Annotated in this window: 45 protein-coding genes and 2 pseudogenes; 24 read left to right on the top strand and 23 right to left on the bottom strand. The window is 65.2% G+C overall.

All coding sequences use genetic code 11. The features are described 5' to 3' along the window. The 4 genes and pseudogenes from BLR03_RS25000 to BLR03_RS20780 all read left to right on the top strand — a co-directional run. Positions 1 to 87 (top strand): annotated as a pseudogene (locus BLR03_RS25000) (twin-arginine translocase subunit TatC); the annotation flags it as partial. Positions 88 to 111: 24 nt separating this feature from the next. Then, on the top strand, positions 112 to 3,021 hold the full coding sequence (locus BLR03_RS20790; RefSeq protein WP_091256200.1) for a DEAD/DEAH box helicase: 2,910 nt from the start codon (positions 112 to 114) through the stop codon (positions 3,019 to 3,021). A gap of 106 nt (positions 3,022 to 3,127) precedes the next feature. Beyond that, positions 3,128 to 4,801: an amidohydrolase gene (locus BLR03_RS20785; RefSeq protein WP_091256198.1), complete on the top strand. Its 1,674-nt coding sequence runs from the start codon at positions 3,128 to 3,130 to the stop codon at positions 4,799 to 4,801. 443 nt (positions 4,802 to 5,244) lie between these two features. Beyond that, a complete protein-coding gene (locus BLR03_RS20780) occupies positions 5,245 to 5,979 on the top strand; it encodes a polyprenol monophosphomannose synthase (RefSeq protein ID WP_091256196.1) in 735 nt (244 codons plus the stop codon). Positions 5,980 to 6,090: 111 nt separating this feature from the next. On the opposite strand, the gene BLR03_RS20775 is transcribed toward BLR03_RS20780, so the two are convergent. The 5 genes from BLR03_RS20775 to BLR03_RS20755 all read right to left on the bottom strand — a co-directional run bounded on the left by BLR03_RS20775 (position 6,091) and on the right by BLR03_RS20755 (position 10,120). Continuing rightward, complete coding sequence (locus tag BLR03_RS20775) at positions 6,091 to 6,438, bottom strand: RNA polymerase-binding protein RbpA (protein ID WP_026266329.1); 348 nt, start codon at positions 6,436 to 6,438, stop codon at positions 6,091 to 6,093. Positions 6,439 to 6,850: 412 nt separating this feature from the next. Next, the gene (locus BLR03_RS20770) at positions 6,851 to 7,822 is read right to left on the bottom strand and encodes an SPFH domain-containing protein (RefSeq protein WP_091256194.1); all 972 of its coding nucleotides are present in this window, start codon (positions 7,820 to 7,822) and stop codon (positions 6,851 to 6,853) included. Between the two features lie 99 nt (positions 7,823 to 7,921). Further along, positions 7,922 to 8,383, bottom strand: a complete 462-nt coding sequence (locus tag BLR03_RS20765) for an NfeD family protein (protein WP_091256193.1) — start codon at positions 8,381 to 8,383, stop codon at positions 7,922 to 7,924. Between the two features lie 205 nt (positions 8,384 to 8,588). After that, positions 8,589 to 9,542, bottom strand: a complete 954-nt coding sequence (locus BLR03_RS20760) for a putative RNA methyltransferase (protein ID WP_091256191.1) — start codon at positions 9,540 to 9,542, stop codon at positions 8,589 to 8,591. A gap of 137 nt (positions 9,543 to 9,679) precedes the next feature. Continuing rightward, positions 9,680 to 10,120 carry a VOC family protein gene (locus BLR03_RS20755; RefSeq protein ID WP_091256207.1) on the bottom strand — a complete coding sequence of 147 codons (441 nt, stop codon included), beginning with the start codon at positions 10,118 to 10,120 and terminating at the stop codon, positions 9,680 to 9,682. Between the two features lie 212 nt (positions 10,121 to 10,332). Between BLR03_RS20755 and BLR03_RS20750 the strand changes: the two genes are divergently transcribed. Next, positions 10,333 to 12,402: a S9 family peptidase gene (locus tag BLR03_RS20750; RefSeq protein ID WP_091256189.1), complete on the top strand. Its 2,070-nt coding sequence runs from the start codon at positions 10,333 to 10,335 to the stop codon at positions 12,400 to 12,402. Here BLR03_RS20750 and BLR03_RS20745 read toward each other — a convergent pair. The 5 genes from BLR03_RS20745 to BLR03_RS20725 all read right to left on the bottom strand — a co-directional run bounded on the left by BLR03_RS20745 (position 12,399) and on the right by BLR03_RS20725 (position 17,361). Beyond that, positions 12,399 to 13,070 carry a peptide deformylase gene (locus tag BLR03_RS20745; protein WP_091256187.1) on the bottom strand — a complete coding sequence of 224 codons (672 nt, stop codon included), beginning with the start codon at positions 13,068 to 13,070 and terminating at the stop codon, positions 12,399 to 12,401. The genes BLR03_RS20750 and BLR03_RS20745 overlap by 4 nt on opposite strands. A gap of 9 nt (positions 13,071 to 13,079) precedes the next feature. Continuing rightward, the gene (locus tag BLR03_RS20740) at positions 13,080 to 14,108 is read right to left on the bottom strand and encodes a hypothetical protein (protein WP_254788623.1); all 1,029 of its coding nucleotides are present in this window, start codon (positions 14,106 to 14,108) and stop codon (positions 13,080 to 13,082) included. A 55-nt stretch (positions 14,109 to 14,163) separates the two neighbouring features. Beyond that, positions 14,164 to 15,342 (bottom strand): FAD-dependent oxidoreductase, encoded by a 1,179-nt coding sequence (locus BLR03_RS20735; RefSeq protein WP_091256184.1) that lies wholly within the window; start codon positions 15,340 to 15,342, stop codon positions 14,164 to 14,166. Continuing rightward, positions 15,335 to 16,045, bottom strand: coding sequence for a class I SAM-dependent methyltransferase (locus BLR03_RS20730; RefSeq protein ID WP_091256182.1), 711 nt, complete (start codon positions 16,043 to 16,045; stop codon positions 15,335 to 15,337). Before BLR03_RS20730 ends, BLR03_RS20735 begins: the two co-directional genes overlap by 8 nt. A 65-nt stretch (positions 16,046 to 16,110) precedes the next feature. Continuing rightward, positions 16,111 to 17,361 (bottom strand): type III polyketide synthase, encoded by a 1,251-nt coding sequence (locus BLR03_RS20725; protein ID WP_091256180.1) that lies wholly within the window; start codon positions 17,359 to 17,361, stop codon positions 16,111 to 16,113. Positions 17,362 to 17,598: 237 nt separating this feature from the next. Between BLR03_RS20725 and BLR03_RS20720 the strand changes: the two genes are divergently transcribed. The 3 genes from BLR03_RS20720 to BLR03_RS20710 all read left to right on the top strand — a co-directional run bounded on the left by BLR03_RS20720 (position 17,599) and on the right by BLR03_RS20710 (position 20,907). Further along, positions 17,599 to 17,973 carry a helix-turn-helix transcriptional regulator gene (locus BLR03_RS20720; protein ID WP_091256203.1) on the top strand — a complete coding sequence of 125 codons (375 nt, stop codon included), beginning with the start codon at positions 17,599 to 17,601 and terminating at the stop codon, positions 17,971 to 17,973. A 1-nt stretch (position 17,974) separates the two neighbouring features. Next, complete coding sequence (locus tag BLR03_RS20715; protein ID WP_091256178.1) at positions 17,975 to 18,394, top strand: VOC family protein; 420 nt, start codon at positions 17,975 to 17,977, stop codon at positions 18,392 to 18,394. Between the two features lie 119 nt (positions 18,395 to 18,513). Beyond that, a complete protein-coding gene (locus BLR03_RS20710) occupies positions 18,514 to 20,907 on the top strand; it encodes an ATP-binding cassette domain-containing protein (protein WP_091256175.1) in 2,394 nt (797 codons plus the stop codon). A gap of 57 nt (positions 20,908 to 20,964) precedes the next feature. On the opposite strand, the gene BLR03_RS20705 is transcribed toward BLR03_RS20710, so the two are convergent. Next, positions 20,965 to 22,062 carry an ATP-binding protein gene (locus BLR03_RS20705; protein WP_091256173.1) on the bottom strand — a complete coding sequence of 366 codons (1,098 nt, stop codon included), beginning with the start codon at positions 22,060 to 22,062 and terminating at the stop codon, positions 20,965 to 20,967. A gap of 487 nt (positions 22,063 to 22,549) precedes the next feature. Between BLR03_RS20705 and BLR03_RS20700 the strand changes: the two genes are divergently transcribed. The 3 genes from BLR03_RS20700 to BLR03_RS20690 all read left to right on the top strand — a co-directional run bounded on the left by BLR03_RS20700 (position 22,550) and on the right by BLR03_RS20690 (position 25,495). Further along, complete coding sequence (locus tag BLR03_RS20700) at positions 22,550 to 23,647, top strand: tyrosine-type recombinase/integrase (protein ID WP_091256171.1); 1,098 nt, start codon at positions 22,550 to 22,552, stop codon at positions 23,645 to 23,647. 5 nt (positions 23,648 to 23,652) lie between these two features. Next, a complete protein-coding gene (locus tag BLR03_RS20695) occupies positions 23,653 to 23,985 on the top strand; it encodes a helix-turn-helix domain-containing protein (RefSeq protein WP_091256169.1) in 333 nt (110 codons plus the stop codon). A 181-nt stretch (positions 23,986 to 24,166) separates the two neighbouring features. Then, positions 24,167 to 25,495 carry a hypothetical protein gene (locus BLR03_RS20690; RefSeq protein ID WP_175460644.1) on the top strand — a complete coding sequence of 443 codons (1,329 nt, stop codon included), beginning with the start codon at positions 24,167 to 24,169 and terminating at the stop codon, positions 25,493 to 25,495. A gap of 320 nt (positions 25,496 to 25,815) precedes the next feature. Here BLR03_RS20690 and BLR03_RS20685 read toward each other — a convergent pair whose 3' ends face one another. The 5 genes from BLR03_RS20685 to BLR03_RS20665 all read right to left on the bottom strand — a co-directional run bounded on the left by BLR03_RS20685 (position 25,816) and on the right by BLR03_RS20665 (position 28,320). Then, positions 25,816 to 26,118, bottom strand: a complete 303-nt coding sequence (locus BLR03_RS20685; protein ID WP_139184622.1) for a hypothetical protein — start codon at positions 26,116 to 26,118, stop codon at positions 25,816 to 25,818. Further along, positions 26,100 to 26,333 (bottom strand): HNH endonuclease, encoded by a 234-nt coding sequence (locus tag BLR03_RS25375; protein ID WP_368086990.1) that lies wholly within the window; start codon positions 26,331 to 26,333, stop codon positions 26,100 to 26,102. Before BLR03_RS25375 ends, BLR03_RS20685 begins: the two co-directional genes overlap by 19 nt. 42 nt (positions 26,334 to 26,375) lie before the next feature. Continuing rightward, positions 26,376 to 26,633 (bottom strand): hypothetical protein, encoded by a 258-nt coding sequence (locus tag BLR03_RS24150; RefSeq protein ID WP_139184621.1) that lies wholly within the window; start codon positions 26,631 to 26,633, stop codon positions 26,376 to 26,378. A 576-nt stretch (positions 26,634 to 27,209) separates the two neighbouring features. Then, positions 27,210 to 27,563 carry a hypothetical protein gene (locus BLR03_RS24570; RefSeq protein ID WP_175460643.1) on the bottom strand — a complete coding sequence of 118 codons (354 nt, stop codon included), beginning with the start codon at positions 27,561 to 27,563 and terminating at the stop codon, positions 27,210 to 27,212. A 268-nt stretch (positions 27,564 to 27,831) separates the two neighbouring features. After that, positions 27,832 to 28,320 (bottom strand): IS1096 element passenger TnpR family protein, encoded by a 489-nt coding sequence (locus BLR03_RS20665; RefSeq protein WP_254788621.1) that lies wholly within the window; start codon positions 28,318 to 28,320, stop codon positions 27,832 to 27,834. A 1,243-nt stretch (positions 28,321 to 29,563) separates the two neighbouring features. On the opposite strand from BLR03_RS20665, the gene BLR03_RS24145 reads away from it, so the two are divergent. Both BLR03_RS24145 and BLR03_RS20650 read left to right on the top strand, forming a co-directional pair. Beyond that, positions 29,564 to 29,878 (top strand): hypothetical protein, encoded by a 315-nt coding sequence (locus BLR03_RS24145; RefSeq protein WP_139184620.1) that lies wholly within the window; start codon positions 29,564 to 29,566, stop codon positions 29,876 to 29,878. A 318-nt stretch (positions 29,879 to 30,196) separates the two neighbouring features. Then, complete coding sequence (locus tag BLR03_RS20650; protein ID WP_091256156.1) at positions 30,197 to 30,523, top strand: hypothetical protein; 327 nt, start codon at positions 30,197 to 30,199, stop codon at positions 30,521 to 30,523. 501 nt (positions 30,524 to 31,024) lie between these two features. Here BLR03_RS20650 and BLR03_RS24565 read toward each other — a convergent pair. After that, positions 31,025 to 31,192 (bottom strand): hypothetical protein, encoded by a 168-nt coding sequence (locus BLR03_RS24565; RefSeq protein ID WP_175460642.1) that lies wholly within the window; start codon positions 31,190 to 31,192, stop codon positions 31,025 to 31,027. A 33-nt stretch (positions 31,193 to 31,225) separates the two neighbouring features. Further along, positions 31,226 to 31,618, bottom strand: a complete 393-nt coding sequence (locus BLR03_RS24140) for a hypothetical protein (protein ID WP_139184619.1) — start codon at positions 31,616 to 31,618, stop codon at positions 31,226 to 31,228. Between the two features lie 204 nt (positions 31,619 to 31,822). Between BLR03_RS24140 and BLR03_RS20635 the strand changes: the two genes are divergently transcribed. The 4 genes from BLR03_RS20635 to BLR03_RS20620 all read left to right on the top strand — a co-directional run bounded on the left by BLR03_RS20635 (position 31,823) and on the right by BLR03_RS20620 (position 36,371). Further along, positions 31,823 to 32,083 (top strand): hypothetical protein, encoded by a 261-nt coding sequence (locus BLR03_RS20635; RefSeq protein WP_091256149.1) that lies wholly within the window; start codon positions 31,823 to 31,825, stop codon positions 32,081 to 32,083. Between the two features lie 542 nt (positions 32,084 to 32,625). Continuing rightward, on the top strand, positions 32,626 to 33,270 hold the full coding sequence (locus tag BLR03_RS20630; RefSeq protein ID WP_091256148.1) for a GntR family transcriptional regulator: 645 nt from the start codon (positions 32,626 to 32,628) through the stop codon (positions 33,268 to 33,270). Positions 33,271 to 33,386: 116 nt separating this feature from the next. Continuing rightward, positions 33,387 to 34,817: an amidohydrolase family protein gene (locus BLR03_RS20625; RefSeq protein WP_091256146.1), complete on the top strand. Its 1,431-nt coding sequence runs from the start codon at positions 33,387 to 33,389 to the stop codon at positions 34,815 to 34,817. Between the two features lie 78 nt (positions 34,818 to 34,895). Further along, positions 34,896 to 36,371, top strand: coding sequence for an NCS1 family nucleobase:cation symporter-1 (locus tag BLR03_RS20620; protein WP_091256144.1), 1,476 nt, complete (start codon positions 34,896 to 34,898; stop codon positions 36,369 to 36,371). A 254-nt stretch (positions 36,372 to 36,625) separates the two neighbouring features. Here BLR03_RS20620 and BLR03_RS20615 read toward each other — a convergent pair whose 3' ends face one another. The 3 genes from BLR03_RS20615 to BLR03_RS20605 all read right to left on the bottom strand — a co-directional run bounded on the left by BLR03_RS20615 (position 36,626) and on the right by BLR03_RS20605 (position 40,543). Then, positions 36,626 to 36,928, bottom strand: coding sequence for a DUF4193 domain-containing protein (locus BLR03_RS20615; protein ID WP_091256143.1), 303 nt, complete (start codon positions 36,926 to 36,928; stop codon positions 36,626 to 36,628). A 239-nt stretch (positions 36,929 to 37,167) separates the two neighbouring features. Then, positions 37,168 to 39,573 (bottom strand): phosphoenolpyruvate synthase, encoded by a 2,406-nt coding sequence (ppsA, locus tag BLR03_RS20610; protein ID WP_091256141.1) that lies wholly within the window; start codon positions 39,571 to 39,573, stop codon positions 37,168 to 37,170. A gap of 151 nt (positions 39,574 to 39,724) precedes the next feature. Continuing rightward, positions 39,725 to 40,543, bottom strand: coding sequence for a pyruvate, water dikinase regulatory protein (locus BLR03_RS20605; protein WP_091256139.1), 819 nt, complete (start codon positions 40,541 to 40,543; stop codon positions 39,725 to 39,727). Between the two features lie 131 nt (positions 40,544 to 40,674). Here BLR03_RS20605 and BLR03_RS20600 point away from each other — a divergent pair, with 131 nt between their 5' ends. The 3 genes from BLR03_RS20600 to BLR03_RS20590 all read left to right on the top strand — a co-directional run bounded on the left by BLR03_RS20600 (position 40,675) and on the right by BLR03_RS20590 (position 42,240). Continuing rightward, complete coding sequence (locus tag BLR03_RS20600; RefSeq protein ID WP_091256138.1) at positions 40,675 to 41,013, top strand: hypothetical protein; 339 nt, start codon at positions 40,675 to 40,677, stop codon at positions 41,011 to 41,013. A 341-nt stretch (positions 41,014 to 41,354) separates the two neighbouring features. Then, the gene (locus BLR03_RS20595) at positions 41,355 to 41,747 is read left to right on the top strand and encodes a hypothetical protein (protein WP_091256136.1); all 393 of its coding nucleotides are present in this window, start codon (positions 41,355 to 41,357) and stop codon (positions 41,745 to 41,747) included. A gap of 145 nt (positions 41,748 to 41,892) precedes the next feature. Beyond that, complete coding sequence (locus BLR03_RS20590) at positions 41,893 to 42,240, top strand: hypothetical protein (protein WP_091256135.1); 348 nt, start codon at positions 41,893 to 41,895, stop codon at positions 42,238 to 42,240. 109 nt (positions 42,241 to 42,349) lie between these two features. On the opposite strand, the gene mctP is transcribed toward BLR03_RS20590, so the two are convergent. Together mctP and BLR03_RS20580 are read right to left on the bottom strand one after the other, a co-directional pair. After that, the gene (gene mctP / locus BLR03_RS20585) at positions 42,350 to 44,041 is read right to left on the bottom strand and encodes a monocarboxylate uptake permease MctP (protein WP_091256133.1); all 1,692 of its coding nucleotides are present in this window, start codon (positions 44,039 to 44,041) and stop codon (positions 42,350 to 42,352) included. Continuing rightward, on the bottom strand, positions 44,041 to 44,319 hold the full coding sequence (locus tag BLR03_RS20580) for a DUF3311 domain-containing protein (RefSeq protein ID WP_091256131.1): 279 nt from the start codon (positions 44,317 to 44,319) through the stop codon (positions 44,041 to 44,043). Before BLR03_RS20580 ends, mctP begins: the two co-directional genes overlap by 1 nt. 439 nt (positions 44,320 to 44,758) lie before the next feature. On the opposite strand from BLR03_RS20580, the gene BLR03_RS20575 reads away from it, so the two are divergent. From BLR03_RS20575 to BLR03_RS20560, 4 genes and pseudogenes are all read left to right on the top strand, one after another. After that, entirely contained in the window at positions 44,759 to 45,025 is a 267-nt protein-coding gene (locus BLR03_RS20575; protein WP_091256129.1) for a GlsB/YeaQ/YmgE family stress response membrane protein, read from the top strand. 243 nt (positions 45,026 to 45,268) lie between these two features. Next, entirely contained in the window at positions 45,269 to 45,607 is a 339-nt protein-coding gene (locus tag BLR03_RS20570; RefSeq protein ID WP_091256128.1) for an ArsR/SmtB family transcription factor, read from the top strand. Continuing rightward, entirely contained in the window at positions 45,607 to 46,053 is a 447-nt protein-coding gene (locus BLR03_RS20565) for an SRPBCC family protein (protein WP_091256126.1), read from the top strand. The genes BLR03_RS20570 and BLR03_RS20565 overlap by 1 nt, the downstream gene beginning before the upstream one ends. A gap of 253 nt (positions 46,054 to 46,306) precedes the next feature. Further along, a pseudogene (locus BLR03_RS20560) lies at positions 46,307 to 46,829 on the top strand (hypothetical protein); the annotation flags it as partial.

The raw sequence follows: 46,829 nt of genomic DNA, 5'->3' as shown, positions 1-46,829 counted from the left end.
CGCGAACGACGCGCCGTCAAACGCGCCGCCGAGACCGAAGCCACCGCGGACCAGGCCACACCAAGCTCCGAGCTGGAGAATCTCTAAGCCTTCGCGCATTAGGCTGGAAGCATGTCGTCACACCCCGGGCCGGAGTCGCCGTCCGAACGTTACCGCGCCAGCGTCGAGCGGGCTGCCGAAGCCAAGACCTACCTGGGCGGTTTCATCCGCTCCCTGGAATTCGAACTCGATGAGTTCCAGCGCGAGGCATGTCTGTCCCTGCAGGCCGGCCGCGGCGTGCTGGTGGCCGCCCCCACCGGGGCCGGGAAGACCATCGTGGGCGAGTTCGCCATCTACCTGGCCCTCCAGCGCGGGCTCAAGGCTTTCTACACCACGCCCATCAAAGCCCTGAGCAACCAGAAGTACTCCGAACTGGCCGCCAAGTACGGTGCCGCCCAGGTGGGCCTCCTCACCGGCGATACGAGCATCAACGGCGACGCACCCGTGGTGGTCATGACCACCGAAGTGCTCCGCAACATGCTCTACGCGGATTCGGACACGTTGGATGACCTTGGTTTCGTAGTCATGGACGAGGTCCACTACCTGGCCGACCGCTTCCGCGGCGCCGTGTGGGAGGAAGTCATCATCCACCTGCCCAGCGAGGTCCAGGTGGCCTCCCTGAGTGCCACGGTCTCCAACGCCGAGGAGTTCGGCGCGTGGCTAGATACCGTGCGCGGACAGACCGACGTGATCGTCTCCGAGCACCGCCCGGTGCCCTTGTGGCAGCACGTCATGGTGGGCCGGAAGATCGTGGACCTGTTTGCCGGCGATACCAGCTTCGACGAGATCGCACCGGCCGGTGAGAGCGCTGGCAGTGAGGCGGCTGCCACTGCTGTGACAGCCACCGCGGTCACAGCAGAGGTGCGGGCCCGGGCCGGTTTCGAGGTCAACCCGGAACTGCTCTCCATGGCACGGGCAGAGAGCCAGATGAATTTCCGCGGCCGCTTCGGCCACGGCGGCAGGAACCAGCGCCGCCAGCAACGCGGCCAGCGGGACGAACCCCAGGGCGGCCAGCGGAGCCCGGTGCGGAAGGCCAGCCGGCCCCAGGTCATCGCCAGCCTGGACCGGCAGGACCTCCTGCCGGCCATCACGTTCATCTTCTCTCGCGCCGGCTGCGACGCGGCCGTGGCGCAGTGCGTCTCCGCCGGGCTCTGGCTGACCAATGAGCGCGAGCAGCAGATCATCGCCCAGCGTGTTGACGAAGCCGCCCAGGACATCCCCTCGGATGATCTCGATGTGCTCGGCTTCTGGAGCTGGCGGGACGGCCTGCTCCGCGGACTCGCCGCGCACCATGCCGGCATGCTGCCGACGTTCAAGGAGGTCGTGGAGAAGCTGTTCGTCGACGGCCTGGTCAAGGCCGTCTTCGCCACCGAAACGCTCGCGCTGGGCGTCAACATGCCGGCCCGCTGCGTCGTGCTGGAGAAGCTGGACAAGTTCAACGGCGAGGCGCACGTCAACATCACGGCGGGGGAGTACACCCAGCTGACGGGCCGTGCCGGCCGCCGGGGCATCGACGTCGAGGGCCACGCCGTGGTGCTGTGGCAGCCCGGCACCGATCCGGCCGCCGTCGCCGGTCTCGCCTCACGCCGGACGTACCCGCTCAACTCAAGCTTCCGGCCCACCTACAACATGTCCATCAACCTCCTGGCGCAGTTTGGCCGGCCCCGCGCCCGGGAAATCCTCGAATCGTCCTTTGCGCAGTTCCAGGCGGACCGGTCGGTGGTGGGACTGGCCCGGCAGGTCCGGAGCCGGGAGGAGTCCCTCGCGGGGTTCAGCAAGTCCATGACCTGCCACCTGGGCGACTTCACCGAGTACGCCCGGTTACGGCGCGCGCTGGCCGATGCCGAGAAGATGGCGTCCAGGAGCAGCTCCCGGGCGGTGAAGTCACTCACGGAGGACTCCCTGAGCCGCTTGCTTCCGGGCGACGTGGTGGATGTTCCCTCCGGAAAGTCGCCGGGTCTCGCGGTGGTGCTCAGCTCCGACCACGAATCCAGGGAGCCCCGCCCCGCCGTCATGACGCTGGACAACCAGCTCCGCCGGATCGGCCTGCAGGACGTCGAGGGTCCGTTGTCGCCCATCACGCGGATCAGAATTCCCAAGTCCTTCAACGCCAAGGTCCCCAAGTCGCGCCGCGACCTGGCGTCCTCGGTGCGCAACGCCATCCGCGAGCACCGTCCGCCGGCGCCCCCGCGCCGCGACGAGGACTTCGGCCGGTCTGCGGCCGCGCCCAACCAGGAGAAACGGATCGCCGAGTTGCGCAGGGAGCTCCGCGCCCACCCGTGCCACGGCTGCAGCGAACGCGAGGATCATGCACGCTGGTCCGAGCGCTGGTGGAAGCTCCGCCAGGAGACGGACGGGCTGATTCGTCAGATCCAGGGCCGGACCAACACCATCGCCAAGACATTCGACCGCGTGTGCGGCGTCCTGACGAGCTACGGCTACCTGGAAACCTCCGACACCGGCGTGCTGTCGATCAGCCCGGACGGTCAGCGGCTGCGGCGGATCTACGGCGAAAAGGACCTGCTGATCTCGCAATCGCTGCGGATGGGTGCGTTCAACGACCTCGACGCCGCCGAAATCGCCGCCCTGGCCAGTGTGCTCGTCTACCAGGCCAAACGCGAGGACCGCGGCCTGCGGCCCAAGATGCCGAGCATCTCGTTGGAATCCGCCGTCGATACCGTGGTGCGCGAGTGGTCCGCCCTCGAGGACGTGGAGGAAGCCAACAAGCTGCCGCTCACCGGGGAGCCCGAACTCGGGCTCGTCTGGCCGATCTTCAAATGGGCCAAGGGCCGCCACCTCCAGGACGTGCTCAGCGGCACCGACCTGGCCGCAGGCGACTTTGTCCGCTGGGTCAAACAGGTCATTGACCTTTTGGACCAGCTCGCCGACATCCCGACCCTCGACCCCCGGATTGCGCGGCTCTGCGCGGAGGCGATCAAGCTCATCAAACGCGGCGTCGTCGCCTATTCCTCAGTGGCCTAGGCTGCTAGGCAGTACCGGCCCGCTCGCTGGCCCGCTACCGCGGCCTGCCAAGACTTTTAAACCCGCCGGCGCCACGCCGGCCACCGTTACAAGGAGTTACCGACCCATGACCGATTCGCCGGCTGCCGCAGCCCGCAAAGTCACGCTGTACCGCAACGGCTCCGTCTACACGGCGGCCGACCCTTTCGCGACCGCGATGCTGGTCGACGGCGATACCGTCGCTTGGGTCGGTTCCGAACAGGCTGCCACCTCCATTGCGGACTCTTCGATGGAGGTGATCGATCTGCAGGGCGCGCTGCTGGCCCCCGGATTCGTCGACTCCCACGTCCACCTGACGGAAACCGGTATCGCGCTCGATTCGCTGCAGCTGGCGGGCGTGCGCTCCGCCGCTGAACTGCTCGACGCCGTCTCCGCCTCCAGCGCCTCCGCTTCCAGCGCGGGCGGTACCGTGCTGGGCCACGGGTGGGACGAGACCACTTGGACCAACCCCGCGCTGCCCAGCCGGGAGGAAATCGAACGCGCCGCCGGCGGCCGCAAGGCCTACCTTGCCCGTGTGGATGCCCACTCGGCCCTGGTGTCCAGCTCCATGGCGGCGTCGGCGGGGCTGGAAGGGCTCGACGGCTTCGCCGCCGACAGCCAGGTCAAGCGCGACGCCCACACCGCGGCCCGCCGGGTGGCCCGCCAGCTGCCGGCGGATACCCTGCGCGGCTATCAGCGGCGCGCCCTTGCCGAGGCGGCCGCGAACGGATACGTGGCCCTCGCGGAGATGGCCGCTCCCCACATCGGGACGGTTGAGGACCTGCGGGTAGCCGCGGGCTGGAACAGCGCCTCCGGCGCAGTGGACAATGCCACTCATCCGGTGCCGGAAATCCTGCCTTATTGGGGCGAGCTGGCGGCCTCCGAGAATCATGCCCGGTCCATCCTGGACGGGCTGGGCGTCCCGGTTCTCGGCCTTGCCGGCGACCTCAACATCGACGGCTCAATCGGCTCACGGACCGCGTCCCTGCGTGCCGACTACGCCGATGCGCCGGGGCGCGGCAACCAGTACCTCTCCGTGGCCGAGGCGGCCGCCCACCTTGCGGCGTGCTCGCTCCTGGGCGTTCAGGCAGGCTTCCACGTGATCGGTGACGCCGGCCTGGACGCAGCCCTGGATGCCCTGGACCTGGCCGCTGCCGAGGTGGGCGAACAGCGCGTCCGCGCCGCGGGACACCGATTCGAGCACGTCGAGCTCGCGGATCCCGCGGCAATCATCCGGCTGGCCGGCTACTCCGTCACCGTCAGCGCCCAGCCGGTCTTCGACGCGCTGTGGGGCGGCGGGAACAGCCTGTACCAGCAGCGCCTCGGCGACCGCCGGCTGGGCATGAACGCTTTTGCCAGCCTCTACGCGGCCGGCGTGCCGATCTGCTTCGGCAGCGACACCCCCGTCACGCCGCTACGGCCGTGGTCCAGCGTGCGGGCGTGCCTGGAGCACACCAACCCGGCAGAGCGGATCTCGGCCCGCGCCGCGTTCCTCGGCCACACCCGGGCTGGATGGCGGGCAGCCCGCTACCGCAACCCCATGGCCGGGCAGCTGGTGCCCGGAGCTCCGGCCAGCTTCGCTGTCTGGGAGGTCGAGGAACTCATGGTCCAGGTTGCCGACGGCCGGGTGCAGTCCTGGAGCACCGACCCGCGGGCCCGTACGCCACTCCTGCCGGCACTGGACACCGGCACGGACCCCGTCTGCCTCCAGACGGTGCGCGACGGCCAGGAACTCTACGCCAGCGGAGCACTCGGCGCCTGACCGTACGGGCGACGCAAACAGCCGGCGGCCCAGAAACATTGACCCGCGGACCCGTGCCCTGAACTGGGACGATGGACAAAACGGCAGGTCACGGCTCGGTTGACAGATCGGGGTGCCGCCGTAGCATTGAGGGTCAACGGAGGGTTGCGTACGGCGCAGGCTCCGGTAGTCCCCGGTCCATTCCAGGTTGCCGCACCCGCGGGAGCTTTACTGGTCATGACCACGGGCACCCCGAGGGGGCGGGTCTACTTCGCAGCAGAAAACGGTTCCGGCGCCGAAATTTTCAGGCCCGCCGGTACTGGCCCGAAGCGGGTGGACCTGCCCGGGGCCGCCATGCGGCCCGTCACGTGCGTGCGACTCCCTATAATGGGAAGTTGCGCCTGGAAGTCTTCGACGATTCTCTGCCGGCGCACCGACCGCTCCCTTCAAGGAAAGGCCTCGCTGTGCGTGTCCTCACCATCATCCCCACCTATAACGAGCTGGAATCGTTGCCCAAGACCCTCGGTCGCCTGCGCACAGCCGTGCCCGCCTCCGATGTGCTGGTTGTCGACGACAACAGCCCGGACGGCACAGGACAGCTGGCGGACCGCATGGCCGCCGACGACAGCCAGATCCACGTCCTGCACCGGGCCGGCAAGGCCGGGCTCGGCGCCGCGTACATCGCAGGCTTCAAGTGGGGCCTGGACGCCGGCTACGACATCCTCGTGGAGATGGACGCCGACGGCTCGCACCAGCCCGAGCAGCTGCCGCAGCTGATCGAGGCCGTGGAGCAGGGCGCGGACCTCGCCATGGGCTCACGCTGGGTTCCCGGCGGCAGCGTCGTCAACTGGCCGCTCTACCGGCAGGCCATCAGCCGGGTCGGCAGCACGTACGCCCGGATCATGCTGGGCGTCAAGATCAAGGACGTCACCGGCGGCTTCCGTGCCTTCCGCCGGACGACGCTCGAGAAGCTGAACCTGGATGCGGTGGACTCGGTCGGCTACGGCTTCCAGGTGGACCTGGCCTGGCGCGTGGCCAAGCTCGGCCTGACGATCGTGGAACGCCCCATCACCTTTGTTGAGCGTGAACTCGGTGCATCGAAGATGAGCGGCAACATCGTCATCGAAGCCATGATCAACGTCACGAAGTGGGGCCTGACGGCCCGCTGGAACAAGCTCAGGGGCAAGAAGGACGCCTAGCGGCCGGGAGACGGCGCCGTCCCGGAAGCAGACCGCCCACGAAAAGGACCGGGCCCGCATCACTAGTGATGCGAGCCCGGTCCTTTTTAGCCGGTGGTATCAGCTGGCCGTCTAGGCGGACCGGCGTTCGCCGCGGCGTTCGCGCAGGATCGTGAGACGGTCTTCGAGGATCTGCTCAAGCTCGGGGAGGCTACGGCGTTCCAGCAGCATGTCCCAGTGCGTGCGCACTGCCTTTTCGTTGCTGTTGACGGGGCGTTCGCCGTCCACCAGCAAGGCCTCCTTGCCCGTCTTCGAAACCCAAACCGGGGGGATTTCGGCTTCCGAGGAGAACGTCACAAACACCTGCTCGCCGTCCTCGCAACGGTATTCAACCCGCTGGCGCGGAGCCGGTTCGACGCCGGATTCGGTCTCCATGCTCTGTGCGCCAAGGCGCATACCCCGCAGGCTGCGATCGCTCATCTTTTCTCCCTCTATTCGGTTCGCAGGGTCCAGCCCTGCGTTATCCGGGGACCGTCAGGCGCCGGACTTCTGGTTGCACTGTGCTGTACCGCGAGTGACCCGCTGACCGGGCCGGATGACAGTCACCAGTGACAAAAACTGTTTGGCACGTCATTGGAATCAACGCTGTACGAAGCGTTTTTGTTCCGGACGGCTGAACCGGCCGGACAAATACTCAAGTATACGGCAGTGGGGCACACGAGGTAAAGCGAGTAGCCGGGCGGCGCGGACCGCGTAAGGAGTACCCGCCTGGTCCTGCCTTAATCGGCGGGCCCCCACGGCCGGGCCTGAACGACCGGGCCATGGGGGCCTGCGGGGACTGCCTGGAACCGTGATGCGGGCGGTGCCCGAGGATCCGGAAGGTGCCGGGCGCCTAGGCCCGGCTTCCCGGGGTGTCGACTCCGCCGGGCGCGGCCAGCGGATCGGGATCCGTCGCCGTCGCCGTCGCCGTCGCGGGAGCCGGGACCGGTGCCGGGCCGGTACCCAGGACGCTCCCGATCCCCTTGAGTGCGTCGCCGACCTCGCTGGGAATGATCCACAGCTTGTTCGACGAGCCCTCGGCGATCTTCGGGAGGGTCTGGAGGTACTGGTAGGCCAGCAGCTTCGGGTCCGGGTTGCCCTTATGGATGGCGTCGAAGACCTTCTGGATGGCCTGCGCCTCGCCATCGGCCCGCAGGATCGCCGCCTTGGCGTCGCCTTCGGCCTTCAGGATGGAGGACTGGCGCTGACCTTCGGCGGTGAGGATGGCCGATTGTTTAGTTCCTTCCGCGGTCAGGATGGCGGCGCGGCGGTCGCGTTCGGCCCGCATCTGCTTCTCCATCGAGTCCTGGATCGAGTGGGGCGGATCGATGGCTTTGAGCTCCACCCGGGAGACGCGGATGCCCCATCGTCCCGTCGCCTCGTCGAGCACTCCGCGGAGCTGGCCGTTGATCTGGTCGCGCGACGTCAGCGCTTCCTCCAGGTTGAGCCCGCCGACCACGTTGCGCAGTGTTGTGGTGGTGAGCTGTTCCACGGCCTGGATGTAGTTGGCGATCTCATAGGTGGCGGCCCGGGCATCGGTGACCTGGAAGTACACCACGGTGTCGATCGAAACCACCAGGTTGTCCTCGGTAATGACGGGCTGCGGCGGGAAGGAAACCACCTGCTCGCGGAGGTCCAACAGCGGCAGCAGGCGGTCCACGAACGGAATGAGCAGGGTGAGGCCGGGATTCAAGGTGCGTTGGTATTTGCCCAGGCGTTCAACGACGCCGGCCCGGGCTTGCGGAATGATCCGGACCGACCGGACCAGCACAATAATTACGAACGCAATCAGTACCAGCAGCACAATTGCGATTGCGATATCCATACATCACCTATTCCCCAGTTGTTTGATTTTGGTGTCGCTGTGGCAGATCCGCGGCGGTGCGGCCCGCTGCCGGTGCCGGCAGGATGTCCTGCCGACGCTTTATTGGATGGCAGATTCCGGCTGGGGGGCCACGATCGCCGTGGCACCGTCGATGGCGCTGACCACGGCCTGCTGGCCGGGGGAGAGCACCCCGGATTCGGACCGGGCGCTCCAGACATCCCCGCCAATCTTGACGAGGCCGCCGGTCTCGCTCACTGCCTCCATGACGAGGGCGGATTCGCCGATAAGTCTTTCGATGTTGCTGCGCTGGTCCGCCGGGCCCTTGTGGAGATGCTTGAGGGCCACCGGCCGGACAAAGCCGATCATCAGCAGGGACACAACGCAGAAGACGATGATCTGCAGCCACAGATCGGCGCCGGCGAAGTCCGCCACCAGTCCGGCGAGGGCACCTCCGCCGAGCATGATGAAGAACAGGTCCAGGGTGAGCATCTCGACCACGGCAAACAGGAGGAACAGCGTGAGCCACAGCGCCCACCAGTTCTCGACCAGCCATACAGACATCAATTCCCCCTTGAGTTCCGGGAGCTGAAGGCACAGCTCCTCAGTAACTGTCTTTCCATCCTAAACTGAAGGGCAACGGCTGAACCCGGGCGCCGAAAATTGATGGACAACGTGGCCAAGTCGTTACGTGCCGGGCTGATTCGCCGCGTCGGGGAAGGTTAAGCGGAGCGGACGAGGCGCGGGCGTACCGCGGCGTCACGCCGGGTCAGCTCCCGGGAACCGGTTCGAAGACGCTGATCCGGAATCGGGCCGAGACGGCGGTGCGCGGCGGAAGTCGGGCCTCAAGCGCCGCGAGGGCGGCCCGGTCCAGATGGTGTCCGGCCGGACCCATCAGGGCAAGGTTGGTGACGTCGCGCGGGCTCAGGGACAGCGCCAGGTCCAGATCCCGGGCCCCGACGGGAGCGAAGTGCGTGCCCAGGGATGCCGCGAGCCGCTCGTCCTTGGCCGGTTCGATCCCCAGCATCCCGGTCTGTCCGGCGATCTCGGCCAGGTGGCCGGGCCGGGGCGTGACCACCACGAGGCGGCCGCCGGGCCGGAGCACCCGGGCGAACTCCGGCGCGTTGCGCGGCGCAAAGACCACCGTAACGACGTCGACGGCGTTGTCCACAACCGGAAGCGGCTGCCAGACATCCCCGGCCACGTTGAGGGCTTCCGGGTTCATCCTGGCGGCGCGGCGCAGCGCGAACTTGGAAATGTCCAGGCCGATGGCCGCGGCCGAAACACTACCCGCCGGAGGGCGCTCGGCGTCCGCCCCCTCAGATTCGGCCCTGTCCGGCTCAAACCTGCCCGGTTCAAACCTGCCCGGTTCAAACCTGTCCAGTAGTGTCCTGAGGTAGTGGCCTGTGCCCGTTCCGGCATCCAGCACCGTGGGCCGCCCGCCCGGTGAAGCTGCGAGCGCCGGCAAGGCCACCTCGGCAAGGGCATCGGCCAGCGGCTGATAGTGCCCTGCGGAGAGGAAGTCGAAGCGGGCCGCGACCATGTCTGCGCTGTCCGCCTCAAATACCGTCCCCTTGCCGACCAGAAAGTTGAAGTACCCCTGCTTGGCGGCATCGAAGCTGTGGCCGGCGCCGCACTGCAGGGTCGTGGCGCCGGCGTCGCTGGGCCGGAGGCTGGTCCTGCACACCGGACACAGCAGGGGGAAGTCGGGGGCGGGAGGCATACCTTCATCCTAAGCGCGGATTCCGGGGGCGCTGCGCGGAATCAGCCCTGCGGAATCAGCCCTGCGGAATCAGCCCTGCGGAATCAGCGTTGGGGGATCGGGGGTAGACCGGAGGCAGCGCCGCTGGGATCGCCGCGTCAGCTGATCCGCTCAGCCAAGGCCACGACAATTCCCTCCGGACCCCGCACGTAGGCCATGCGCCAGACGTCCTCATACTGGCCGATGCCACCGACCAGCCCGTACCCCTCCCCGGCCAGCCGATCGACGTGCCCCTGAAGATCATCGACCTCGAACGCAACACTGCGCAGCCCGAGTTCGTTGGCCATGGCGGCGGGCGATCCCGGCTCGGAGTCGGGCCGGACGAAGCTGGAAAGCTCCACCCCTGTACCTCCGTCAGGCGTTCGCAACATCACGATCTCTGTACGGGAATCAGGGATCGCTATGACCGTGTCGATGAACTCGCCCTCCACGAACGTCCGGCCCTCAATCTCGAGACCAAGTCCAACGAAGAACGCTGTCACCTTGTCGAGGTCCTGGACCGTGACGCCGACGTGGTCGAACCGCATGATGCGCGACATGAGCAAAGCCTCCAAGTGTTCGTTCCAAACCGCCCAAGACCGAGCCTACGGTGGAATCACGACGCGAGAAACACTCTCGAAATGGGAGCCGATCGAAGGGATAAGACGTGCCGGCGGTATGGGCGGGACAAGCGACATGTTCCCAGGCCGCGCCGCACCGGACCGGCGTGAGGTATTTCACAGCCTGCGCGCCTGGGGTTAGGCTCGCAAGCGTGAAATCTGAACATCTACTGCTGCTCAATTCCGTTTCCGCCCCTGCCGTGCATCCGGACGGCTCACGTGCCGTGGTGTCCGTGATCCGCCCGGACTTCGATGCCGACACTTACGTGGGCCAGTTGTGGACGGTCCCGCTTGGCTCGGACCTTCCGGGGGAGGACCCCCTCGATCCGGACCGGCGGCCCCGACGCCTGACCCGCGGTTTCCGTGACACGGCGCCGGATTTTTCCCCGGACGGCCTGGCCCTTGCGTTCCTGCGGGCGGCCGCGGGCGGGAAGCCGCAGCTCCATGTCGTGGAAGCGGCCGGCGGCGAACCCCTGCAACTCACGGCCGCACCGCTGGGTGTCAGCTCGTTTGTTTGGTCACCCGATTCCGGGAGCATCGTCTTCAGTGCCAGGACCCCTGAGGAGGGCCGGTACGGCAGCGTCGACGGCGTCGGTGCAGGCAGCGAGGACGCCCGGCTCATCACCGACTTCAAGTACCGGATGAACGGCCTTGGCTACACCGCCGACAAGCCCCTGCAGCTGTTCCTCGTGGACGTGCCGCCGCTTGACGCTGAACCGAAGGTCGCCCCGGCCGGACGCGCGTTGAAGGCCCTCGGCGCCGCGGCCGGTCCGCATGAGCCCGCCGCCAGCCTGCTGCCGGCCGCCCGACAACTCACCAGCGGGGCCGCCGATCACGACGGCGCAACCTTCAGCGCCGACGGCGGCACGATCTTCTTCACTGCGGCCCTCCACGAAGGGCGCGACACCGACCTCGTCAGCGGCATTTACTCGATCCCCGCCGCCGGAGGGGAGCCGGAGGCCATCAGGCCGGCCGGGGCCGGGCGGCAGAGCGTCAGTGCCGTCCGCCAGTCAGCAGATGGGCAGTGGCTCTTCTTCCTGGCCCAGGATCTGGGACGCTCAGGACACGACTTTGTCGCCAGGAACACCGCCTTGTTTGCCATGCCGGCCACAGGCGGCCATGCCACTGCGCTCAGCGATGTGGAGACCCTGGACCTGTCCGGCGGCAGCCGGATCGAACTGCGCGGCGCCGCGGGCGCCTTGGTGCTGAACAACGCGCGGGGAACCGTGGAACTGCACGAGTTCCTCGCCACTGGCGGCCATACCGTGCGCCTGGACGGCAACCGGGTAGTCACCGGCGCCGTCGACGGCGGAGGCTCCCTCGTGGTGAGCTTCAGCGACTCCACCACGGCCGGCGACGTTGCCGTGCTCGACGGCGGGCAGCTGCGGCGGCTGACGGATTTCTCCGCGCCGCTGCGGAGCGTTGCGGACATCAGCGAGCCGCAGGAACTCACGATGCCCTCGGCCGACGGCTACCCGGTCCATGGCTGGCTCGTGAAACCTGCGGGCCGCGGTCCGCACCCGGTGCTGCTGAACATTCATGGCGGCCCGTTTGCCCAGTTCAGCGTGGCCTTGTTCGACGAAGCGCAGGTCTATGCCGGGGCCGGCTACGCCGTGCTCATGTGCAACCCGCGGGGCTCGGCCGGCTACGGGCAGGCCCACGGACGGTCCATCAAGGAGAGGATGGGCACCGAGGACATGCAGGACGTTCTGGCCTTCCTGGACGGGGCCGTGGAGAAGTTCGACGAACTGGACGCTGCCAATGTGGGCATCATGGGCGGATCCTATGGCGGCTACCTGACGGCCTGGACCATCAGCCACGACCACCGCTTCCGGGCAGCCATCGTGGAACGCGGCTTCCTGGATCCGGTGAGCTTCACCGGGTCCTCGGACATCGGCTGGTTCTTCGGCGGCGAATACGCGGGCCGTACGGCGGAGCAGATGGCCGCCCAGAGTCCCATGGCGCGAGTGGACAACGTGCGGACGCCGACGCTGGTGATCCACAGCGAGGACGACCTCCGCTGCCCCGTGGAGCAGGGCCAGCGTTACTTCACGGCCCTCAAGCAGCAGGGGGTTGAGACCGGATTCCTGGTCTTCCCGGGCGAGAACCACGAGCTATCGCGCTCCGGCACCCCGCACCACCGCAAGCAGCGCTTCGACGAAATCCTCAAGTGGTGGGCCCGCTACCTGCCGTCCGGGAAGAATCCGGCACCGCAGCCCTAGTCCTCAGCCGGGCCCGGCAGGAAACCGAGTTCCTGCCGGGCCCGGCTGATGTCCGGCTGGGCCCAGCGGGCGGAGTATTCCGCATTGTTGCTGATGGAGCGCAGCTCGGCCCTGTCGAGGTACAGGATGCCGTGCAGGTGGTCGGTTTCGTGCTGGACAATCCGGGCCTGCCAGCCAGTGAAAGTGCGCTGCAGCTGTGTGCCGTCCGGCCCTGTGAAGTCGAGCTGGACGGACTCCGGCCGCAGCACGGCAGCCTGCAGGCCGCCGACGGAGAGGCACCCCTCGTAGAACGCCACGGTCGTCCTGCCAAGTGACTGATAGCGCGGGTTCAGCATGGCAAAGAACGGCAGCGGTTCCCGCCCGCGGACGGCAGCCACCTCGGGATCGACGGCAAACTGGTCCTCCAGGACGGCGATCTGCAGGGGGATCCCGAGTTGGGGTGCTGCCAGGCCAACGCCCGGTGCCTTATGCATCACGCTGCGCATGAGGTCGATGAGGTGACCGAGTTCGGCGTCGGTCACCTGGCCTTCGAACGGCGCGGCCACGTGCCGGAGGACCGGATGCCCGGCCTGGACGATCGGCGGCAGGATGCCCGCGGTCAAGATCTCCTGGATGGTCTCCTGGATCCGGGCGGCGCTGTAGTCGGTGGGCCTGGCATCAATGGACATGCCCTCAGACTACTGGCGGCCGCAAGCAGTTGTAACAAATTCGTAGATCTGTCCCCGAAGTTTGTCGCCGGCAGCGATCTTTAGGACGCCCTCCCGGCCCGCCACCGTGATGCGCAGCGGCAGGAGTGTGCCCACTTTGTCTTCGGCCACGGCATGGGGATCGCAGCGGGCGGGCCGGATTCCAAGCCGCAGTTCCGTCGCCGCCCCGCCGACGCGAACTGTCACCGCCCGCGGCCACGGAGCAACCGGCGACTCCGCCAGCAGGGTGGTTTCCTCAATCCGTTCTATCGCCAGCTCACCCGCGTCAGCACTGCCGGTGCCCCCTGCCGTGGCGGCAGCGGCCGGTGTAACGAGCAGACGCACGACGGCGGTCCGCCCGTCCGCGGCGACCTCAAGGTCCGGAGCCAGTGCGAAAGCCGCCACCGCTGCAGCTTCGCGGGTCAGGCACATCTCAGCGTTGTTACGCGCCAGGACCCCGAACGGATCCTCGGCCGTGGTTGGGCCGGTGACCGGGTCTGTTGCAGCGCCTGCTGGCGGCGCCAGCCGGAGGGACACCTGCGCTGATCCTGTGGTTCGGGTCGTCCCGCTGGTTTCGTCCCCGGGCACCCCGTGGGATGCGCCGGTGCTGTTACATTCCGGCGCGGATAACGGTGCCGGCAGGCTCTTCGTCTGGCCGGGCGGCAGCACGATACCGCCGGCGGTCGCCGGCCAGGCGATCGGGGCCGCGAAGAGCGGCGTGCTCAGTTCAGCACCGAGGACCGTCCGAGGAGCGGCGGTGGTGTTCGTGAGTTGGATTTCGATGATCTGTTTGCTGTAGTTGTCGCGAAACTGGTTGATTTCAACGGTCACCGGCCCGGCGGCGGTGGCTGTCGCTGCGGCTGTTGGAGCGGAGGGCGTGCCGACGGACCGGGCCCCGGTGCCCGTGCTACAGGACGCTGCGGCACTCAGCACGGCCACGGCGGACGCCGCGCTGCACAGTGCGCTGCACAGTGTGCGGAACACTGTGCGGCGCCGCCGCGGCACGGAGAGGCCGTCCATATGCACAGTCTATTCCGCGACACTGAAACCCATGGGCCGGTCAGCCACGGGAGCTTCAATGCATGGTGAACCGGCGGGCGATCAACGAATTCACCGCCGGGACTGCGGCCATGCCGCCGATGGCCCGATTCCGGACTGCCAAGAGGCCGTCCGCGAGGGGCCGGCCCAGGGTCATGTTGATTTCCGCCCGGCGGGCAGCCTTGGCGGCCGCCTTCAGGCGGTCGTGTTCAAAAGTCCGCAGACGGTCCGCTACAGCGTGGCCGCGCGCCGCCGCCGTCATGATCGGCGCCAGGTCCGCGGCATCCAGCCAGCCCAGGTTCATGCCCTGCCCGCCGATGGGGCTCACCTCGTGGGCCGCATCCCCGATCATCACCACCCGGCCGGCCGCCATCCGGCGCACCAGGCGGGTGCGGACGCCAAAGCTGCTGAGCATGCTGTTGGTCCCGGGGTCGATCTCGAGTCCCGTCCGATCCCGCACGCACTGCATCAGCCACCGGGCATCGCCGGCGCGATCGTCGGCGGCCGGGCCACGGGCAGCGAGTTCACGGGCAATGAAGTCTGCGGGGCCCAGCCGGACCACCCAGCGGCGCAGCCGACCGGGCAGGGGAAACGACTCCACGATTCCCGCACCGGCGAGGAACAAAGCCGCGTCGGGACCAAACCCGGTCCCGTCCGCGAAGTCGCCCATGAGGTAGCTGTCCGGATGGTCCTTGGTGCGCAGGGCGATGCCCTGCACGGTCCGCACAGTGGACCGCACGCCGTCGGCGGCGATGACCAGCGGCGCCGTGTACCGGAGGGCGCCCCGCGGGGACGCGGCTTCCACCGTGACCCGGACGCCGTCGTCGGACAACCCGGTGACACGGACGGCGCGGTGCACAGCGCCGCCGTCGAGCTCGTTGACCCGCTGTTCCAGCAGCGCCTCGGTACGGCCCTGGGGCAGGGACAGGACGAACGGGAAGCGGTCCGAGACTCCGGCGAAGGACATCGTGGCCAGCGTCCTTCCGCGGGCCAGGGCGACTCCGCGGCGGATCTGGACGCCCTCGGCGACCAAGGCTTCCCCGACTCCTGCGCGGGATAGGGCCTCAAGGGCCGGCGGATGGATGCCGATGGCCCGCGAATGGGGTTCCGGGGCGCTCCGCTGCTCCAGGACCTGCACCTCCACCCCTTCCTGGAGCAGCAGGGCGGCCATGAAGAGTCCCACCGGGCCGGCGCCGATGATCAGCACATCAGCCACCGGCGGGTGGTCCTTCCGGGTGCCCGGCGCCGGCGGTGTCCAGCAGAAGGAGGTTGCGGAAGGGGGCGTGGCGGGCGACCGTCCAGCCCGGGGGAGCGGCGGCGGTCAGTTCCGCTGCGGTGAAGCTTCGCCGGATCGAGGTCAGCCCGTCCTGCCGGATGTAGGAGCCGGTGAACACCCAGGAGGCGGCGCCGAAGAGTGCGTAGGCGGCGGGGCTGCGGCGGATGTCGTTGTGGATCACCGTGCCGCGGGACAGCCTGGCGGATTCGGCCAGGAATCCCGGCAGTCCGTCCAGGTGGTGCAGTACGTGGTTGGACACCACGAAGTCATAGCTGCGGCCCTCTGCGACAAGCTCCGCGGCGGCCGCCTGGCGGAAGGTGATACCCGCAGACGCGTGCCGGTCCCTGGCGAACAGGCTTGCCCGCGGATCCGGGTCTATGGCCGTGATGTCGAGGCGCAGACCGTCCCGGCCGGCCCAACGCGACAGCAGGACCGGAACATCGCCCCCGCCGCAACCGATGTCCAGCAGGGTCATCGGGGTGTCCGGGGTCAGCCGCGGCCGCACCCGGTGCCGATAGATGCCGCGCCACCCGGCGACCGCACGGTTGACGAGCGCGAACTGGGCATAGGTGCGCTCCAGGCGGCCGGGATCGCAGCCGGGCAGGTCCATTTCCTCGACGGCGTCGGACGCGCGGTCCCGCAGAAGGACTGAACGGAGTCGGTCCGTCGTGAACTGCCGCGCGTTGGAGGGTTTCAGCGTGGCCGCTTTCAGGCCCGCGCTGAGACGGGCTGCGCCGGGTCTGCGCCAGCGGTCTCGGCGTCGGGAATTTCCGCGGCTGCGGCGGGCTGGCGCATCGGAAGCCGGGTGAAGAGCGCTGTTTCCACGGTCAGGCCCGGGCCGAAGGCCATGGAGCAGATCCGTTCCGCACCCGGCTGGACTGCAGGAACGTCTTTCCCGTCCCGGTCCTCGCCGGCGGCCGGCAGGTCAAGGATGTGCCTGATGACGAACAGGACGGTGGCACTGCTCATGTTGCCGAAGTTTCGCAGTGTTTCACGTGCGGGGACAAGTTGTTCGTCGCTGAGCTCCAGCCTGGACTGGACCTTGTCCAGGATGCTCCGGCCGCCGGGATGGATGGCCCAGTGTTGGATGTCGCCGTAGGGGAGTCCGTGCAGCGAGCGGTCCCGTGACAGGAGAGGTTCGAGGGCGCCGATGATGTGGTCGTCGATGATGTGGGGGACGTAGTTCCCGAGGACCATCTCGAAGCCTTCGTCGCCGATGTTCCAGGCCATGGATTCCTCCCCGACCGGCGTCAGGACGGTTTCGAAATGGTCCAGTTGCAGCAGGGCGGGTTCACCGGGGATGTCCCGGGCGGTGATGACGGCGGCAGCGGCGCCGTCGGCAAACAGTGCCGACCCCATGATGGTATCGGGGTCGTTGGAGGTCCGGACGTGGAGTGAGCACAGTTCGGCGCAGACCACCAGCACCACCGCCTCGGGATCTGCCTCGCAGAAGGACTTCGCCGCCCGCAGCGCCGGGAAGGCGGCGTAGCAGCCCATGAATCCCAGGTGGTACCGCTGAACGGCCGGGTTCAGGCCCAGGGCGCGGACGATCTTGTAGTCCGGCCCGGGATTGAAAAATCCGGTACAGGAAACGGTGATCAGGTGGGTTACGTCCAGCACATCGACCCCCGGACAGGCATCCAGGGCTTTCTGGGCGGCTTCAATGAAGAGCTTGGTGGCTTCCGTGGCGAAGATATCGTTCCGGACCTTGGTGCTGGGGCTGAGCAGCAGGCCCGTAGTGGGGTCGAAGAATTGCGGATCTTGCGCCCGGCTGTCGGTGGTGAGCTCCTTGACGGCCGTATGCCGGGTGTCGATGGCTGCGGAGTCAAAGCAGGTGTTGACGAGCCGGGATCCGAGCCGCGTCAGGCCCGGCTGGGCGGCGAACACGGCCCTAGCCTCGGGCTGGACCAGAATGGTTGGCGGGACAGCAGTTTCCAAAGACCTCAGGTAGACCGTCATGGTTCATTCTCAGGGAGCCCGGCGTCAAAGACAATGCATGGGACGGAGATTCGGGGGCGCCGGCGGCACTGGACAAGTCCGGCGGAGCGTAGCACGATCACACCTGTGATCAGCATGCCCGCCCCCGATCCGCAGCAAAGTGATCCACAGCCAACTGCTCCGCAGCCACGTGATCCACAGCCACCAGACGAGCAACGCCTGCGCGATCTCGCGCGGTTGCGCCGCGTCCGCGACCGGATGGACAGGGAATACGCGCAGCCACTGAACGTCGAGGCCCTTGCCCGCGGCGTGCACATGTCCGCCGGGCACCTCAGCCGCGAGTTCCGTCTGGCCTACGGTGAGTCCCCGTACAGCTACCTGATGACGCGCCGGATCGAGCGCGCCATGGCACTGCTGCGCCTCGGCGACCTCAGCGTCACTGAGGTCTGCTTCGCCGTCGGCTGCTCCTCGCTGGGTACCTTCAGCAGCCGCTTCACCGAGCTGGTCGGGGTGCCTCCCAGCGTCTTCCGGCGGGAGGCAACGCGCACGACGGCGGGCATGCCGTCCTGCGTGGCGAAACAGGTCACCCGACCGGTCAGGAATCGAGAAGCGCGGCCCCCGAGCCGCAGCTAGCATGAACGCCATGGACATCACCATTCACTCGAGTTTCCTCCCACACACCGATCCGGACGCCTCTCTGGCCTTCTATCGCGACACCCTCGGTTTCGAGGTCCGCAACGACGTCGGCTACGGCGGGATGCGCTGGCTTACGGTCGGCCCCGCCGGGCAACCGGGCACGTCAATCGTGCTGGAACCGCCGGCCGCGGACCCCGGCATCACCGACGACGAGCGCGGCACCATCGCCGAGATGATGGCCAAGGGCACCTACGCACGGGTCCTCCTGGCCACGACCGACGTGGACGGCACGTTCGAGCGGCTGCAGTCCAGCGGCGCCGAGGTCGTCCAGGAGCCCACCGACCAACCCTACGGGGTCCGTGACTGCGCCTTCCGCGATCCCGCGGGCAACCTGATCCGCATCCAGGAACCGCGCTGAGCCCTCCGCAGCCCCGCCCATGAAGCAGGGCCGCGGCTGCCTCCCGATGCTGGTTAGATAGAGCACAGCGACGCCGACAGGGACCGCGAAGGCGGTCCCGTAGAACAGATGGAGACACCATGTGCATGGCCACGGGGACGGACACGGAGGCGCCCGCGCAGCAGATTGCCGACACCCACGACATGATCCGTGTGCAGGGCGCCCGCGAGAACAACCTCAAGGATGTCAGCATCGAGATCCCGAAACGCCGCCTGACGGTGTTCACCGGCGTCTCCGGCTCGGGTAAGAGCTCCCTGGTATTCGGCACGATCGCCGCGGAGTCGCAGCGGATGATCAACGAGACCTACAGCGCCTTCGTGCAGGGCTTCATGCCGACGCTCCAACGGCCCGACGTCGACCTCCTGGAAGGCCTGACGACGGCGATCATCGTCGACCAGGAACGGATGGGCGCCAACCCGCGCTCCACCGTCGGCACCGCCACCGACGCCAACGCCATGCTCCGCATCCTCTTCAGCCGGCTCGGGCAGCCGCACATCGGTTCGCCCACCGCGTTCTCCTTCAACGTCCCGACGCGCAAGGCGAGCGGGGTGATGAGCACCGAGAAGGGCGGCAGGGTCGAGAGGAACGTGGTACGCGATGTGGTGTACCAGGGCGGCATGTGTCCGCGCTGCGAGGGCATGGGCTCGGTGACCGACTTCGACCTCACGGCGCTGTATGACGACACCAAGTCACTCAGTGAAGGTGCACTCACCATCCCCGGCTACAGCATGGACGGCTGGTACGGCCGCATCTTCAGCGGCTCCGGCTTCTTCGACATGGACAAGCCGATCAGCAAGTTCACCAAGAAGCAACTGGACGACCTCCTCTACAAGGAACCGACAAAGATCAAGGTCGAGGGCATCAACTTGACGTACGAGGGGCTGATCCCGAAGATCCAGAAGTCGATGCTATCCAAGGACATCGACGCGCTGCAGCCGCATGTGCGGGCGTTCGTGGAACGGGCGATCACGTTCACGACCTGCCCCGAATGCGGCGGCACCCGGCTCAGCAAGGAGGCGTTGTCCTCGAAGATCAAGGGGAAGAACATCGCAGACGCCTGCGCAATGCAGATCAGCGACCTCGCCGACTGGGCCCGCAGCCTTGACGCACCCTCCGTGGCCCCGCTGCTCGCCGGACTCCAGCACATCCTCGACTCATTCGCGGGGATCGGCCTGGGCTATCTCTCCCTTGACCGGCCGGCGGGCACCCTGTCCGGGGGAGAGGCACAGCGGACCAAGATGATCCGCCATCTTGGCTCCTCGCTGACCGACGTCACCTACGTCTTTGACGAGCCGTCGATCGGCCTGCATCCCCATGACATCGAGCGGATGAACAGGCTGCTGCTCCAACTTCGCGACAAGGGCAACACCGTGCTCGTCGTGGAGCACAAGCCGGAGATGATCGCGATCGCCGACCACGTCGTCGACCTCGGCCCCGGCGCCGGCACCGGGGGCGGCAGCGTGTGCTTCGAGGGCACGGTGGAGGGGCTGCGGGGGAGCGAGACCATCACCGGGCATCACATCGACGACCGGGCCAGCCTCAAGGACTTGGTGCGTTCGTCGTCGGGCACGCTGGAGATCCGCGGCGCGTCAATGCACAACCTCAAGGATGTGGACGTCGACATTCCGCTCGGGGTGCTCTGTGCCGTCACTGGCGTCGCCGGCTCCGGGAAGAGCTCGTTGATCCACGGCTCAATCGACGGCCGCGAGGGCGTAGTTGTGGTCGACCAGAGCGCGATCCGCGGCTCACGGCGGAGCAACCCGGCGACGTACACCGGGCTGCTGGACCCGATCCGCAAGGCGTTCGCGAAGGTCAACGGGGTGAAGCCGGCGCTCTTTAGCTCCAACTCCGAGGGCGCCTGCCCCGCGTGCAACGGCGCCGGCGTCATCTATACCGACCTGGGAGTCATGGCCACGGTCGAATCGGTTTGCGAGGAGTGCGACGGAAAGCGGTTCCTGGCGTCGGTGCTGGAGTACAGGCTGGGCGGCCGGAACATCGCCGAAGTCCTCGGGATGTCGGTGGCCGAGGCCTTGGACGTCTTCGATGACGGCGAGGCCAAAACACCCGCCGCGCACAAGATCCTGCGCCGGCTCGCCGACGTCGGCCTCGGCTACCTGACCCTCGGCCAGCCACTCACCACGCTGTCCGGCGGCGAACGGCAGCGGCTCAAGCTCGCCACCCAGATGGCCGAAAAGGGCGACGTCTACGTCCTCGACGAGCCGACCACCGGCCTGCACCTGGCCGACGTCGAGCAGCTGCTTGGTCTTTTGGACCGCCTCGTGGATTCGGGCAAATCGGTCATCGTCATCGAGCATCACCAGGCGGTCATGGCGCACGCCGACTGGATCATCGACCTTGGCCCCGGCGCAGGCCACGACGGCGGCAGACTGGTCTTTGAGGGCACACCCGCCGACCTCGTCGCCGGACGTTCCACGCTCACCGGCCAGCACCTCGCGGCTTACGTCGGCGCCTGACTACGGGTGGCTTGCCGGCCTGTCCGGAGCCGGCAAGCACCGCTGTCCCCGAAGGGCTTAGTCTCTGGTTTGTGCCCTGAGGTGTTGGCGCAGGCCGGGGATGGCGAAGTCGACTTTTCCGTGGCCGGCGGCTTCGATGAGGCCTGCTGCCAGCAGTCTTGAGCGGTAGTTCGCGACGAGATTTGTCCTGGCTCCGATGCGCCGTCCGATGTCCCCGGCCACGGAGGGTCCGTCGTCCTCTGCCATGGCGTGCAGGAAGTCCAGGTCCTTGGGGGAGACGGTGGCGAGTGCGGCTTCGATCACGGTACGGGCGTTGCGCCGGTTTGCCGCCGCAATACCGCGTTCGACTGACTCGGGAGTGAGTATTCCCTGGTTGATCTCCGCTTCCTTCCAGAGGAAGTATCCGACCAGTTGGATGAGGAACGGATACCCTCCCGTGGCTTCTGCTGCACGGCGGACCAGGGCGGGCGGGACCTCGAAGGATGCTTCGGCGAAGGTGTGGGCGAACGACTCTTCCACTTCCCGCACGGCGGCAGCGTGAAGGTCAATCTTGTCGGCCCGGCGGAGGAACGTGGCGACTCCCTCGTTGAGCAGGTCCGACACCGCGGCCGGCAGTCCGGCGAAGACCAATCCGATGGGGAGCCGGTCCTGGGTGAAGTGCTGGACACTGGCGGCCAGCTGGGCCAGTTCGCCGCGGTCGGCGGCGTGAATCTCGTCTACCGTGATGACCAGGCCGGTGCCGTGCTTGTCAAGAAGCGTAAGGAGGTCCTGGCCCAGGGTCCGCCACGCCACCTGGCGTTCGGGCGGGAGCTGCGTGGTGATGCTGAAACCTGCGGCGGCCACCGCAGTGATGCGCCGGACCACCGGGCCAGTGCCGAGCTCTTCGGCGAGCCGGCGCATGGATTCGCCAATGCGACCCATGAAACCCGCGGTGGCGGTCTCGGAAACCACGGCCCAGCCGTGTTCGCGGGCGATATCGTGGGCGGCGCCGATCATCACGGTCTTGCCGATTCCCCGGGCGCCGGTGAAGATCGTCAAGAGGCCGGGGGCGCCAGATCCCAGGCGCAGCCCATACTCGAACTCATCCAGCACACCGGCCCTTCCGAGGATTTCCGGCGGTGTGGCACCTGCCGATGGTCGGAAAGGGTTGTCCATCGACGGGCTCCTGTGAGTGTTTGTGTGTCTTGTGAGTTTGATTGAACGCTATGAGCATATGTGAGTTTTGTGAGTTTTCCCGCACCGTCACGCTTGGGCATCCATATCCTGGCTGGATTGGATCCAAGTTGCCGGTGGGCTTGTGTGCGTCACGTCAGGGCTGGGGTTCCGCTTAGCCACTTCCGGCTGATTATTAAACGCCGATAATCGACATTATGTAAAGTAGAACAGTGATTATTGCATCTGATGCAATATCGTTGGCCCCAACCCTCTCCCATCACGACAGAACCATTTCGACCGGTAAAACTGCCTCTGAACTGCGCAAATACTCCGACGACGGGTGGCGCGAGCCATTCTGCCGGAGACATCCGGACAGCCGCCCGGACACCTGTTCCCACAGAACATGAGCCTTTGACCCGCGGATTTGCAACGATCCTGCATTAATTGCATGATTCGTGCATCCAATGCAATGTCAGGGAGGGTTGCTGTGGCGGTTGATTCTGCCGGCCGGGTGCTGGAGTTCGGCGTTGTGCGTTTCCTGCATCCCGAGGATCAGGTGTTCGCCCAGATGCTCACCGGGTGGCGGAACCAGCAGCTGAGCCGGAACCTCCCCCTGGGCACCATCGAATCCAGGGAACGGCTAGTCACACGGTTCCAGGAATCCACCAACGAATACCCATGGCAGTGGACACCGGCCCACGTCGACGAGTTCTTCGGAGACCTGCGCAGCGAGAAGCACGCCGCCCAGTCCACGATCCGCAGCTATCAGGCAGCCCTGTGCGCTTTCTGCTCGTACGTGGCTTCCCCTGACTACGGGTGGGACAGGGTCTGCGAACAGTATTTCGGAGCGCATCCGTCGCAGGTCTGCTTCGACTGGAACACCGCCGCCCACGCCCAGGCCACTGAATCCTCCCCGGGCCGGCGCCCGTTCACCCGCCGCGAGCTGCAGGCCTTCTTTGACCGCGCCGACGACGAAGTCGACCGGATCGCATCGCTGGGCCGCAAGCGCTGGCTCCCGGCCTACCGTGACGCGGTCCTGTTCAAGGTCGCGTACTGTTGGGGGCTGCGCCGCAACGAGGTCCGGCACCTGCAGACCGTCGATTTCGCCAGAAACCCGCACGCCCGCGAGTTCGGCAAGTACGGGGTCCTGCAGGTCCGCTACGGGAAAGCCATGCGAGGCTCTCCCCCGAAGCGCCGCAGTGTCCTGACGGTGTTGGACTGGTCGGGCGAAATCATCGCTGACTGGCTGGAACACGGCCATGGACACATGACGGACGGCCTGGATTTCTTTCCGTCCGAACGCGGCACGCTCGTGTCAGAGACTGCGTTGAACCGCCGGTTCAACCGCTACTGCGGCGACCTGGGCCTCTCCCCCGGCCTGGACATCCACTCGCTGCGCCGTTCCTACATCACCCCCCTGATCGAGTCCGGCATGGATCCCCTGTTCGTCCAGCACCAGGCCGGCCACGAGCACGCCTCGACCACCGCCCTCTACACCTCGGTCTCCAGCGACTACCGGGTCAAGACGCTGCGCCGGGTCCTGGATTCCACCGTCCGGGACGCGCTGGCCGGAATGGGAGACTGATCCTCATGAAACGAGAGATCGACTACCGCTGGCGGCTTCCGGAACTGATGGCAGCCCGGGGACTGCACAACAGCACCGACCTCAGCCCTTTACTGCGGGAACGCGGTATTGAACTGTCGGCCTCACAGGTCTATCGCCTGGTCACCCAACGCCCGGAACGCATCTCTCTGATGATGGTCGCCGCCCTCTGCGACATCTTCGGCTGCGGACCCGAGGACCTGATCACCGTCACGGCGGCGGACGCGAAAGTCCGCAAGGTCGCCTCCGACGCCAACGTCGTCGATCTGAACAAGACGATCCGGCCCAAACGCGCCCGCGTGATCCGCGATGACAGCTGAGATCACCCCGCGGCCCATCAGGCGGGGCCGGCCCCGCACCACAGGAGCGTTCACCTGTGACAGGTGCTCGAGGGCGGCCGGACGGCACCGGGCCAGCTGGTCCGAAGGAAGGACCTGCGGGACCTGCTTCACAGCAGCCATGCGCACGCACGGCCCCTGCCCGGGCTGCGGCACGAACCGCATGCTCCCCGGACGATCCCCGGCCCACGGCAACGAACCTGTTTGTGTTGAACGCGCAGGCATCACGCAGGACTACCACTGCGGGCGTTGCGGCGCGGAGACTGAGCACTACCGCCAGGACACCTGCGCCCGCTGCTCGCTACGGGACGACCTGAGCGTGCTGCTGCGAGTTGACGAATCAGTCCCTGGCGCCGAAACGACGGCGGAGAAACTGCTCACGGCCCTGTGCGGAGCCCAACGACCAGAAAGCATCCTGACCTGGCTCCGCAGGGCCGGCGTCCGTGATCTGCTCGGGCGCCTTGCCACCGGCGAGATCCCTCTCAGCCACGAGGCGCTGGATAAGGAACCGAACAGCCTGCGGGCGGAGCACGTCCGCAGCCTGCTCACGCATCACGGTCTGCTCGCGGACCGCGACCATTACCTCGCCCTTTTCGAACGGTGGCTCATCAGCAAGCTCGAGGCCGTCGAGGGCCCTGAGGTCCGGCGGCCTGTCGAATCCTTTGCCCGCTGGCACCACCTTCGCCGCATTCGGAGCCTCTCGGTGGACGGGAGACCCACCCGCGGTCCCGTGCATAGCGCGAAGCAGGAAATCACCGAAACCATCAAATTCCTCACCTGGCTCAAAACCACCCACAGGCGGGCAGTTGAGTCGTGCGTCCAGACCGACGTCGATGCCTGGCTGGCCGACGGACCCACCACCAGGCACGCCATCCGGACCTTCTTCATCTGGGCGGTCAACAACCGGACCTGCACCAACATCACCATCGGCCACCGCCAAGCCAAAACCATGCCGTTGCTAGGTCAGGACCAGCGGCTCGCCATGCTCAAAGCCTGCCTCACCGACGACGTCGACACCCTGCCCTACCGGGTGGCCGCCACGTTCCTGCTGCTCTACGCCCAGCCCGTCGTGAACATCGCCGCGATGAAAAGCACCGATGTCATCATCACACCCGACGGCCTGCGCCTGTCCCTCGGCCAAGGCGACCCCGCACCCGTGCCGGAGCCGTTCGCGTCCTTGCTCATAGAACACCTGGCCTCGCGACCGAACATGCGCACCGACAACAGTTCCGAAAGCGAGTGGATGTTCCCCGGCTATCGCCACGGCCGGCACATCCACTCCAACACACTCATGGAGCGCCTCAGGGAACTGGGCATCAACCTTCTCGGCGCACGCAACGCAGCCCTCCGCGCACTCGTCACGGAAGCTCCTCCCCCGCTCGTGGCCGAAATGCTCGGCTACAGCTACCAAGTCACACAGAAACACGCGGCCTCAGCAGCTGAACCTTGGTCCCGATACCCAGGCAAGGCAGCGCTGATTATGGCAGTTTGAGTTGGGGCCGGTTCTGCAGTCTGAGTTGGGCCCACTTCGCGGCTCGCCGGTTGATGAATCGCAGTTTCAGTTGAGCCCACCCCACCGTTGATTCCCGCCCCCGAGTTTGAACAGCCCCACGGTCCCACGGCTTGTGTATGTCACGGCCCAGCCGCGTAGCGGCTGTCTCGCCATTGATAGCCACCCCCTCGGCAGTCCTTGCGGTGTTTGCGGCGACTTGCCATAGCTGACGAGACGATAGATCTCCGTCGATCAACTCAACGCTGGCAATGTTCGTACTCGAAGAGCACGAACATGGAACGCGACGAAGAGCAGGCGTCCTAGAAGTCGGACCGCAGCCATGGCTCCCCAACCGCATCACGCTCGGCTTCTTGATTCGGGCGAAGATCCAGCACCTCCGCCACCGACGGGTCGTAATCGATAACGTGTCCGATCCCGACGACACGGAAAGAGCTCGCGTCGTCTGGATGATCGCCACCGCAAAGTGCGCACCAATCACCGTCCGGGCGAGTCACATACAGCACCGGCCGGATCCGATCGAAGACGTGGATGCACACATAGGACTTCGTCTCGTATGGGAGTTGGGGCTGCGATGTCGGAATCGTCACGGGTATCCATTCCATTCGTCGAGGGTTTGCGCGCCCTTCTGACGGTTGCACGTTCGACAGAGGTCCCAGATGTTGTCGACGTCGCGGCCGCCACCGCGGGAGAACGGGAATATGTGGTCGAACTCCCGCGAGTTTGTTGCACCCGACGGCGGCGAGACGGCGGATGAGGGCGCTCGGAGTGAGCGGCACCCCCACGCGGGTACCGGGCCGTAGGACAACGCCCCCGACACAAGGTGGTCCCGAATCAGGCTGCTATTCAACGCCAAGCGGGCTCAAAACAGATTGACATTCTCAGCGCCACGTACCCTCCGTTTCCACCAGACAAAGTTGCCGCTGACATTGGACGGCGCCCGTTCATCCTTGGATGAGAATTGGCCTACTAAGAAACCGGTGATCATGGAAGCCACAACGAAGTAGGGAACGAGCCCAAGGGCTAACCCTCCAGCGGCGACCACTACAGCCACCCACAGAAGAACGCGCATGCCGCGACGAACAAACGGGCGGGATCTGCTCTCACCTTGGGTCGTCATGAACGAATACTACTGATGACGGCTCAAACGGCAATTGCCCAGGAAACTGAATGAGGAAGAATTTCCATATTTGCCTAAGGTCGCCGCCGCAAAACAACCCTTGCGAATGTGGACAATAGTTCCGAATCGAATACGCACGGTTACCAGTAGAAGTGATCCAATTGCAGATTTTGCAGATTAGGACCCGGTGATACGCACTCCCCGGTTTCGGCCACCTGCACGTCGAAGTCCGCGCCGTTACAGGGACCCGGGGCCGTCCGGCGGCGCGCCGGGCAACTGCCGGGCGTGTGAAGGTCAACGGGTTCGAGGTACCGTGCAGCCAGATAATTCCGCTGATTTCCGGGTTTTCCTTGACACGGATTCGCAGTTTATGCCCTCTGAACTGATTTCAGTGCCTTCTCGTTCCGAGACCGCCGTACAGGTGTGGGTGAACGATCTGAATGAGCCTGACGAGATTCTGGTGTTGGCCTACGCGGGTTGATGGGAAAGCCGAGGGGCAGGACAAGTCCGGCTGTCATTTGCAGGTCGATGACCGGCAACCGCGCATGGTGAGGAGGCGACGGAGGCTGTCCGGGCCTACCGCTGTGAGTCGCGGTCGATGCTGATCAGGCGCCCGTCGTCTGGCTTGTCACCATTCCGCCACAGGGGCATCGGGAAATCGGTCGAGGGTCCGCGCAGCAACGCGTAGCCGACGGCCGTTTCGCGCCACATCCCGTGATCGACCGGCTTCGCAATCACGTCGGCGTCGCCGTAGTCGACAGCAACTTCCTTAGGGACCACCCCGGTCCGGCCGTTGGCGGACGTCCATGACCCGCAGGGGTTCCAGAAGCCGAAGGATGCCAGGCCGTGGTCGCCGACGAAGGCCGGGTCGATGGCGTCGGACGTTGCCGTGCTGGATCTCGCACCCGAAAACGCCGCGGAGGGCCCCATTTCCTGAGGAAATCACCGCGGCGATCGCCTGCCTGGCGAGCCTTCTCGCCGGATCCACAACGGGCGTAGACCTGGCTGTCGACGGCGGCATGCAGGCCCTCACCGGGATCCTCCAAAGTGTGGGAAGTCAGTACTGAACGTCCGCGTCGGGAACGGGGTGCGAAGCGGAATGGTTGACACCCGCGAGGGCCCGGTGCCCGGAGAGGAGGTCAATCCGGTACGGCAGGTGCTATCAGTCTGTCTTGGACCCGCCGGAGAGGGCCTCGGTTCACGGCATCAACGTCCAGGAAGTCGGGATCGCAGGGCTCGTCGGCCCTGGTGACGTCGGCGACCCATTCCGACACTTCGGCGTGATGAGGGTGGGCAGGCAGGGTCGGCACGGACGTCCAGAATCTCCGCGTGTCCGGGGAAGCCCCCCTGTATCTTCCAGCGGGCCGCGGCGGGCGCGGGCGAGAAGCTGGTCCAGCGAGAAGACCTCCTCGGCCAGGTCGGCGGGTTCCTCGCACCACTCTGCAGGAAGCCACTGCGGCGGCTCGATGATTTCTCCGTCAACCGGCCGCAGACGCGCGAACGGATCGGCAGCCGTGAACCGGTGCAAATGCACATCTTCCCGGCCGAACGCCGTCTGCAGCACCTCGTGGACCCGCCCCAGTGTCAACGAACCAGCAACCTCCAGCAGCCGCCATATCTCGGGATCACACTCCGACAGGCGCACGCGGACCCCTAGACACGCGGACCTCCAGAATCGAGTCCACATCGTCCGTCATCTCAGGATTTTCCATAGGGGCATGCTGACCTGGACGTGCTGCCGGGCAGTCTCCTGCTGCCTGCCATTGATATAGATGTCCAGCCGGATGTCTGGGTGACTGGCGCCTCGGTCCAACTTTGAGTTGAGGCAAAGGGCTTCAAGAAGGGCGCGGCGTTCAATGTCGAGCAGCTTCCTCGGGAACTGCTGTGCCTGCAGGCGCATAGCGGCGACCTCGCCCCCTTGCTCCTGCTGATCCTGACCGCTCCCCCACCCATCAGGCTCGCCGGGAGTGGCCGCCACGACGTCGAGGCCGGTGTTGACGTGGGTCTTGAGTCCCTGTGCGCCCGCGCCGGAATGACAGCTGAAGACTATGAGGCTTTGCTCGCCTCAATTCCGTCCTCTGTCGCATGGATGACGTGGTCTGAGATCCACACCATTGTCATGCGACAGAAAAGCGCCTTGTCGGGTCTCCCCTACAGCATCGCCGAATCCCTCCACCGCACCGCTGACGGGGTGGCCCAAGATATAAGGTGGCACTCCATCGGCCCCGTATGCGACCCTTTCGAGTTCGTGGGTCAGCCCTAACGCTGACCCGTGGATGACTGGCAAGTCAGTCACTACCGGAGTCTGTAAGTCATTTCCCGCAGGCCGATAGCGGAGATTACGACAAGCTGGCGCCCCGGAAGGGCCTAGGTGTTCGGGCGCGGGAAGTCCCCGCCCGGCTTCATGGACCGGACGGTTTCAGGGTGGGGCCTTGGGCGGCGCAAGCGCCCTGACGGTCATATCCGGCTCCGGCCGGGAATCTTGCTGTCCTGCGCCGGAACGTATCAAGCGCCCAGCCCCGATCTCTTCAGCCCTCGTGTTCCCGGCGGGGCTCTCGGAAGATACTGCAGTTCGCCGTGGGAATTCGGGGGAAAATTCCGCACGCCGAGCTACGGGGACGTCGACCGGTTCAGGCCAACAGATAGCCTCCGGAGCCGGACCCGCCGAAGGACTGGCGACCTATGCCTACTTCTTGGATCGCTTGTCCTCGGATCTGTCGCGGTAATACAGGAAGGTGAGGAACGCCGCCATCAGGATGATCGCAACCACGAATATTGCTGCGATCAACAGCAGAACATCCCCAGAGACCTCGGGCGTGTCTAGCGCCGCCATTGGGTTCATATATTAATGCAACTCTGGACCCTCTCCAGGCACAAGCGGCTTCTGATTGGGGCTTTGCTTGCGTCCCAAGCGGCTCCTAGATAATCCCGTGCAACTTTGGCTGTTCGTCGCCCGGGCCATTGCCCACCGGCACCGTCATGACTCCGAGCGGGTCGCGGCCCTGTTGCTCCTCCTCGAGGTCGCCGCAGGAAAACGAACGTCCTGGGACGACTACCTTGACGCCGTCTCCTGCGGGCTCCGGCACCGGGACCGACCTTCCACCCGAAACCGTCCATGCACTCCTCCACGATCCCCGGGAGCGCTCCTAAACCTCGGCATAGTCAACGACCACGGCCGGCAGCTAAAAGCAAAGACCGTCACGCCGCAGGGGCAGGCCTTCGCCCGCGCGGCCCTTCACTCCTAAACGGCCGAAAATTTCCAGAGCCCTCCTGCCCGGGCATCGACTCTACGCCTACTGCGCCTCGAGGAAGATCCCGCGCTCCGGGGCTGCTGCGACCAGCCGTCCCCTGACGGGACCTGCTCGGGACCACCTTCAGGCCGCACCCAGGTGGTGCTCGCCGCCCGGAACTTGGACGTAAGCGCCCGTGCGCTCCCCCGAATGGTCTTGCGCCGGTCGCACGATTGCGCCCCACTAACGGATGGTGTTGTTATCCGGGTCACATTGCGTCTATCGTTGGCGGGGGCCACAGCGTGGTGGCCCCGGTTTAGAGCGGAGAACTCTGTGAACGAGAAACTGCGGGTGCTGGTCCGTGTGGACCTCGACGGCGCCAAGGCCCACGTCAGGGTCCAGGGCCACGTGACGGTTCAGAGCGTCCATGGCCTGTATGACGTGGTCAAGCGCGCCAGCTCACTCGCCTCCGGACTGGCGCTGGAACTGGATGTGACACGTGCACAAATTGAACCCGACGCCATGGGAGAGCTTCACGCGTGCTCAAAGTCGCATCACCTGCCGGTGCACGTCGACCCGCTTCAGCACGACTATCGGATCAGCATCCTGACGCCGAACCACGCGACGTCCACGGCCCCATCACGAGTCCTGGCAGCCTGACCTACCTAAGCAAGCCCCCTGCCTCTACTCACCACCCGGTTCCAGATCCGCGCCCTCGCCGCCTGGCAGGACAACACGACTGTGACTTCCTCAGGGAACAGCAACCTGAACCCCGCGGCTCCGCTGCATAGGGCAGGTCATCCTGGAAGCCACTCCTTGGGTCAGCCTGGGGACACCGCGTCCTGTGTTTAGTTTCCACGCGTCGACTGCACGCTGACAGCGGAGATTACCTCAGCTAGTACCCTTCGTGTTTCATCATGACCACTCCGTGGATTGGGCTCCGCACAACTAGGCAGGGATCCCCGTCGAGTGAACGCCGGCTTCACCGGCGCCACGGCCGCAAGACACGCAGAGCCGGAACGGGCCACCATGTCGTGCCCGCGCTCCCCAAAAGCTGTGGTCTTGACCCCATACTTCGCGCCAGCCCTCGAGATGCATCTATGAGCCCGAAGCAGTCGACACCCTCAGACCTCGCGTGGGTCTGTTGGATTGGCGTCCCTATCACCGGGCCCGGGTTCGGGCCATGTGGTCGGCCAGGAATTCGGCATCCGCGCCGACGCCCGAGAGGAGGCCCGACTTGAAGGTGTGCATCCAGTGCAGCCCGAGGAAGTACAGGCCAGGGACTGCGGTGACGCCGTGCTGTTGGACGGGCCGGCCGCGCTCGTCCAACAACGGGATCTTGACCCAGCCGAAATCGTAGGCTTAGCCGGTCGCGCAGATGATCGTACGGATGTCTTCCCTGGTGAGATTCAGCGAGTTGATCTCCTCCGCTGTGGGGAGAGGGGCGGGTTCCGCAGGCTCTTCGTTGACGAGATAGCCTTCGATTCCATTGCCGATGAATTGGCGCGCTGCCGATATGAAGTCGGTGTGGGCCTTGTCGGCCTCATCGAGGACCCTATTCGCGTTGGCTTGCACGGCGAGATTCCCGCCTGACGCGCCGACGACTCGGCCGATTACGTTGACGCCGTCTGCGGCGAGTTGCCGAACGTTGACGTCGTAGCCGCCCTCACGCCGGTGACGACCGTCGAAGGTGGGTATTGACGCGAGGGAAAGCTGTCGATTGTCTGCGCAAAGCGGCCTAATGCCTCCAGCCAAGAGTAGATGTCCTTGCCCCTGAAGCGTCTCGGTGCGCGCCGGTGCCGGCTCACTGACATGTACACGCCGCGCCCGGCGCGCAGCAGCTCGTCGGCGATCTGACAGCCCGAGGCGCCGCTGCCCACTACCAGCACGGCCTCCCGGCAACGCCGCCGGAGAGCGGTAATGCGTGGGGTCGAGCTGCAGTCGCGACGATGAGACCTCATGAGCCAGCCGGGGCACGCGGGGAAGCTGGAACGGGCCGGCTGCTATCACCACGCGTCGGGCGTGGATGGAACCGTCAGCGAGGAATGCGTCGAAGCCGTCACCCGTGCCGTGTTCAGCGAGGACACGGACTTCAGTGTTCTCGCGCACGGGAGCCCCCTGTGCTGCAGGACATTGCTCATCGCGAGCCCGGCCTGGCCGGCCCCCGATGACAACGACGTCGTGATGCTCCCCCATGGTCAGCTTCCCGGGGAGTGGTGACACATCCATTTTTGTCGGCCGCGGTGTGCAGTTAGGAGAGAGCGATCCCTAAACTCCCAGACTCCTGTGCCCGAAGTTAGCAGGAGGGCATTCATCCTCCTGAGCGCTCACCGACAAAAATTGAGCTTTCCGACATATTCGCGCTGGAGCTAGCCGGTCTTGAGCTCGATAACAATGTAGCCCGTTGTCCGCACCACAGCCTCATGGGTGCCGCTCCCCTGCCGGCGGCGACTGCAGTCAGCGCCTGACAGGGCGTCGCGAACCGGTGCTACGGGATTTCGGCGGACAGTCACGTTCTGCACCTACGCTAAAACCCTTGACTTTCGCAAATGTGATGAAGGACACTGATTTTGGGATCCCAAAAGGGGATCCCGTAGATGTATCCCAACCGAGTCCTCGAACGAGGCATTCGATCAGGATCCGGCTTTCGGTGGATGGATATTCTCCGCCCTCCCAGGCCAATCATCTTACTTTGGCCGTATGAGACAGCCGGTATGCGTCGCTAGCCTGGCCAGTTCGGCGAACCAGCAAAGGAACGCACTGTGGAAAGTTCAGCAAAGATCGATGACCGCCCGTTGCGGGAAACCGTGCGGGACGCGATCCGTAACCGGATCTTTGAGGGGGACTACGCACCAGGAGCCCGTCTGGTGGAGCGCGACCTTGCGGACGAGTTCAACGTTTCGAGGTTGCCGATCCGAGAGGCGCTCCGCATGCTGCGTCAGGAGGGCCTGGTCAGCGAGCGGGCGAACTCGCGGGGCATCGTTGTCAGTAGCCTGACGCCGGAACAAGTTGCCGATTTGTTCGATGTGCGGCTGGCGTTGGAGGTCCTGGCTAGCCAGCTGGCTGCGGTGAGGGCAACAGCGTCCGAACTCAACGATCTCAGTTCCCTGCTGGACCGGGCACAGAACAGTCTCGAGGTCGGATCGATTTTTGAGGCCCACGCGGCAAATAACCAGTTCCATGACGCGATTACAACCATTGCAAGAAATGAATTCCTCCGGGCGGCCCTGGAACCGCTGCAGGGGCGGATGCATTGGCTGTTCCGGCACGCGACCGACCTGCCGGAACTGATCAGGGAACATCGCAGCCTCTACGAGGCGATCGCCAGCGGCGACCCGGAACGTGCGGGCCGCGTCTCCCGCGACCACATCCAGAAGTACCGCAAAGACTACTATCTGACTCACTAACCTGAACCAAACCACCAGGGGACTGACTGCCTTACCTGGCAGGCCGAACCCTTCCTGAAGCGCACCCAAATTCGGGTCACCACGAAAAGCCAACCGTCGAATGAACAGGAGCCCAAATGGAGAATCATCCAGACCTTGTGATCTCTAACGCCATAGTCGTCAACGCGGACGGACGCCGCCACGCACACGTGGTCATCCAGGGCGGGAAAATAGTAGAGATTGTTGATGCCGATACCCTCGTTCCGGAAGCGGCGGCCACCGTCGACGCCGGCGGGCGCCTGCTGTTCCCCGGAGGCGTGGACGGGCACTGCCACGTGGCGCAGGTTACCGGCAGATTCCACACCCTCGATGACTTCGCCGTGACGTCCATTGCTGCGTTGTGGGGCGGAACAACTACGATCCTCGACTTCGGGATACCTAGGGACTCTGTGGAGACGCCGCTGGAGGCTGCGCGAAACAAGATCACGTTGGCCCGGGAATCCCGCTGCGACGTGGGGTTGCACGGATCGGTCGTTACGTGGGATGAGACAGTGCCTGCCCAGCTCGAACGTCTCGCGGAGATGGGAATCCGTTCCATAAAGATGTACGCGACGAATCGCGGGTCCACCATGGCGGACAACGACACGATCCTGCAGGTCATGAAGCAGATGGTCCGGCTCGACGGCCTCACCTACATCCACGCCGAGCACGATGCCATCATCACCGACTGCACCGAGACCCATGCTGCTGCCGGTGATATCGGCATCCGTCATCTCCCCCGGACCCGACCTGAACTGGCAGAGGAAGTCTCGGTAAAGGAATCCCTGGCGATGGCCGAGTACACGGGCGCTCCGGTGTACTTCGTTCATCAGTCCACCCCCGGGGCTGTAGATCTCGTGACCGATGCGCAGTTGAGGGGCCTCTCGGCCTATTCGGAGACCTGCCCCCACTACCTGGCCCTGGACGATTCCGTCTACGGCGAACAGTTTCCCGAGTGGTACGCATGCTGCCCGCCAATGCGCAGCCCCGAGACCGTGGCGGCGCTCAAGGACAGAATGCTCTCCGGCGCAGTCCACACCGTCTCATCCGACCACTCCTGCTATGACCTTTCGCAAAAGCTTGAGCGGAGCGATGACATTCGCCAGATGCCACACGGTCTCCCCGGCGTGGAAACCCGCATGCCTGTCACATTTACCGAGCTAGTCTCCCCCGACGGCCACGGAGCCGAGCGATTCGCCGAAGTCTTCGCGGCCGCCCCCTCCCGTATCAATGCCGTTCCAGGCAAGGGCATCATTGCACCCGGATACGATGCCGACCTCGTGCTTGTGGATCCCGCCGAGGTCCGGACCGTGTCCGGTGCCGGATTACACATGGGAACAGACTTCTCTCCCTTCGACGGCAAGAATCTCCGGGGATGGCCGCAGCTTGTGGTCTGCGCCGGGCGAATCGTCCTGGACGAGAACGGCTTCCACGACCCCGGACCCGTCGGACGCTTCATCGAGCGCCGAGGATTCCGCGAAGGACCAGGCCGCCCCGCAGAACTCGCGGACCACCACAGCCGGGCCTAACTTCGAAACCAGATCACGACCGAACCCGTCCCCGACCCTTCCCACCGATTACAAGAAATGTTTGACAAAGGAGTCATCATGGAAACAGATCACAAATCATTGGCCGCGCTTGACCCCACGGGCCGGCTCTATAACGAAGACCTCGCTCCCGCCACGGAACGAAAATGGACCTCGTACAGCTTCTTCGCGGTATGGATGTCCGCAATCCACAACATCGGCACGTACACCTTCGTTGCAGGCCTGTTTGTCATCGGGCTCACCGGCTGGCAGGTCCTGGCGGCCATTCTGATCGGCACCGCAATACTGTTCTTCGGCATGAACTGGGCAGGGAAGATGGGGCAGCGGACGGGCGTACCCTTTCCTGTCATGGCCAGAATCAGCTTCGGGATCTGGGGAGCCAACATTCCTGCCCTCATCCGCGCGGTTATCGCCATCTGCTGGTACGGCATCCAGACATATCTCGCATCCATGGCCGTCGTCGTGCTGCTCCTAAGGATAGATCCCGACCTCCAGCAATGGCAGAACCAAAGTTTCCTCGGGCTATCCCTCCTTGGCTGGGCCTGCTTCATTCTGCTGTGGATCCTGCAACTTCTGGTCATCACCCGCGGAATGGAGGCCGTCCGTCGCTTCCAGGACTGGGCCGGCCCCATCGTCTGGGCTGTCATGCTGGGGATGGCTGTCTGGCTTCTTGCTTTGGCCGGCTGGAACATCCCGATGGACCTGTCAATCAATCCGCTGGCTGGCGGAGACGTGGTCCGTGGCGTACTCACCGGAGCCTTCCTCCTTGTCGCGACCTACGCCACCATGTTGCTGAACTACTGCGACTTCACGCGCTTTGCCAAGTCCGAGCGGTCCGTGATCCGCGGAAATTTCTGGGGAATCCCGGTAAACTTCGCTGCCTTCGCTGCCATCAGCATCACTATGACAATTGGAACCGTCGTCGTCTTCGGTAAGGCCATCACCGACCCCGCTCTGATTCTGGCCAAAGTCCCCGATACCTTCGTCCTGGTCATCGGCGCAGTCATGTTCATCGTCGCCACAATCGGTGTGAACGTCGTCCTAAACTTCGTCTCCCCCGCCTACGACCTTGCCAATGTCTGGCCCAAGCACATCAACTTCCGCCGCGGCGGCATCATCAGCGCCGTACTGGCGCTCCTGGTCATGCCGTGGAACCTGTACTCAAATCCCGTTGTAGTCAACTACTTCCTCGGCGGTCTGGGGGCTTTCCTGGGCCCCCTGTTCGGGATCATGGCCGCTGACTACTTCCTGATCAACCGGGGAGTCATCAACCTCAGGGACCTTTACCGCTCGGATGAAACGGGCGAGTATTTCTTCCGGAAGGGATTCAACCCCAAAGCCATCGCCGTCTTCATCCCGACGGCTGCAATCGCCGCTGTCATGGCACTCGTCCCGGCGCTCAACGCGGTGGCCGCCTTTGCATGGCCCGTCGGGCTTGTCCTCGCCGGCGTTGCCTACTATCTGGCCATGGGAGTGGCTGTGAAACCAGACGCTATCCAGGTTAAGCCGGAAGCCCAGCTCGAGCCCGCCGAATGACGAGCTGAACCGCACCAAGCTACTTAACTGGAGTTGGGCTGGAGACCACTTTCGTGGTCTCCAGCCCAACGGCCACATGGGCGAACCCTGCAACAATTTCCTCAAGTACGGTGGCCGCAAGACCACCACGCTCCTCGGATTAGACTCCGAGAGCGGGAGCCAGCGTGCCGGCCGGCGCCCCGCAGGTCTTGCGGTAGAGGATCTGACCAGTTTCGGCCTGGCGGCGGCTTCCCGGCGTCGGGACCTAGTTCGTCTTATCCCTCGCACTCAATGCAGTACGAGTGGCCGTCCTTTTCGCGAGCAAGCTGGGACCGGTGCCGGACCAGGAAGCAGGAATAGCAGGTGAACTCATCCTGCGCCTGGGGAATCACCTGAACGATCAGCTCTTCGGCGACAAACTCGCCGCCCGGGGTCATCGCTTCATCCAGTGCGTCGGCCTCGTCCAACTCACGCGCAACGCTGCGGGCATCCGGTGCGTTCGCGGACTGCAGCGCCTCAAGGGACCGGTCCTGGGATTCCTTGACGTCGGATCGTACTTCGTCGTAATCAGTTGCCACTGGGGTCATTCTCTTCTCTGACGTTCTTACCTGACGGAACTGCAACGTATATAACGGCTCCGTTGTTCCCCAGTCGAGAGAACCGGTTGGCCGGCCGCAGGAAATGAGTCGCGAGCCGATGGCGTAGGGTCTTGCGTTACGAGCCAGGCGGTCGGTGCGGCCACAGCAGCACGGCCTGAAATGAATAGACCGTGCTGCCCGGCGGGCGTGCCGCCTGCCGTTCCCTCGGCGTCGTGCTGTCAGTTCGCCTCGGCGCCAACCCCTGACTCGACGGGCCCGCCGGCGAGCCGGAGCCAGGTATCCACCACGGTATCGGGGTTCAAGGAGACGGAATCGATACCTTCCGCCACCAGCCACTCGGCGAAGTCCATGTGGTCGCTGGGACCCTGGCCGCAGATGCCCACATATTTGCCGCGCGCCTTGCAGGCCTTGATGGCCATGCTCAGGAGCTTCTTGACGGCAGGGTCGCGTTCGTCGAAGCCGCCCGAAACAATCGCGGAATCCCGGTCCAGGCCCAGGGCCAGCTGGGTCATGTCATTGGAGCCGATGGAGAATCCGTCGAAGTAGTCCAGGAACTCGTCGGCGAGCAGCGCGTTGGACGGAATCTCACACATCATGATCACCTCGAGGCCGTTCTCACCGCGGGTGAGGCCGTTCTCCGCCAGCAGGTCAACGACGCCGCGGGCCTCGTCCAGGGTCCGCACGAACGGGATCATCAGCTTGACGTTGGTCAGCCCCATCTCGTTGCGGACAAAGGACAGGGCCTCGCACTCGAGGTCGAAGCAGTCCCGGAAGGACGGCTCCAGGTACCGTGAGGCGCCGCGGAAGCCGAGCATCGGGTTCTCTTCGTGCGGCTCGTAGGCGGGCCCGCCAATCAGGTTGGCGTACTCGTTGGACTTGAAGTCGGACATGCGAACAATCACGGGTTCCGGCGCGAAAGCCGCCGCGATGGTGGCCACGCCTTCGGCCAGGCGCTTGATGTAGTACTCGCGCGGGCTGTCGTACGCGGCGATCCGCTCACGGATTTCCGCGGCGACGTCCGCCGGCTGCTCGGCCAGGTTCAGCAGTGCCTTCGGGTGGATGCCGATCTGGCGGTTGATGATGAATTCGAGCCGGGCGAGGCCCACTCCGTGGTTGGGCAGCTGCGCGAAGGTGAACGCCTGTTCCGGGGTGCCGACGTTCATCATGACCTTGATGGGGGCCTCGGGCAGCTGGGTGATCTCGGTTTCCTCGACGCTGAAGTCCAGGAGCCCTTCGTAAATAACGCCAGTTTCACCGTCGGCGCAGGAGACGGTCACTTCGAGGCCGTCGGACAGGGCTTCTGTGGCGTCCCCGGTGCCGACGACGGCGGGAATCCCCAGTTCCCGGGCGATGATGGCCGCGTGGCACGTGCGGCCGCCGCGGTTGGTCACGATGGCGGAGGCACGCTTCATGATCGGTTCCCAGTCCGGGTCGGTCATGTCGGCGACGAGGACATCGCCGGTCTTGAAGGCGGCCATCTGGTCGATCGCGGTGAGAATGCGGACGCTGCCGGCACCGATGCGCTGGCCGATGGCGCGGCCCTCGGCCAGCACCCGGCTGGTTCCGTTGAGGCGGAAACGGCTCAGGCTTCCGGAGGCCCGGCGGGACTGCACGGTCTCCGGGCGGGCTTGCAGAATGTACAGGCCGCCGTCGATCCCGTCCTTGCCCCATTCGATGTCCATCGGGCGGCCGTAGTGGTTTTCGATGGCGACGGCGTGCCGGGCAAGCTGTTCGACGTCGGCGTCGCTGAGGCTGAAGCGGTTCCGCAATGACGTCTCAACCGGCACGAAGTCGATGGTGCGGCCGATTTCGCGGCTGGTCGTGTAGGTCATCTGGAGGGCCTTCTCGCCCAGTCCTCGTTTGAGGATGGCGGGGCGTCCGGCCTGCAGCGCGGGCTTGTAGACGTAGAACTCGTCGGGGTTGACCGCGCCTTGGACGACGGCCTCGCCGAGACCGTAGGAGGACGTGACGAACACGGCGTCCTGGAACCCGGACTCTGTGTCCATGGTGAACATGACGCCGGAGGCGCCGACGTCGGAGCGCACCATGCGCTGGATGCCGGCCGAGAGCGCCACCTCAGCGTGCTCGAATTTGTGGTGCACGCGGTAGGCGATCGCCCGGTCGTTGTAGAGGGAGGCGAACACATCCTTGATGGCGAGCAGGATGTTCTCGATCCCGCGGACGTTCAGGAACGTTTCCTGCTGCCCGGCGAAGGAGGCATCGGGAAGGTCTTCCGCGGTGGCGCTGGAACGGACCGCCCAGGACAGGTCCTCCGAGCCGCCGTGCTTGTCCACCAGTTGCTGGTAGGCGTTCCGGATCTGCACTTCAAAGTCCGGCAGGAAGGGCGTCTCGCGCATCAGGGCCCGGATCTCCTGCCCGGCGGAGGCCAGGGCCGTCACATCGTCAGTGTCCAGGCCGACCAGCCGATCGGCAATCTTCTGGTCCAGGCCGGAGTCTGCCAGGAAGTTGCGGTAGGCATCCGCGGTCGTGGCGAAGCCGTCGGGAACCTGGACCCCGGCCGAGGTCAGGTTCTGCACCATTTCGCCGAGGGAAGCGTTCTTTCCGCCCACCCGGTCCAGGTCCTTGAGTCCGAGTTCTGAGAACCACAGGATGTCCGTCGTCATAATTACTGCTCCTTTGCAGAAGATGGCATGCAGGTGCGGCGCCCCGCTCGCGGCGATGGCCGGTTGATGGGCGCAAGTCCTGTCCACACTGACAGGTCTGAGGCTCTCTTTCCATATGACGTCCGCCACACAAGGTTTGTGAAACTTTTCCCTAATGCTTGAGGTTCATCCGCTGCAGGATGGTGGCCGCCATTTCCTCCACGGAGACCGTGGCTGAATTCAGGTATGGAATCCTATGGGAGACGTACAACTGCTCGGCGCTGCGCAACTCGAACCCGCACTGCCGCAGCGACGCGTACGATGAGCCGCGGCGCCGTTCCGTGCGGATCTGGCTCAGGCGCAGGGGGTTGGAGGAGAGACCAAAACACTTCTCCACAAAAGGCCTCAGCGGCTTGGGGAGCCCTTCGCGTTGGAAGTCTTCATCCACCAGCGGGAAGTTCGCGGCGAAGATGCCGTGTTGCAGCGCCAGATACATGGTGGTGGGCGTTTTGCCGCATCGTGACGGGGCCACCAGAATAACCTGGGCCTTTTCGAGCGCACGCAGGCTCTGCCCGTCGTCGTGTTCCATGGCGTATTCGACGGCGGCCATCCGGGATTGATAGCGCTCCGCATTGCCCAGGCCATGCGCCCTGCCGGGTTCGCCGCTGGCCGGCGAACCGAGGGCCCGCTCCAGCTGCCCGACATGCGTGCCGATGAGATCCACGATGATCCCGTTGCACGTCGCCAGGACCTGGCGGATCTCGCTGCTGACCGCGGTGGAAAAGACGATCGGTTGGAGGCCGGCGACGGCCAGGCTGTCGATCGTGCCGACCACGGTCCTGGCCTGCTCAACGGTCGTGATGAAAGGGACCGTGATGCGGTCAAAGTTATTCGCGGGGAACTGGGTGAGCAGGGTGTTGCCGAGGGTTTCTGCGGTGATGCCGGTGCTGTCCGAAAGGAAGTAGACAGGCCGAAGATCGTCTTTGGTCATGAACGCATTCTCCCCCAGAGCGAACCCGGTCCGGTATCGGGCAGCCGGCGGGTCCCTTTCCGGCCTCCGGGTCCAGACGTAGACTGCTCGCGTACGACGCGCCAATGCCACCAACTGTCGGGGAGATGGACATGAGCTATGCAGGAACCGGGAACGAGAAGGCCGTCGCGGCAAGCGACCTGAGCCGGGCGCATGTCGGGCTAACCGTGAGCTTCCAGCCGGACGAATTTACCGTGGTCTTCGGCCGGATCGGCGCCATTGCGCGGAAGGAAGGCAGCGTGACCATCGCCCTGGAAGGCGTGGACGGCACGGGTGGCCTCCCGTCCCATTACAGCTTGTCTCCCGCCCAACAGGTCTACGTCCAGCCGGACATGCTCACCAATACGGAGTCGACCATCAAGGACTTGTTCGGCAAGGTGCAGGAGAACCTGCGGAGCCACAAGGGCGATCAGCGGCCCGACGCCGTCTAGGGGCCGTTCCCAGCGTATGCGGGCTGAAAATGGCCCTCTTACATTGACGACGAAGCCCGACTACCGCAACACAGGGCCATGGGGTGGAACTCCCCCCGCGTGACTGGTCCTGCTGCGGCGGCCCGGGCGAGGGTGAACTAGAGGCGACGGAAGAGAGTCATCGCGCTGGCGCGGCGGCGCAGGAATACCTGCCCCCTCTGAAGTTTGGCCGAGCGCTTATCCAGGGCTTTCTAACGGAGACAGTCCGCGCGGTGACCGCTGCCTATTGCTCCGCGGCGGCCATCGCTAAACTTAAATTGCGCCGCAGAAGACGCAGAGTTCGTTTCGGGAAAGGCACGATCATGACCGACAACAGCGGCTTTGAGAACACCCCGGATGAAGCGGGAACGAAAAAGAAGCCCGAAGAGCCAGACCTGCGGGGCCGTTACGTGGAAGGCAACTATGGCAAAGCCGGCGCGCAACCCGGCCGGCACGCGGAAGACGAGGAAGGCCAATATACCGAAGGGGATTACGGCGCGGCCGGTAGCGAGGGCGGCCTGCCCGAGCCCCTGGGCGACAAAGCCACGGAATCGGGACGGTATGTGGAGGCCGACTATGGCGACGCCGGGACTATCCGCGGCCGCACGGCAGAATCTGAAATAGGCCGGTATTCAGAGGGCGACTACGGAGCGGACGGCACCGTGGATGCCACCCGTAAACCCGGTAAGGATTCCGGGCCACGCACCCAGAAGTAGTCCAGCGGCCCGAGCATCGACTGCCCCGGTCGGCGGACACCGCTGTCGGCGTTCAGAGCTGACTCACGTCCGGGGCGCCTGCATTTAGCACCCATTGACCCGGTACACCTGCGGACCCGGAAAAATACGACTCAGGAGGCCCCGCATGACAATCAAGCTCAACACTGCGGCGCTGCGTCATGCCAAGCAGTTGATCAAGGACGCAAGGATCGCCCGGGATTCGAGGGACGACTGGAGCGAACATGCCCCCGATGCTGCCCAGGAAAACGCGTTCATCGACAAGCACGGCTACACGGAATACAGCACTTGGCATCTGGGCGAAGACAGCGAAAAGACGCCTGCTACAAAGGGACGCTACAGCTTTCCCTTCGGGGACTTCCGGCGGCTTCATCGGTGCGCGATTCTTGCCATCGAGAGCCGGGCCGCCCAGAACGACCACGACGACATCGCCACGGCAGCGAAGACCCTCCTCGAGGAACTCGATAAGGACTGAACCCGACCGGGCCAGGCGGGTCCTCTGCCTGGCCGTAGACCCGGCGGCGCCGGCGAGCGGCCCCCGGGGCCGCCGTCGACTCAGACCGTGGCCGTCGACTCAGACCATGTCAGACTGTGGGGCCGGGCTCTGCGAGCGGAAACTCCCGCTGGATCTCGGCGACCTTCGGATCGTTCTCGTCCGCACCGTAGTCCGAGCTGCGGGTGATGTCATTCCCGCCGGGGAGCTTCATTGCGTGGAAGAGCAGGGACAGTCCGGCGGCAACAATAAGGTTTATCGCAAATGCCACGACAGCGATGTAGACCTGTATGTCAGTGCCGGGGATGGCCGCGATGGAGCCGCCGAAATTGGCCTTCGTGACGGGGTTGACCACGTTGTAGGCCGCGATAGTGCCGTACGCAATTCCGGCTACCCAGCCGCCGAAAAGCGCCCAGCGATGGAACCAATGGGTGTAGAGCCCCGCCACGATCGCCGGGAAGGTCTGCAAGATCCAGATGCCGCCGAGGAGCTGCATGTTGATTGCTGCCGACTGGTCCATGGCAATGACGAAAATCAGGGCACCGAACTTCACCACAAGCGATGCGATCTTGGAGACGTGTGCTTCCTGCCGGGGAGTGGCCTCAGGCCGGATCAGATCCCGGTAGATGTTGCGGGTGAACAAGTTCGCCGCGGCGATTGACATGATTGCGGCGGGGACCAGGGCACCGATGGCGATGGCGGCCAGAGCGATGCCGGCGAACCAGGCCGGGAACTCATCCAAGAACAGCTGCGGGACAACGAGCTGCGGGTTGACGGCGCCATTCAAGTCGATGGGCTTGGTACCGGCATAGATCGCCACGTAGCCCAGCAGCGCCAGGAACCCCAGCATCAACGAGTACAACGGCAGCACCGCGGCATTCCTGCGAATCGTGTTCCTGCTCTTGGTCGCCAAGACCCCCGTGATCGAGTGCGGATACATAAACAGCGCCAGGGCCGAGCCCAGAGCCAGCGTCCAGTACGCGGAATAACTGGTAGCGCCCGGAATGAATATTCCAACTGGCTTGCCGGTCGCCGGGTTGACCGTGCCAAGTTTCGTCTCAGCAGCGCCGAAAATGGTGCCCCAGCCCCCGAACTTGGCCGGCAGGTAGATTACCGCCACGATCACTGCCAGATAAATCAGCAGATCCTTCACAACGGCGATCAGGGCCGGCGCCCGCAGACCCGACGTGTAGGTATAGGCGGCCAGGACAACAAACGCGATGATCAGCGGCAGGTCCGTTAGCAGCACGTTTTCCGCACTCCCCAGGCCCAGGACTGTGAGCACCGACTTGATGCCGACCAACTGCAGCGCGATGTAGGGCATCGTTGCGACAATGCCGGTGACGGCCACGGCCAGGGTCAGCGCCCTGCTGCCGTAGCGGCCGCCAATGAAGTCGGCCGGCGTGACGAACCCATGCCGGTGCGAGACGGACCACAACCGGCTCATCAGCAGGAACACGATCGGGTACAGCACGACCGTATAAGGCACCGCGAAGAAGCCGCTGACGGCTCCCGTGGCCCACATCGCAGCCGGAACGGCCACAAAAGTATAGGCCGTGTAGAGGTCGCCGCCGAGCAGGAACCAGGTCACCCAGGTTCCGAAGCCGCGGCCCCCGAGGCCCCACTCGTCCAGGCTGTGCAGCCCTGTCGTCTCTTCCCGACGCCACCGCGCAGCAACGAAACCCAGCGCCGCCACCAAGACGAAGAGAATGATCACAATGGTGAGTGCGACGACGTTAATTGGCCGGTCCGGGGCGGCCAGAGGGATGGTGGCCCCGCTCATCACTCCTCCCCCGCACTAGAGATGCCACGTACGGAATCGCGCCTGCGACGGTCCTCCTTGCTAACCAGCCAGTAGGAGATACCCACCAACGCCGCAGTGACCGGAATCCACATCATCTGATACCAGTAGAAGAAAGGCATACCTGCGAGGCGCGGCTCATCAAAGGAATACGCGGGCACCAACAACGGAATCACAATGGCGGCGCCCAACAGGATTCCGGCGATGGCGTAGGGACCGGATCTGGCTGGTCCGCGCGTTGGCACATCAGGACTGGACATGGACGCCTCCTCATCGAGACGGCCCCCGGAGCGGGAAGGCTTCCCGGGACGTGCCGGCGGCCTGTGGACCGCGTGTCGCGGCGGTCGTTACAAACAGGATAGACAGTCGATTTATTCTCGAACAGGGCAAATGCGACCCGCGCCCGACGGCGGATCGGATCGACAATCTCACGGGTTCCCCTCGCTCCCCCGCGGACCACAGCCACCCGCGGCTCTGCTGGTAGCAGGCCCGGATGAAGCAGGTAGCCCAGCGGGCCCTCCATGTGGCGCACTCACGTTTTCGCCTAAACAACGGCGAACAAGAAGGGCGGAGCCGGACTGACGAGTCGAAAAACTTCGTCAATCGCAGGGCATCAGGTATTGCGAACTACTAAGCATGCTGATTGAATCATGCTTACGGCCGCATTCCACGGCCAGTCCACGGAAAGGAAGTACAGTCATGGGGATTCTCGCTTTTCTCATTCTCGGGCTTATTGCAGGAGCCATCGCCAAGGCACTGCTTCCCGGCCGGCAGGGAGGCGGCTGGGTAGTCACGCTCGTGCTGGGCGTCGTGGGCGCGATCCTCGGCGGCTGGATCGGATCATTGATTTTCGGAGGAGGCCTCGGGAACTTCTTCGACCTGCGAACCTGGCTCCTCTCCATTCTGGGCGCCGTCATTGTGCTGCTCATCTTCGGAGCAGTAGCCGGTCGCAGAAGCAGGGCATAGGGGCCGCCACGCCGTCCAGGCGCTAGAATTGTGTTGACCCTCCAGTCCCCCAGCTTGGAGAGTCGGGAGCCTCCGCGCTTGAGTCCTTGACTCGCGCGGAGGCTTTCCTATTGGACCGATGCCGCGTGAGCGTGCACCGCCGCCGGGAAATCGCACCCGCCGCGCCGGTCCCGGCATGGCCTCCATCCGAATATCCGCCCAGCAGCGGTTGACGCGTAGGATTTTTCCTACATAAAATGTGCTGTGCCTGTCAGAACGAAAGACTCTCCTGCCGACCTGATCTTTGGTGCGCTGGCCAACCCGACCAGGCGGGACATTCTTTTCCTCTTGCTTGGTGGTCCTCGAACTGCCGGCGAAATTGCGGAGCAGTTCGACATGGCCCGGCCCAGCGTGTCTGAGCACATGAAGGTCCTCCTGGATCGGCGCCTCGTTTCCGAGCAACGCGATGGCCGCGCGACCCGTTACACCTTGACGCCCGGGCCCCTGGCAGACGTCGCCTCTTGGTTGTCTCCATTCGAGATGTTCTGGCGCGGCCGCCTGGAAGACCTGAACACCACTCTCGACAACCTCAAGGACCCCTGATGTCGGCCACATTGACCGCGATTGAACTCGACGAATTTCTCCCCCACCCGCCCTCGAAGGTGTGGCGTGCGCTCACAGAACCGGACCTGATCGCCACGTGGCTCATGGAGAACGACTTCCGGCCGGTGGTCGGCCACCGATACACGATGCGAGGAATACCGGTGCCTGCCGCAGGCTTCAGCGGCCTGGTCGCGAGCGAAGTGCTCGAAATCGATCCGGAAAGACTTCTGCGGATCTCCTGGCGGGATGCCAATGCCGGCAACAACCTGAGCAGTACCGTCACGTGGACGCTGGTCCCAGAAGGCAGCGGTACCCGCTTGTTCCTAGCGCATGAAGGATTTGACCCGGAGGAGCCCAGCCACGTGATCGCCCACCGGATTATGGGCGGCGGCTGGCGCGGACAAATACTCCCACGACTCTCGGAGACTCTGGCACAGGCCACCTGAGCGGGACCAACGTGATTGCTCTGGCCCCGCCACGAACGCTGCACTGCCTGAACTCGCGCACCCAAACCTGGCCCGACTTTCCCAGGGTGCAAGAGCCGCGTGCAACTTTGTCTCAGTAGAATCGGCTCGATTGTTGGAGAAGCGCAGCACCCTGACACCAGCTCTCAAACGGTTTTTGGTTGTTAAGTCAGCACCCGCTTCGAGGACAGGCCATGTCACTATTTTTGTCGGTGGCTCCTGAGATGCTGAGAGTGTGGAGAGCAGAGCAGCCTCGAGTGTGGACAACGGTGCGGAAAGCAGGGAAGCGGTGGAGGCCGTTGCCGCGTCTGTGGCTGTGCTGGCTGCCTTGCTCGGGTCCGGCGGCGACCGGTCTGATCCGCCCGGCACCGGTGCCCTCCGCGATACCAATGACTTGCGCAATGCTGGCGCCCAGCGGGATGCTAATCGGCTGCGGGATACGGGTGGCGTGTGTGGTGGTGATCCGTTGCGGGATCTGGCGGATGCGTTGTTGGACGGGTTGGCCGGGGTGGCCCGGTTGGAGGCCCGGACGGCGGCGTTGAAGGTTCAGCTGGCCGCCGACTACGCGCGGGCGGCCAGGTTCCTGGCCCCGCCGGCGGGATCCGTGCGGGACCGCGCCGGGCAGGAGATGGCGCTGGTGGCCGAGCTGGCCTGTGTCCTGACCGTGAGCGAACGCACCGCCGGGGCCTTCTTGTCCGAGGCCCGGGCCTTGACGACGGGGCTGCCGCTGACTCTGGCGGCGTTGCGGGCCGGGACGA

Origin of the sequence: Arthrobacter sp. ok909, from assembly GCF_900104405.1 — a bacterium.
In the GTDB taxonomy this organism is placed as follows: domain Bacteria; phylum Actinomycetota; class Actinomycetes; order Actinomycetales; family Micrococcaceae; genus Arthrobacter; species Arthrobacter humicola.
The sequence above is the reverse complement of the archived record's forward strand: the minus strand, read 5'-3'. Positions and strand labels throughout refer to the sequence as shown.

Coding starts and splice junctions, on each gene's coding strand:
- BLR03_RS20770 (WP_091256194.1), bottom strand. CDS start 7,822: ATGGATATCGCAATCGCAATTGTGCTGCTGGTACTGATTGCGTTCGTA.
- BLR03_RS20775 (WP_026266329.1), bottom strand. CDS start 6,438: ATGAGCGATCGCAGCCTGCGGGGTATGCGCCTTGGCGCACAGAGCATG.
- ppsA (WP_091256141.1), bottom strand. CDS start 39,573: ATGACGACGGACATCCTGTGGTTCTCAGAACTCGGACTCAAGGACCTG.
- BLR03_RS20760 (WP_091256191.1), bottom strand. CDS start 9,542: ATGCCTCCCGCCCCCGACTTCCCCCTGCTGTGTCCGGTGTGCAGGACC.
- BLR03_RS20580 (WP_091256131.1), bottom strand. CDS start 44,319: ATGTCCAGTCCTGATGTGCCAACGCGCGGACCAGCCAGATCCGGTCCC.
- BLR03_RS20600 (WP_091256138.1), top strand. CDS start 40,675: ATGAGCTATGCAGGAACCGGGAACGAGAAGGCCGTCGCGGCAAGCGAC.
- BLR03_RS20740 (WP_254788623.1), bottom strand. CDS start 14,108: ATGGACGGCCTCTCCGTGCCGCGGCGGCGCCGCACAGTGTTCCGCACA.
- BLR03_RS20695 (WP_091256169.1), top strand. CDS start 23,653: ATGAAACGAGAGATCGACTACCGCTGGCGGCTTCCGGAACTGATGGCA.
- BLR03_RS20715 (WP_091256178.1), top strand. CDS start 17,975: ATGAACGCCATGGACATCACCATTCACTCGAGTTTCCTCCCACACACC.
- BLR03_RS20755 (WP_091256207.1), bottom strand. CDS start 10,120: ATGTCGCGCATCATGCGGTTCGACCACGTCGGCGTCACGGTCCAGGAC.
- BLR03_RS20790 (WP_091256200.1), top strand. CDS start 112: ATGTCGTCACACCCCGGGCCGGAGTCGCCGTCCGAACGTTACCGCGCC.
- BLR03_RS20765 (WP_091256193.1), bottom strand. CDS start 8,383: ATGTCTGTATGGCTGGTCGAGAACTGGTGGGCGCTGTGGCTCACGCTG.
- BLR03_RS20705 (WP_091256173.1), bottom strand. CDS start 22,062: ATGGACAACCCTTTCCGACCATCGGCAGGTGCCACACCGCCGGAAATC.
- BLR03_RS20575 (WP_091256129.1), top strand. CDS start 44,759: ATGGGGATTCTCGCTTTTCTCATTCTCGGGCTTATTGCAGGAGCCATC.
- BLR03_RS20665 (WP_254788621.1), bottom strand. CDS start 28,320: ATGTGGACTCGATTCTGGAGGTCCGCGTGTCTAGGGGTCCGCGTGCGC.
- BLR03_RS20745 (WP_091256187.1), bottom strand. CDS start 13,070: ATGTCCATTGATGCCAGGCCCACCGACTACAGCGCCGCCCGGATCCAG.
- BLR03_RS20725 (WP_091256180.1), bottom strand. CDS start 17,361: ATGACGGTCTACCTGAGGTCTTTGGAAACTGCTGTCCCGCCAACCATT.
- mctP (WP_091256133.1), bottom strand. CDS start 44,041: ATGAGCGGGGCCACCATCCCTCTGGCCGCCCCGGACCGGCCAATTAAC.
- BLR03_RS20605 (WP_091256139.1), bottom strand. CDS start 40,543: ATGACCAAAGACGATCTTCGGCCTGTCTACTTCCTTTCGGACAGCACC.
- BLR03_RS20720 (WP_091256203.1), top strand. CDS start 17,599: ATGGACAGGGAATACGCGCAGCCACTGAACGTCGAGGCCCTTGCCCGC.
- BLR03_RS20625 (WP_091256146.1), top strand. CDS start 33,387: ATGGAGAATCATCCAGACCTTGTGATCTCTAACGCCATAGTCGTCAAC.
- BLR03_RS20635 (WP_091256149.1), top strand. CDS start 31,823: ATGAGCCAGCCGGGGCACGCGGGGAAGCTGGAACGGGCCGGCTGCTAT.
- BLR03_RS24150 (WP_139184621.1), bottom strand. CDS start 26,633: ATGACGACCCAAGGTGAGAGCAGATCCCGCCCGTTTGTTCGTCGCGGC.
- BLR03_RS20710 (WP_091256175.1), top strand. CDS start 18,514: ATGTGCATGGCCACGGGGACGGACACGGAGGCGCCCGCGCAGCAGATT.
- BLR03_RS20565 (WP_091256126.1), top strand. CDS start 45,607: ATGTCGGCCACATTGACCGCGATTGAACTCGACGAATTTCTCCCCCAC.
- BLR03_RS24570 (WP_175460643.1), bottom strand. CDS start 27,563: ATGGGGCCCTCCGCGGCGTTTTCGGGTGCGAGATCCAGCACGGCAACG.
- BLR03_RS20590 (WP_091256135.1), top strand. CDS start 41,893: ATGACAATCAAGCTCAACACTGCGGCGCTGCGTCATGCCAAGCAGTTG.
- BLR03_RS20620 (WP_091256144.1), top strand. CDS start 34,896: ATGGAAACAGATCACAAATCATTGGCCGCGCTTGACCCCACGGGCCGG.
- BLR03_RS20690 (WP_175460644.1), top strand. CDS start 24,167: ATGCTCCCCGGACGATCCCCGGCCCACGGCAACGAACCTGTTTGTGTT.
- BLR03_RS20785 (WP_091256198.1), top strand. CDS start 3,128: ATGACCGATTCGCCGGCTGCCGCAGCCCGCAAAGTCACGCTGTACCGC.
- BLR03_RS20685 (WP_139184622.1), bottom strand. CDS start 26,118: ATGGAATGGATACCCGTGACGATTCCGACATCGCAGCCCCAACTCCCA.
- BLR03_RS20595 (WP_091256136.1), top strand. CDS start 41,355: ATGACCGACAACAGCGGCTTTGAGAACACCCCGGATGAAGCGGGAACG.